General features: G+C 59.9%; 52 protein-coding genes, 2 pseudogenes and 1 other annotated feature (2 of these 55 running past the window's edge). Of the genes and pseudogenes, 19 read left to right on the top strand and 35 right to left on the bottom strand.

Annotated elements, in window-relative coordinates; all coding sequences use genetic code 11:
- A protein-coding gene (locus tag CIC07_RS04005) for an OmpL47-type beta-barrel domain-containing protein (RefSeq protein WP_076358643.1) crosses the window boundary here: on the bottom strand, positions 1-2,109 show its 5' portion. The gene continues 1,323 nt to the left of window position 1, outside the view; only the first 2,109 of its 3,432 coding nucleotides appear in the window; the start codon lies at positions 2,107-2,109; the stop codon falls past the left edge of the window.
- Between the two features lie 288 nt (positions 2,110-2,397).
- Positions 2,398-2,781: a VOC family protein gene (locus CIC07_RS04000; RefSeq protein ID WP_234993045.1), complete on the bottom strand. Its 384-nt coding sequence runs from the start codon at positions 2,779-2,781 to the stop codon at positions 2,398-2,400.
- A gap of 215 nt (positions 2,782-2,996) precedes the next feature.
- Here CIC07_RS04000 and CIC07_RS03995 point away from each other — a divergent pair, with 215 nt between their 5' ends.
- A complete protein-coding gene (locus tag CIC07_RS03995; RefSeq protein ID WP_076358641.1) occupies positions 2,997-3,437 on the top strand; it encodes a VOC family protein in 441 nt (146 codons plus the stop codon).
- A gap of 141 nt (positions 3,438-3,578) precedes the next feature.
- On the opposite strand, the gene CIC07_RS03990 is transcribed toward CIC07_RS03995, so the two are convergent.
- The 5 genes and pseudogenes from CIC07_RS03990 to CIC07_RS03970 all read right to left on the bottom strand — a co-directional run bounded on the left by CIC07_RS03990 (position 3,579) and on the right by CIC07_RS03970 (position 10,662).
- On the bottom strand, positions 3,579-3,860 hold the full coding sequence (locus CIC07_RS03990; protein ID WP_139334446.1) for a hypothetical protein: 282 nt from the start codon (positions 3,858-3,860) through the stop codon (positions 3,579-3,581).
- 287 nt (positions 3,861-4,147) lie between these two features.
- Positions 4,148-4,468: pseudogene (locus tag CIC07_RS03985) on the bottom strand (SDR family NAD(P)-dependent oxidoreductase); the annotation flags it as partial.
- Positions 4,469-4,654: 186 nt separating this feature from the next.
- Positions 4,655-6,535: an ABC transporter ATP-binding protein gene (locus CIC07_RS03980; RefSeq protein ID WP_076358638.1), complete on the bottom strand. Its 1,881-nt coding sequence runs from the start codon at positions 6,533-6,535 to the stop codon at positions 4,655-4,657.
- Positions 6,528-8,249, bottom strand: a complete 1,722-nt coding sequence (locus CIC07_RS03975; RefSeq protein WP_076358637.1) for an ABC transporter ATP-binding protein — start codon at positions 8,247-8,249, stop codon at positions 6,528-6,530. The genes CIC07_RS03980 and CIC07_RS03975 overlap by 8 nt, the downstream gene beginning before the upstream one ends.
- Before the next feature lie 1,387 nt (positions 8,250-9,636).
- Complete coding sequence (locus tag CIC07_RS03970) at positions 9,637-10,662, bottom strand: phosphotransferase enzyme family protein (protein WP_076358636.1); 1,026 nt, start codon at positions 10,660-10,662, stop codon at positions 9,637-9,639.
- Positions 10,663-10,797: 135 nt separating this feature from the next.
- On the opposite strand from CIC07_RS03970, the gene CIC07_RS03965 reads away from it, so the two are divergent.
- A complete protein-coding gene (locus tag CIC07_RS03965; protein WP_076358635.1) occupies positions 10,798-11,079 on the top strand; it encodes a YciI family protein in 282 nt (93 codons plus the stop codon).
- Positions 11,080-11,181: 102 nt separating this feature from the next.
- Here CIC07_RS03965 and CIC07_RS03960 read toward each other — a convergent pair whose 3' ends face one another.
- The gene (locus tag CIC07_RS03960) at positions 11,182-14,157 is read right to left on the bottom strand and encodes a glycosyl hydrolase family 18 protein (protein WP_240923509.1); all 2,976 of its coding nucleotides are present in this window, start codon (positions 14,155-14,157) and stop codon (positions 11,182-11,184) included.
- Between the two features lie 95 nt (positions 14,158-14,252).
- Here CIC07_RS03960 and CIC07_RS03955 point away from each other — a divergent pair, with 95 nt between their 5' ends.
- A complete protein-coding gene (locus CIC07_RS03955) occupies positions 14,253-14,468 on the top strand; it encodes a hypothetical protein (RefSeq protein ID WP_076358634.1) in 216 nt (71 codons plus the stop codon).
- Between the two features lie 1,230 nt (positions 14,469-15,698).
- Here CIC07_RS03955 and CIC07_RS03950 read toward each other — a convergent pair.
- The gene (locus CIC07_RS03950; RefSeq protein ID WP_049868922.1) at positions 15,699-16,646 is read right to left on the bottom strand and encodes a ribose-phosphate diphosphokinase; all 948 of its coding nucleotides are present in this window, start codon (positions 16,644-16,646) and stop codon (positions 15,699-15,701) included.
- Between the two features lie 485 nt (positions 16,647-17,131).
- Between CIC07_RS03950 and CIC07_RS03945 the strand changes: the two genes are divergently transcribed.
- Both CIC07_RS03945 and CIC07_RS03940 read left to right on the top strand, forming a co-directional pair.
- Entirely contained in the window at positions 17,132-17,845 is a 714-nt protein-coding gene (locus CIC07_RS03945) for an MOSC domain-containing protein (RefSeq protein ID WP_076358631.1), read from the top strand.
- Between the two features lie 29 nt (positions 17,846-17,874).
- Complete coding sequence (locus CIC07_RS03940; protein ID WP_076358630.1) at positions 17,875-18,408, top strand: NUDIX domain-containing protein; 534 nt, start codon at positions 17,875-17,877, stop codon at positions 18,406-18,408.
- 46 nt (positions 18,409-18,454) lie between these two features.
- On the opposite strand, the gene CIC07_RS03935 is transcribed toward CIC07_RS03940, so the two are convergent.
- A complete protein-coding gene (locus CIC07_RS03935; protein WP_076358629.1) occupies positions 18,455-19,990 on the bottom strand; it encodes a sulfatase family protein in 1,536 nt (511 codons plus the stop codon).
- Positions 19,991-20,234: 244 nt separating this feature from the next.
- Between CIC07_RS03935 and CIC07_RS03930 the strand changes: the two genes are divergently transcribed.
- Together CIC07_RS03930 and CIC07_RS03925 are read left to right on the top strand one after the other, a co-directional pair.
- Positions 20,235-20,714, top strand: coding sequence for a hypothetical protein (locus CIC07_RS03930; RefSeq protein ID WP_076358628.1), 480 nt, complete (start codon positions 20,235-20,237; stop codon positions 20,712-20,714).
- Positions 20,715-20,846: 132 nt separating this feature from the next.
- The gene (locus CIC07_RS03925) at positions 20,847-21,155 is read left to right on the top strand and encodes a DUF1871 family protein (RefSeq protein ID WP_094248331.1); all 309 of its coding nucleotides are present in this window, start codon (positions 20,847-20,849) and stop codon (positions 21,153-21,155) included.
- On the opposite strand, the gene CIC07_RS03920 is transcribed toward CIC07_RS03925, so the two are convergent.
- From CIC07_RS03920 to CIC07_RS03910, 3 genes are all read right to left on the bottom strand, one after another.
- Positions 21,149-21,922 (bottom strand): DUF4367 domain-containing protein, encoded by a 774-nt coding sequence (locus tag CIC07_RS03920; protein ID WP_076358626.1) that lies wholly within the window; start codon positions 21,920-21,922, stop codon positions 21,149-21,151. The two genes, CIC07_RS03925 and CIC07_RS03920, sit on opposite strands and share 7 nt — an antisense overlap.
- Positions 21,919-22,419: an RNA polymerase sigma factor gene (locus CIC07_RS03915; protein WP_234993033.1), complete on the bottom strand. Its 501-nt coding sequence runs from the start codon at positions 22,417-22,419 to the stop codon at positions 21,919-21,921. Before CIC07_RS03915 ends, CIC07_RS03920 begins: the two co-directional genes overlap by 4 nt.
- Positions 22,420-22,749: 330 nt before the next feature.
- Entirely contained in the window at positions 22,750-23,820 is a 1,071-nt protein-coding gene (locus tag CIC07_RS03910; protein ID WP_234993044.1) for a formylglycine-generating enzyme family protein, read from the bottom strand.
- Positions 23,821-24,029: 209 nt separating this feature from the next.
- Between CIC07_RS03910 and CIC07_RS03905 the strand changes: the two genes are divergently transcribed.
- Complete coding sequence (locus CIC07_RS03905) at positions 24,030-24,668, top strand: NAD(P)-dependent oxidoreductase (protein ID WP_076358624.1); 639 nt, start codon at positions 24,030-24,032, stop codon at positions 24,666-24,668.
- A gap of 119 nt (positions 24,669-24,787) precedes the next feature.
- Here the strand turns inward: CIC07_RS03905 and CIC07_RS03900 are convergent, their stop codons facing one another.
- Together CIC07_RS03900 and CIC07_RS03895 are read right to left on the bottom strand one after the other, a co-directional pair.
- Positions 24,788-25,387 carry a dienelactone hydrolase family protein gene (locus CIC07_RS03900; RefSeq protein ID WP_076358623.1) on the bottom strand — a complete coding sequence of 200 codons (600 nt, stop codon included), beginning with the start codon at positions 25,385-25,387 and terminating at the stop codon, positions 24,788-24,790.
- 62 nt (positions 25,388-25,449) lie between these two features.
- Positions 25,450-25,713, bottom strand: a complete 264-nt coding sequence (locus CIC07_RS03895) for a hypothetical protein (RefSeq protein WP_157742015.1) — start codon at positions 25,711-25,713, stop codon at positions 25,450-25,452.
- A 149-nt stretch (positions 25,714-25,862) separates the two neighbouring features.
- Here CIC07_RS03895 and CIC07_RS03890 point away from each other — a divergent pair, with 149 nt between their 5' ends.
- Positions 25,863-26,396 (top strand): cysteine hydrolase family protein, encoded by a 534-nt coding sequence (locus CIC07_RS03890; protein WP_076358849.1) that lies wholly within the window; start codon positions 25,863-25,865, stop codon positions 26,394-26,396.
- Between the two features lie 189 nt (positions 26,397-26,585).
- Here CIC07_RS03890 and CIC07_RS03885 read toward each other — a convergent pair whose 3' ends face one another.
- The 4 genes from CIC07_RS03885 to CIC07_RS03870 all read right to left on the bottom strand — a co-directional run bounded on the left by CIC07_RS03885 (position 26,586) and on the right by CIC07_RS03870 (position 30,469).
- On the bottom strand, positions 26,586-27,512 hold the full coding sequence (locus tag CIC07_RS03885; protein ID WP_076358621.1) for a TauD/TfdA dioxygenase family protein: 927 nt from the start codon (positions 27,510-27,512) through the stop codon (positions 26,586-26,588).
- 121 nt (positions 27,513-27,633) lie between these two features.
- Entirely contained in the window at positions 27,634-28,668 is a 1,035-nt protein-coding gene (locus tag CIC07_RS03880) for an aliphatic sulfonate ABC transporter substrate-binding protein (protein ID WP_076358620.1), read from the bottom strand.
- Positions 28,669-28,738: 70 nt separating this feature from the next.
- Positions 28,739-29,662, bottom strand: coding sequence for a TauD/TfdA dioxygenase family protein (locus tag CIC07_RS03875; RefSeq protein WP_076358619.1), 924 nt, complete (start codon positions 29,660-29,662; stop codon positions 28,739-28,741).
- A gap of 225 nt (positions 29,663-29,887) precedes the next feature.
- Complete coding sequence (locus CIC07_RS03870) at positions 29,888-30,469, bottom strand: TetR/AcrR family transcriptional regulator (RefSeq protein WP_234993032.1); 582 nt, start codon at positions 30,467-30,469, stop codon at positions 29,888-29,890.
- A gap of 186 nt (positions 30,470-30,655) precedes the next feature.
- Here CIC07_RS03870 and CIC07_RS03865 point away from each other — a divergent pair, with 186 nt between their 5' ends.
- Both CIC07_RS03865 and CIC07_RS03860 read left to right on the top strand, forming a co-directional pair.
- Complete coding sequence (locus CIC07_RS03865; RefSeq protein WP_076358617.1) at positions 30,656-31,420, top strand: ABC transporter ATP-binding protein; 765 nt, start codon at positions 30,656-30,658, stop codon at positions 31,418-31,420.
- Positions 31,421-31,501: 81 nt separating this feature from the next.
- The gene (locus CIC07_RS03860; RefSeq protein WP_076358616.1) at positions 31,502-32,326 is read left to right on the top strand and encodes an ABC transporter permease; all 825 of its coding nucleotides are present in this window, start codon (positions 31,502-31,504) and stop codon (positions 32,324-32,326) included.
- An 87-nt stretch (positions 32,327-32,413) separates the two neighbouring features.
- On the opposite strand, the gene CIC07_RS03855 is transcribed toward CIC07_RS03860, so the two are convergent.
- The 6 genes from CIC07_RS03855 to CIC07_RS03830 form a co-directional block, all read right to left on the bottom strand.
- Positions 32,414-33,787 (bottom strand): dihydrolipoyl dehydrogenase family protein, encoded by a 1,374-nt coding sequence (locus CIC07_RS03855; RefSeq protein WP_076358615.1) that lies wholly within the window; start codon positions 33,785-33,787, stop codon positions 32,414-32,416.
- 33 nt (positions 33,788-33,820) lie between these two features.
- Complete coding sequence (locus CIC07_RS03850) at positions 33,821-34,453, bottom strand: ABC transporter permease (protein ID WP_076358614.1); 633 nt, start codon at positions 34,451-34,453, stop codon at positions 33,821-33,823.
- On the bottom strand, positions 34,425-35,423 hold the full coding sequence (locus tag CIC07_RS03845) for an ABC transporter ATP-binding protein (RefSeq protein ID WP_076358613.1): 999 nt from the start codon (positions 35,421-35,423) through the stop codon (positions 34,425-34,427). The genes CIC07_RS03850 and CIC07_RS03845 overlap by 29 nt, the downstream gene beginning before the upstream one ends.
- Before the next feature lie 18 nt (positions 35,424-35,441).
- Positions 35,442-36,365 carry an ABC transporter substrate-binding protein gene (locus CIC07_RS03840; RefSeq protein ID WP_234993031.1) on the bottom strand — a complete coding sequence of 308 codons (924 nt, stop codon included), beginning with the start codon at positions 36,363-36,365 and terminating at the stop codon, positions 35,442-35,444.
- Positions 36,366-36,379: 14 nt separating this feature from the next.
- Entirely contained in the window at positions 36,380-37,018 is a 639-nt protein-coding gene (locus CIC07_RS03835; RefSeq protein WP_076358612.1) for an ABC transporter permease, read from the bottom strand.
- 253 nt (positions 37,019-37,271) lie between these two features.
- Positions 37,272-37,787, bottom strand: coding sequence for an acyl-CoA thioesterase (locus CIC07_RS03830; protein ID WP_076358611.1), 516 nt, complete (start codon positions 37,785-37,787; stop codon positions 37,272-37,274).
- A gap of 350 nt (positions 37,788-38,137) precedes the next feature.
- Here CIC07_RS03830 and CIC07_RS03825 point away from each other — a divergent pair, with 350 nt between their 5' ends.
- Positions 38,138-39,631: a long-chain-fatty-acid--CoA ligase gene (locus tag CIC07_RS03825; RefSeq protein WP_076358610.1), complete on the top strand. Its 1,494-nt coding sequence runs from the start codon at positions 38,138-38,140 to the stop codon at positions 39,629-39,631.
- A 164-nt stretch (positions 39,632-39,795) separates the two neighbouring features.
- Here the strand turns inward: CIC07_RS03825 and CIC07_RS03820 are convergent, their stop codons facing one another.
- Positions 39,796-40,728 (bottom strand): DMT family transporter, encoded by a 933-nt coding sequence (locus tag CIC07_RS03820; RefSeq protein WP_076358609.1) that lies wholly within the window; start codon positions 40,726-40,728, stop codon positions 39,796-39,798.
- A gap of 221 nt (positions 40,729-40,949) precedes the next feature.
- On the opposite strand from CIC07_RS03820, the gene CIC07_RS03815 reads away from it, so the two are divergent.
- The 5 genes from CIC07_RS03815 (at position 40,950) to CIC07_RS03795 (ending at position 44,466) form a co-directional block, all read left to right on the top strand.
- Positions 40,950-41,624, top strand: coding sequence for a lysoplasmalogenase (locus CIC07_RS03815; RefSeq protein WP_076358608.1), 675 nt, complete (start codon positions 40,950-40,952; stop codon positions 41,622-41,624).
- Positions 41,625-42,012: 388 nt separating this feature from the next.
- The gene (locus CIC07_RS03810) at positions 42,013-42,366 is read left to right on the top strand and encodes an ArsR/SmtB family transcription factor (protein ID WP_076358607.1); all 354 of its coding nucleotides are present in this window, start codon (positions 42,013-42,015) and stop codon (positions 42,364-42,366) included.
- Between the two features lie 107 nt (positions 42,367-42,473).
- Positions 42,474-42,977, top strand: a complete 504-nt coding sequence (locus CIC07_RS03805) for an SRPBCC domain-containing protein (RefSeq protein ID WP_076358847.1) — start codon at positions 42,474-42,476, stop codon at positions 42,975-42,977.
- Between the two features lie 177 nt (positions 42,978-43,154).
- Positions 43,155-43,838, top strand: a complete 684-nt coding sequence (locus tag CIC07_RS03800) for a Crp/Fnr family transcriptional regulator (RefSeq protein ID WP_076358606.1) — start codon at positions 43,155-43,157, stop codon at positions 43,836-43,838.
- A 76-nt stretch (positions 43,839-43,914) separates the two neighbouring features.
- Entirely contained in the window at positions 43,915-44,466 is a 552-nt protein-coding gene (locus CIC07_RS03795; protein WP_076358605.1) for a peroxiredoxin family protein, read from the top strand.
- A gap of 86 nt (positions 44,467-44,552) precedes the next feature.
- Here CIC07_RS03795 and CIC07_RS03790 read toward each other — a convergent pair whose 3' ends face one another.
- From CIC07_RS03790 to CIC07_RS03765, 6 genes and pseudogenes are all read right to left on the bottom strand, one after another.
- Positions 44,553-45,254, bottom strand: coding sequence for a copper homeostasis protein CutC (locus tag CIC07_RS03790; RefSeq protein ID WP_076358604.1), 702 nt, complete (start codon positions 45,252-45,254; stop codon positions 44,553-44,555).
- A 55-nt stretch (positions 45,255-45,309) separates the two neighbouring features.
- The gene (locus CIC07_RS03785; protein ID WP_076358846.1) at positions 45,310-46,485 is read right to left on the bottom strand and encodes an acyl-CoA dehydrogenase family protein; all 1,176 of its coding nucleotides are present in this window, start codon (positions 46,483-46,485) and stop codon (positions 45,310-45,312) included.
- Between the two features lie 225 nt (positions 46,486-46,710).
- Positions 46,711-47,799, bottom strand: coding sequence for an aspartate-semialdehyde dehydrogenase (asd, locus tag CIC07_RS03780; RefSeq protein ID WP_076358603.1), 1,089 nt, complete (start codon positions 47,797-47,799; stop codon positions 46,711-46,713).
- A 206-nt stretch (positions 47,800-48,005) separates the two neighbouring features.
- Positions 48,006-48,283 (bottom strand) — a binding site (T-box leader).
- Between the two features lie 214 nt (positions 48,284-48,497).
- Entirely contained in the window at positions 48,498-49,976 is a 1,479-nt protein-coding gene (gene abc-f / locus CIC07_RS03775) for a ribosomal protection-like ABC-F family protein (protein WP_076358602.1), read from the bottom strand.
- Between the two features lie 388 nt (positions 49,977-50,364).
- Positions 50,365-50,736, bottom strand: a complete 372-nt coding sequence (locus CIC07_RS03770) for a VOC family protein (RefSeq protein ID WP_076358601.1) — start codon at positions 50,734-50,736, stop codon at positions 50,365-50,367.
- A gap of 408 nt (positions 50,737-51,144) precedes the next feature.
- Positions 51,145-51,675 (bottom strand): annotated as a pseudogene (locus tag CIC07_RS03765) (acyl-CoA thioesterase); the annotation flags it as partial.
- A 150-nt stretch (positions 51,676-51,825) separates the two neighbouring features.
- Between CIC07_RS03765 and CIC07_RS03760 the strand changes: the two are divergent.
- The gene (locus CIC07_RS03760; protein ID WP_076358600.1) at positions 51,826-52,719 is read left to right on the top strand and encodes a LysR family transcriptional regulator; all 894 of its coding nucleotides are present in this window, start codon (positions 51,826-51,828) and stop codon (positions 52,717-52,719) included.
- A 31-nt stretch (positions 52,720-52,750) separates the two neighbouring features.
- On the opposite strand, the gene CIC07_RS03755 is transcribed toward CIC07_RS03760, so the two are convergent.
- On the bottom strand, positions 52,751-53,278 hold the full coding sequence (locus tag CIC07_RS03755; RefSeq protein WP_076358599.1) for a hypothetical protein: 528 nt from the start codon (positions 53,276-53,278) through the stop codon (positions 52,751-52,753).
- A 174-nt stretch (positions 53,279-53,452) separates the two neighbouring features.
- Here CIC07_RS03755 and CIC07_RS03750 point away from each other — a divergent pair, with 174 nt between their 5' ends.
- Complete coding sequence (locus CIC07_RS03750; RefSeq protein ID WP_076358598.1) at positions 53,453-54,370, top strand: AraC family transcriptional regulator; 918 nt, start codon at positions 53,453-53,455, stop codon at positions 54,368-54,370.
- A gap of 135 nt (positions 54,371-54,505) precedes the next feature.
- Here the strand turns inward: CIC07_RS03750 and CIC07_RS03745 are convergent, their stop codons facing one another.
- Together CIC07_RS03745 and CIC07_RS03740 are read right to left on the bottom strand one after the other, a co-directional pair.
- Positions 54,506-55,189 (bottom strand): S1C family serine protease, encoded by a 684-nt coding sequence (locus CIC07_RS03745; RefSeq protein ID WP_076358597.1) that lies wholly within the window; start codon positions 55,187-55,189, stop codon positions 54,506-54,508.
- A 40-nt stretch (positions 55,190-55,229) separates the two neighbouring features.
- Positions 55,230-56,108 carry the final stretch of a chitobiase/beta-hexosaminidase C-terminal domain-containing protein gene (locus CIC07_RS03740; protein WP_076358596.1) on the bottom strand. 7,704 nt of this gene lie beyond the right edge of the window, so only the last 879 of its 8,583 coding nucleotides appear in the window; the start codon falls outside the window, past its right edge; its stop codon occupies positions 55,230-55,232.

Raw genomic sequence — 56,108 nt, 5'->3', positions numbered from 1 at the left:
CGACGGCGAAGCGGCAGCCAGATTGGCGATCGTCGCTTCGCCGATCGAGATCAGCGTTCCCTGGTTGGCCGCCGTCACGGTGTCGGCCGCGGCGGCCGAAGGCAGCTCCTGCGTTCCGGTCTTCACGATGGATTCAGGGTTGGCCAGTTCCAGCTCGCTGTTGTAGACGGCCGTCTCGGCCGTCAGCTCCACGACGTCGCCCGCATGGAAGCCCGGTTCGCTCTGGAACACGTAGATGCCCGCCGTCCCATCCTGCAAGTAGAAGGATTCGCCGCCGTAAATCCCCGGCTCGCTGACGATGACGCCTTGAACGGAAACGACGCTGCCGGATGGCAGCGTCCTTGCGTCCGACAGCGTTGTTTTAGCCGGCTTGGGAGTCGGCGTTGCGGTCGGGGTTGGCGTCTTGGTCGGAGCCGGGGTCGCTGTCGGCGCCGGAGTCGGCGTCGGCAGCGGCTCGGGCTGGACATTCCCGAGCGTGACCGCGACGGTCTTGAGATTGGTGCTGTTCTGGCGCAAGCGCAGATTCGCCGCTCCAGTGGAGCCGGACTTGATGCGGATGCTGAGCACCTTGGCGGCGCTGCCCGAGCTGTCCGCTGTCAGGCTGAACGCGGAGCTGTACGCATACGCGCTCGGCCAGGTGCCGTCATCGTTCTGCACCTGGGCGATCTGCGTGCCGCTGGCCGTCAGGTAGATGCCCAGCGAATAACCGCTGAGCGTGCTGCCCGGCGTCAGGCCGCTTGCATTCACGCGGATCTGGAATTCGCTGCCGTTGTTCGGAAGCGTCGCCTGCGAGACGAAGTCGTAGCCGACCGTGCCGGGCGCCGGAGTAGGCGCAGGCGTCGCGCTCGGCGTCGGTGTCGGGGATGCGGTCGACGTCGGCGTTGGCGTCGGGCCGCTCTTCACCCCGTAGGACCCGGCGCGGAACGTGCTGGAATCATACCATTTGTAGCCGGCGTTCGGAGCTGCCCATGGCTCGGCCTGCGGCTCCGTAGAGTTCGCCGGATTCTCGAAGGCGAGCAGCGGCGTCGGATTGTCCAGCGTCAGGCCGGATACCTGGGACAAGCTCGTATAGCTTTCGGAAGCGGCCAGCCAGTTCACGAGGTTGACGAGCAGCTTGCCGTCATCCACTTCCTTGAAGCCGTCGTAGGTCGTTTTCTTCGCTCCCGTATCCTCTCTCACATACTTCGGCGTCGCGTCCTCGACCGGCGAGGAGTCGCCGATGAACGCGGCCTTGCCCGCGCCTTTTTTGGAGACCGCCACATAAGGGCCTTCTTCGATGCCTCCGCCGTTGTAGACGCCCTGGTCGACGGCGCTGCTCCATTTGGCGCTCGTTTTGGGCAGATAAACGATGCCTTTGGCTTTCGCCGGGTCGATGATCGCCAGCGTGGAGCCGGCATGCATCGCTACCGAGGACACGCCTTGGGTGATTCCAAACGCCTGGTCCGGCGCTACGATATTGCTCGCGTTGATGTCTCCGAGCGCGTTGTAGCGGAAGCGCACGCCGAAGTTGTCGGCCAGCCAGTCGGAGCTTTGCACGCCCTGCATCGCTGGAGATGCGGCTTCCTCGGCGCTCATTCCCTTCGCAGGGTTGTCCCAAGCTCCGCGGCGGTAGCCGTTGAACGACTCGCTGCCGTCCCAGCGGTTCTTGTTGCGGTCGGCGTTGTAGTGGTCGCCGATGAAGAAGATGCTGCCGCCGTTCTGCACGTACTGGGCCATGGCCGCCTGCTCGCTCGTTTTGAACGGAACGTTGGCCTCGGCGGTGACGAAGACATTATAAGGGCTTAAATCCGCCAGGGTGATCGGGGCGGACTTGCGGAGCTCCTGGACATCGAAGCCGGCTGTGGCGAGCGCGTTGCCGAAGTCCGAGAAGCCTCCGTCGATGACCCAGTCCGCCGCGCCCGCCGTCTGGGCATGCGTATTGTCGAACAGCACTTTCTTCCCTGCGTTGCCGTTGACGACCTTGGCCTTGATGAACGGCGCCGGATCCGCGGGTCCCTCGGCATGCGCCTGACCTCCGCCCCAAGCCGTCAGCTGGGTCGGCACCAGCACAGCGGCGGCAAGCGCCGCATGCAGCAATCTTTTCTTCCATAGCGAATTCGTCCTCATCATGATCCCCTTTCCGGTTGAGCCGGAATATTCTGTTAATCTCCCGGCAGAAATAGAATATATCAGGAAAATGTTTTCGGATAGTCATTTGTTAGGTAAATTTTATTGCTACTCAGATAAATTTATGTAAACATTTGAATAAGAATCGGTTTGCATGCTCCTTCTTCACCTTGATTGCGGACAGCAAAAAAACCGCTCTCCCGAGCGGTCCAAGCTGTCCAGATCGAACCCAGCCGCGCCGTTCAAGCTCTCCGGCCCAGCCGTGGACAGACTCCGGCGACCTTGCTCCCGTCAGTCCGGAGCCACGACCTCGACCTTGATCCGGTCCGGATCCTCGCAGAACAAGGCGTAATGCCCTTCTCCTCCGCCATAAGGATAGCGTTCTCCATAGAGCATGGCCGTTCCCCTGGCAGCCAGCTCTGCCGCAAGGCGGTCGACCTGTCCGCGGGAAGAGGCGTGGAAGGCCACATGGTTCATTCCTACCTTGCGCCTGTGGTAGGCCGGTTCGCGGTGCCGCTCCTCCACCTGCACCAGAACGAGGTAGAACCTGTCCTTTTTCCAGCTTCGCCCCTGCTCCCAGCGCTGATAGGGCTCGTAGCCGAGCTCTCCAAGCAGCCAGCCCCAAAACCCGGCCGAAGCCTCCAGATCGGATACATACAGTTCCAAGTGGTGCAGCATGGTCTCTCCCAGCTTTCTAGTAGGATTGGATATGTTTTTGCCGTGTCGGCCAAGAAAGAATCTGCCCCATGACGCCGAATGGTTGAAGAAGTCAGCCGCCGCCGCTGTCGACCCCACGGATGGCCCCTGCGGAAATCATAGCAATCCATGAGAAACAGCAGTTAGGGAAAGAGGGTATGCTAGAATCAAATCCAATGATGAGGTGATCAATGATGTCTCTTACATCGAGCATGATCTTTGTCAATCTTCCCGTAAAAGACCTGGACAAGTCAATGGCGTTCTTCCGTGAGGTCGGCTTCGCCTTCAACCCGGACATGACGAACAGCGACGCCGCCTGCATGATCGTAAGCGAGCAGATCTACGTCATGCTGCTGACCGAGCCCTTCTTCGGCAAGTTCGTCAACAAAGAGCTCGCGGATGCTTCCCGCACCGCAGAGGCGATCATCTCCATAACGGCGGACAGCCGGGCCAAGGTGGACGAGATTTTCGAGACCGCTCTGAAAGCCGGCGCCAAAGCGACGATCGATGTCTCCGATCTTGGCTTCATGTATACCCGAAGCTTCGAGGATGTCGACGGACATCTATGGGAAGTATTCCATATGGATATGGCCGCGATGGCTGGGCAGGGCCAGCAGGCCGAGCCGACCGCCTAAGCGAAGCATGGACGGCTGCATCCCCATTCTGCCGGAATTTCAATTGGAATAAAGGCGCAAGCTTCTTCTAATACGCATAGAAAAAGACGGTCCGGGACTTCCTCTTTTCCCGGATCGTCTTTTCTCCGTTTGATGCCAATTTTATTGAATGGAACCCCGTTCCTCCAGAACCGGCCGGTATGCTTCCAGAACCGTCTTCGCTTCCTCTTCCGCACCGAGCTTCATCGATTCGTCCAGGGCGTGGGCGAGCTCCATCTGCAGCTTGGCCACCTTGGTGACCCTTTGCGCTTCCAGCAGCTCAAGCAGATCCGGCATGATATCCTCCGCCGTGACCGGCTCCGGCTTCCTGCCCAGCCTCTTCAACCACAAGCTCCGGCCGTCGGTCATCAGAATGCTTTCGTCCAATAGTCTGTATTCACGCATCGCTGCTCGCCTCCTCTTTCTTCTTACCCATCCAACGACCGGTTTGCCGCAAAGGTTCCTATATTTTTCTATTTTTCCATTCTAAAGGCTGGAGCCCCTCTTACTCGTCTCATTCCCGTCTCCTTTCCGTCTCATTCCCATGGAATTCCCAGCCCCATTTTCCGGCTCTCTTCGAAACAATAAAACACCCCCTCCCCGCAGCCATCGGCTTCGCGCTCAAGGTGCGATTCCTTTGGCTGCGGCAAGGGGGCTTCTTTATTCCCCTACAGCTTGGAGGAAAATCAGCTGTCGAGGGATACAATCTGGCCGATTCCCGCATTGTTTACAAGAATATCAAACCGATTATCGCCCGTACGCTTCCGCAGGGCCTCATCCGATTTTGCAAATAAGTCATGAATGCCGTCAAGGGTGCTCAAGTCAGCTCCGATCGTGAAGGCTTCGCCTCCACTTTGGACGATTTTATGCGCCACTTCCTCCGCTTCATGGCGCCTCTTTCCATAATGCACGGCAATGATTGCGCCTTCCTGCGCCAGACGCAACGCGATGCCGCGCCCGATCCCCCTGCTTGCGCCGGTTACCAAAGCGATCTTCCCTCTCAACCTACTCATGCTTTCATCTCCTTATTTGGACTGCATGTTAAGTTATATCAGAGCGAGATGATCGCAATGTTGCTCATACATTCCGAAGCAGCCAAACCGGCCCAACCGACCCATCCGATTCAATCCCCCGATGGCAGAAATTCCGGATCCCGGGAGCGTGAACTTCGTAATGGGAGTCTTGGGTTTCATGGCTCGTCAACGCTGCTGCAAGGCGGCCACAGGATCCTCCTGCGCGCCTGCCGGAATCTCCTTGTCGGAGCTGTACAGCTCGCTGTAGAAGCCGCCGCGGCGCAGCAGCTCCTCATGGGTGCCCTGCTCCTCCAGCCGTCCATCCTTGAGCACCAGAATCTTGTCCGCGCTGCGGATCGTTCCAAGCCGGTGAGCGATGACGAAGCTTGTCCGGCCTTTCATGAGCCGCTGCAGCCCTTCTTGAATTTTGATCTCGGTCACGGTATCGATGCTGCTCGTCGCCTCGTCGAGAACGAGCATGGACGGATTCGCGAGAATCGCCCTCGCGATGGCGAGCAGCTGCTTCTGCCCGCTGCTGATGCCGCTGCCGTCCGCGCTCAGCATTTTGCCGTAGCCGTCCTTCAGCCGCATGATGAAGGAATGGGCGTTGGCCAGCTTGGCCGCCTCCTCCACTTCCTCGTCGGTCGCATCGAGCCTTCCGTACCGGATGTTCTCCCGTATCGTTCCTTCGAACAGGAACGAGTCCTGCAGCACGAAAGCCATGCGGGAGCGCAGGCTGTCCCGGCGGATGCCGGCCAAATCCTTGCCGTCGAGCGTAATCCGCCCGGAGGTCGGCTCGTAGAAGCGCGAGAGCAGGCTGATGACCGTCGTTTTGCCCGCTCCCGTAGGACCGACAAGGGCGATCGTCTCGCCGGGCCGGGCTTCGAAGTCGATGCCCGTCAGCGTCTCGCGGCCTTCCTCGTAGCCGAAGGATACATGCTCGAAGCGCACCGCCCCTTCGACCTTGCCGAGCCGCTCGGCCTTGCTGTCCTCCCGCTCCTCCGGCTCCTCGTCGAGCACCTCGAAGACCCGCTCGGCGCCTGCAATGGCCGACAGCAGCGTATTCCACTGGTTCGCCAGGTCATTCAGCGGACGGGTGAACTGGCGCGCATACTCGGCGAACACGATGATGGTGCCGACCGTAATGGCGCCGCGCACGGCCAGAATCCCGCCGACGCCCGCCACGATCGCGAAGCTCAGGTTGTTCAGGCTGTTCATGACCTTGGGGATGAAGCCCGAGATCGTCTGCGCCCAGAATCCGGACAGCCGGATGCGCTCGTTGCGCTCGCGGAACGCCTCCTTGACCTGCTCCTCGCGGGAGAAGGCCGTAATGACCCGCTGGCCGGACAGCGTCTCCTCGATGTAGCCGTTCAGCTCGCCCAGATTGCGCTGGCGGGCCTTGAACAGAGGGCCGGTCCGCTTGGTGATCCAGCGCATGCCGACCGCCATCAGCGGCACGACGACAAAGGTCAGCAGCGTCAGCAGCGGACTGAGCCACAGCATGACGCTCACCGTTCCGGCCAGCGTCAGCACGCTGGAGAAGATCTGGATCGCGGAGCTGTTGAGGGTGGAGCTGACATTTTCGATATCGTTCGTCAGGCGGCTCATGATCTCGCCCTGCTGGCGCTTGCCGTAGAACGGAATGGGCAGCCGGTGCAGATGGGCGAACAGGTCGCTTCGCAGCCGGTATACCGTCTCCTGCGCGATCGTGATCATCCACACGTTGTGGATCCAGGACGTTGCCGAAGAGAGCACGTAGACGATGCCGAGCCCGGCGAGGAACAGGCCCCATCCTTCGGTCTGGCTGCCTTCCTTGAGATAGAGGTCGACGGCGCGCCCGATCATGTACGGACCGAGCAAGGCAAGCGCGGAGCTGACCGCCACCAGCACGAGCACGACCGTCAGCTTCACCTTGCGCTTCGCCAGATACCCCCACACCCGCCTCAGCGTGCCGGTCCAGTCCTTGGCCTTCGCCTTCGGCTTGCCGCCGCGGACGCCCGCAGGCGGAAGCGAAGGATCCGGCTCGGGGCGCGGAACTCTCAGCGGTTCGAGCCCTTGCTTAAGCATGGCGGGCCTCCTCTCCATACTGCGACTCGTAGATGCGGCGATACAGCTCCGAATCCGCCATCAGCCGGTCATGGCGCCCTGCCGCCGTCAGACGGCCGTCCTCCAGCAGCAGGATCAGGTCCGCCGACACGGTCGAGCTTATTTTCTGCGTAATCAGGAATGTCGTGCAGCTCATGGCTTCCAGCTCCTGCAGCAAGAGGGCTTCGGTCTTCAGGTCGAGAGCGCTGGTGCTGTCGTCTAGAATAAGAATCTTCGGCTCTCTGACGAGCGCTCTGGCGATGGACAGCCGCTGCTTCTGGCCGCCGGAGAGGTTCACGCCGCGCTGGCCGAGCATCGTTCCGTACCCGTCCGGCAGGCGCATGATCGTCTCATGCAGCTGGGCCGCCTTCGCCGCGGCCGCGATCTGCTCCTCCGTCGCATGCTCGTTGCCCCAGGATATATTTTCGCTGACGGTGCCGGAGAACAGCGTCACGTCCTGCGGCACATAACCGATCGCCCGGCGCAGCGTCTGGACATCAAGCTCCCGAAGCTCGGTGCCTCCGACCGCAATCACGCCAGAGGTCGGCTCATACAGACGCAAAATCAGCTGCACGAGCGAGGACTTGCCGGAGCCCGTCGCCCCCATGATCGCGACTCGCTGTCCCGCGCGCGCATGGAAGCTGATGTTCTCCAGGATAGGGATGCTGCTCTCCGGGTAGGTGAAGCCGACCGAGCGGAATTCGACATCCGAGCCCGCAAGCGGCTTCGTTCCGGAAGCCGCCTGCGCTTCCGAAGGGTCCGCGTTCAGCACTTCGCGGATCCGTCGGGACGATGCGCCGGCTCGGGAGAACATCGCGGCGATCCATGCCAGCATGCTCATTGCGCCGATCGTCCGCAGCGCATAGTTGATGACCGCGACCGTCTGGCCCTCGGTCGCCGATCCGGCTGCGATATCGAGCCGGCCGTACCAGAGAATGGCGATGATGGCGGCGTTGACGATCAGCATGATGAACGGCTGGGTCGTTTCCGTCAGCCGCAAGGCGCGCACGGTGCCCTTCATCAGCTCGGCGCCGGCTTCCCCGAAGCGCTTGACTTCATGGCCCATGCGGACAAAAACGCGGATGAGCCGGATGCCGGTCAAGTTCTCCTGAATGACTGCGTTGACCTTGTCGAGACGGCGCTGCACCGTCTGGAAGACGGAAGACGCCCGGCCGATCATCCAGCCGACGAAAAGCAGCAGCAGCGGCAGCGTCGCGGCCAGCATAAGGCCAAGCCGGAAGTTGACGATGAGCGCCATCAGGACGCTTCCCGCGACCACAAGCGGGATTCTCGTCATGAAGCGGAGCGCCATGAAGACCGTATCCTGAACCTGGCTGACGTCTCCCGTCAGGCGGGTGATCAGGCTCGACGCCGCGAACCGATTGAAAACCTCGTAGGTGAACGACTGCACTTTGCCGTACAGCCGCTCCCGCAGGTCGTAGCCGAATCCCTGGCTTGCGTACGAAGCATAGAAGGAGCTGCATATCCCCGCCGCGAAGGCGATCAGCGCCCCTCCAGCGAGCACGCCTCCCCACAGCCAGACGACCTGCAGATTTTTATGGGCGATGCCTTCATCGATGATCTTCGCGATGATAAAAGGCTGGGACAGCTCCACCGCCAGCTCGACCAGCATCATCAGCAGGGCGACTCCGGCCGAGACGCGGTACTTGGACAGCGATGACAATACTTTCTCCATGTGCCGTGATGCACCTCCAAGCTATGTATGCGTTCATTATACCCTATATTTCCCAAGGACGGCTCTGCGCTCGAACCTGTCGGTCCGCCTCCATCCTTGCGGTAGGCGTCCGTCTCGGCTTTTGCGGCCGCCCTTCATTATCGATTGCTTGCAAGGCTGCAAGGGCAAGCCTTGCTGGCAAGAGCAAGGCTGCGTGGGCAAGGCTGCATGGGCAAGAGCAAAGCTGTAAGGGCAAGAGCAAAGCTGTAAGGGCAAGAGCAAAGCTGCATGGGCAAGAGCAAAGCTGTAAGGCTAGCCTTTTCTGAAGTGCCGGCACATGACATGAAGAATGAGCCTGGCTCGCCCTGCCTATCGGACATACGATCCGTTATTCCGGGTTCCGGCACCGTTTAAAAAAATTTAACGGACATCAGATCCGTTATTGTTGGCTTTCTTGCCCTTCTGGACCGATTTTTGTTGGAATAACGGATCCTATGTCCGATAAATCAAATTTTATGGGAAAATCGAGCAAATAACGGATCCTATGTCCGATAACCGTTATTTCCAGCAGCCGTGTACACTACTGGCTTCTAAATATGGATGTATTTCCGACTACCGTCCCCGCACAATGATTCTTACCCCACTGCATGAAGACATAGCAACGCTGCTGGCGACTTAGCCATCCTGCTCGCGGACTTAGCAACTTAGCAACTTAGCCGTCCACTGGCGGACTTAGCAACGTAGCAACTTAGCCATCCGCTGGCGGACTTAGCAACGTAGCAACTTAGCCATCCGCTGGCGGACTTAGAAACTTAGCAACTTAGCCATCCGCTGCCGGACTTAGCAACATAGCAACTTAGCCATCCACTGGCGGACTTAGCAACGTAGCAACATAGCAACTAGCCATCCGCTGCCGGACTTAGCAATGTAGCAACTAGCCATCCGCTGCCGGACTTAGCAACTTAGCAACTTAGCCATCCACTGGCGGACTTAGAAACGTAGCAACTTAGCCATTCTGCTGCCGGACTTAGCAACGTAGCAACTTAGCCATTCTGCTGCCGGACTTAGCAACGTAGCAACTTAGCCATCCACTGGCGGACTTAGAAACGTAGCAACTTAGCCATCCTGCTCGCGGACTTAGCAACATAGCAACTCAGCCATCCTGCTCGCGGACTTAGCAACATAGCAACTAGCCATCCGCTGGCGGACTTAGCAACGCTGCTGGCGACTAGCCAATCTGCCGGCAGACACAGCCATTCTGCAGTCAGGTACCATCACTGCCAGGACGCTCCGCCAGAACTGGGAAGTCCCCGTTATGGACAAGCATTACCTGCCCAAGGGGCAAGCCTTCTTGCCCCGGCCTCCCAGCATTCGAAAGCCGTCCAAGCGGACGGCTTTCGTCAAGCATCTAGCTGAGCGCGGCAGCGGCCAGCTCCCTGAAATCGAGAGAGACGATCGGAGTTCCGGCAACAATCCGTTCCTTCATTGGCTCCATCCAGGCGGTGATGCCCTCCGTCAGCTCCTCCGGGCTGAGCTTCTTGGCAAGGACGGTATACAAAGTGAGATCGCGCATCTCCAGGAACAGCCCCAGCACATCCAGCCACTCCTCCGGCATCTTCCGTTCGCTGCGATAGCCTTGCAGGAAGCTGAGGAAGAAGTCCGCCGCATAGGCGTCCCGATCCGCCCCGTATCGGTCAGGAATTCGGGAGCTGAGCGCATAATAGAGCGGAATGGCGACATCGTGGATGTACCAGCTGTATTCCAGGTCGTCGAAGTCGAACACCATGATGCGCCCTTCGTGTACAAAAAAGTTGCCGTTATGGATATCTCCGTGAAGCAAGCCGTAGCTCCCTTCCGGCCGAGGCAGAGCATGCAGCCTATCCAGCACGGATGCTAGCTGCGCGATAACCCCGGGGTCCTCGTCCTGAAGATAGGCGGTTGCGTTCGCGATGAGGTCGTCCTCGCTCCACTGCCTTCGGGCGAGCTTCCGATCCAGCTTGGCGGAAGCGTTGTGGAAACGAGCCGTTACCGCCCCCCACTCCGCGAACAGCTCCCGATTCCAAGCCTCCGAGTCCGGCACCGCTCTTCCGCCAGGCGCTTTGCGGAACAGGCTCGCATAGAAGCACGATCCGTCCGCGGCCATGATTTTCTCGATGCGGCTGCCGGACGGCGAGGCCAGACCCGAGGCGATATCCTTTCCGCAGCCCTCCGCCTCAAGATGCCGTAGGAAATCAAGCTCGGCTTCGATTTCTTCCTGCGATCTATGGCTGCTGTGGGTCAGGCGCAGAATGACGGGAACGCCTTCCGCTGTCTGCATTTCATAGATATAGTTTTCAAAATCGCCCAGCTTCTTCGGATTTCCCTGCAGTCCGAAACGAAGAGCCGCATCCTCCAGCCGCTCTGGACCGAACAGCTTCTCTACCGATGCCTCCATATTTATCCCCCTTGCCTGTATTCAGGTTTTCTAATCTTCTTTAGGTTTAGGGGGCCGCCCCTTGATTTCCTGCCCGTTCCCTCAAATAAATCGTATACTGAAGCTATTCCCGGAACGATGGAGGAGGAGTCGACAATGGCATTTTTCGCGGTCATGCTGCCGATGCTGGATGAAGAAAAGAGCGCGAGGCTGCGGACGGAGCATCTCGCTTACCTGGAGAAGCTGGAGCAAGAGGGCCGCATCGCCGCCAGAGGAAGATTCACCGATGGATGGGGCGGCCTCGTCATTTACACGGGAGAATCGCTTCAACAGGTTTCCGCGCTCGTGGAACAGGATCCCTATGTCCTGCATCAGGCTCGCAACTATGAGATTCACCCTTGGGAAATGACTTCCCTGTTTCTGAAGGTCCAGCTCTAAGATTCCCTGTCCGTCCTGCTGTCGACGGCTTTTGGACATCGGCAGCATCGCTTCAGCAAGCAAAAAGCCCCCTCGCCTGAACGGTGAAGGGGCTTGTTTTTGTCACGGAGCCTTTTTGGCATAGTCGATCAGGTTGATGATCAGAACCGCTGCTTGAGCGCGTGTCAGAGGCTGGTCTCCATGGAACCGGTTCTTTTCGTCGCCTTGGACAAGACCCGCGATTTCCAGAGCGGCTGCGTGCTTGGATGCCCATGCCGGAATGGAAGAGGCGTCGGCGAAGGCAGGCTTGGAGTCTGCAGCCGGAAGGGAGAGGGCTTTGGCGACCAGCACCGCGATCTCGGCGCGGGTAATCGTCCTTTTCGGCCCGAACGTGCCGTCTTCGTATCCTTTCAGCCAGCCCGCCTCCGAAGCCTGCGCGATATACCCGCGCGCATAAAGCGGAACGGAGGAAGCATCCTTGAAGTCCAGGCTGCCGCCGGTGCTGTCCAGACCGAGCGCACGGCCCAGCATCGTGACGAAGTCGGCGCGGGTGACGCTTCCATTCGGATGGAAGCTGCCGTCTCCGAACCCGATGATGATGTTCAGTTCGGAAGCTCTAGCGATGGCGCCGCTCGCCCAGTGCTTGGAGCTGACATCGTTGAACGGCTGCGGCTTGGCGGAAGGCTCGGGCAATGCCGAAGCGGTCGGCGCCGGCGTGGCGGATGGCGTCGGGCTTGGTGATGGCGTCGGCGTTGCTGTCGGATAGGTCGGATACCATGGTATCGGTGTCGGCGTCGGTGCCTGCGTCGGCGTTGGTGTCGGGGTCGGGTTTGTTGTTGGCGTCGGCGTCGGGTTTGTTGTCGGTGTCGGCGTCGGATCAGAGGCCGGAGCTGTTTTCGCCGCCAGAGGGGAACTGAAAATAGAAACCCGGATCGCTTTTCCATCCTCTCCTTTTTGGATGGCGGCGATTTCAATCCTATACGAAGTGTCCGCCTCCAGGGACTTCAGCGTCCATTCCGTTCCGGCAGCGTACCCCGCCCATTGGCCATCCGCAAAAATGTCGTAGCCGGACGCTCCCGCTACGGCCTGCCATTGGAGCGGAATTTCAGTTGCGCCCGCTTTGCCGGCAGTCGGCGCCGCCGGGGCCGGCAGGCTGTCCGCAGAGCCGCCTCCCGCAGGGAGGTCGGCTGCGAGCTGGTCCGACATCGTATGGTTGCGGTCGGCGCTGATTTCCCAGTTCATGGCGCCGGCGATATCGATGGATCGGATATAAGCGGTTTTGTAGGCGGTCGACTCCGCATCGTCATAAGAGATGAACACGCCGGTCTTTTCATTGTACAGATAAGGAACCTTGGCGTAGTTGTTGAACACCCGCTTGAAGTCCGGATTCGTCAGGTAGTTGTTCTCGAGATCGGCGATGTCGAACTTCGCATCCGCTCCCCACGTTCCAGGGATGATCGTGCTGGAGCACTGCTGGTACTCGCCGCCGCTCGCGCAGCCGCCCCAGCCCGTTCCGTAATACGGAATTCCGGCTACCAGCTTGTAATTAGGCACTCCGCCTTTCAGATGTCCTTGCAGCCCTCCGGCAGCATTGAAGCGTTTGGCCGAGGCGCTCTTGTTGTTCGGATCGTAGTAAAGCGGAGCGTTGTGGGCCGCTTCCGTCTGCCAGGTTCCATTATAGTCGTAGGTCATGATGTTGATGAAATCGAGGTATTGGACCGAGTTGGCATAATCGGCATTTACCGTGAAGTTGTCGCCTTGGCCGGAAGCGATCGTCAGTAGATAATACTTGCCGTCTTCCTGGCCGGCGGCGTCAAGCGCCTCCCGGACGGTTTTCACCAACAGCGTGAAATTCTCCTTGTCCTGAGGTCCCCTGGCGTTGGTCGTCTCTCCGCCCTCGACCGGATATTCCCAATCGATGTCGAAGCCGTCGAAGCCGTAGGCGCGAAGGAACTGGACGGCGGAGCTTGCAAACGTCCTGCGGGAAATTTCATCCGCGGCGACGAGCGAGAAGTTTTTGGACCAGGACCAGCCGCCGACTGAGATGAGCGTCTTCAGGCTCGGGTTGTCGGCTTTGAGTTCCTTCAGCTCCTCGAAGCCTTGGGGATCGAATTCCGGATAGCCTTGAATGACGCCTCCATTGAACACATATCCCTGTTGCAGCTCGATGTCCGGGTTCTGGCATTCGGCTCCGGTCGTGCCGGCCCCCTTCCAGCAAATATCGCCAAAGGCGTAGTTGATATGCGTAATCTGCGAGCCGTCGATATCGGCCGGGCTGAACTGGCGGGCGCCCTGTGCCCAGGCGGCATAATAGGCGACAATGTTGTACTCGCGGCCCGGAACGGCCGTTGCCGGCACGCTCGCTTCCGATTGCCACAGGCTGTTTTTGGCGACGACCGTAAAGTCGTAGGCTTGGCCCTCGGTCAATCCCGTCGCCGCATAACGCGGAACCGGGCTGGTGCCGATGAGGTCGCCGTCGCGGTAGATTTCATACTCGGTCGCACCAGCTGTCGGAGCCCAGCCTAGCGAAATCGCGGTCCGGGTTCCGGATACGACCTGCACCGACTGCGGCGCGTCGAGCCGGCCCCAGACGATGCGCAGGCCGTTGCTCTTGCCGGATACCCGGCGATCCTTGTCCTGCGCGGCGACCTGGAAGTAAACGGATTGGCCTACCGTCGGCTTGGCGATTTCGTAGGAGAACCTGCCGGCCGCCGCCCAGTCTCCTCCGAACCATTTGTTGTCCACATACACGTCATATCCCGTAGCGAGAGGACTCGTCGTCCATCCCAGCTCGATGGAATTGTAGGTGACGTCCGTCACGCGAAGGTACTGTGGAGTCGTCAGCGGCGGCTCCGGATAGGCGTTTGGATCCTCGGCGGCGGTCGTTGCCGTGACCACATTGCTCTTCTCGCTCTGGGTGCCGAGCACCGGGACGGAAGTGACATAGAAGGAATAAGTCGTCTCCGGCTCCAAGCCGCCGACGATTTTCGGGGAGAATCCGGACCAGGCCGCCCAATTCCACTGGGTGCTGTCTCCGATCTTGTAGTAGATCTGATATCCGTTGTTAGGGTCGATTCCGGGAACTTCATCCCAAGTCAGAGTGATCGATTTTGCCTTTGCATCGGATACGGCCAGATTCTGGGGGATGTTGGGATCAGCCGCAGCGGCAGCGGGGGGGGGCGGCGGCTCCGAACATGCTGATCAGGAGTGCCAATGTAAGCAAGGAAGCAAGCGTGGAAGAAACGTTCTTTTTCAGTCGCGTGGTCAATCAAGTCACCTCATCCATAATGATTTGGGGAATCATGGAACGGCTTTTCGACCTCTGTCTGGACCGGCTGGCTTGGGAAAAGAGGGGCAATACGGGAAAATTTTGCGACAAAAGGGAAGTCAATGATATCAAGCATCAATGAGAGCGCTTACCACCCCGCCGGCGAAATTTGTGCCTATCAAGCTTCCCTATTCGCGGGGAAAGATCCAACACCTTTTCAAAATCTTTATGATCCGTGATATTTATCACAAAAAGATCGAAAGTATCATTTTTTCAACCACGAAATTGTATTTCACGATCATAAAAATTATCACAACGATCCCAGGCTCGGTTCATCACCGGGGCGAAGTCTCTATAAAGAGCCTATAGAACCGGTTCAGAGAAGCTGTCGGCCTTCTGACGCGGCAGGGGAAGGCTTCTGTCTGGCGACAGCGCCGGCAAGCCTGGATTTGAAGCAAGCATTTCGGATATTCGTTCCGCTATGGCAATTTTGAGGGCCTTTGGCTTACTTATCGGACATACGATCCGCTATTTGGCCGAATTCGAAGCTTTTGGCATTTTATCGGACATACGATCCGCTATTCCCTGGAAATTCCCCCTATATCAATAGATCGGAGCCATATAACGGATCGTATGTCCGATAGCTTCGCAGATTCCACTTTTTAAAGAGAATAACGGATCCTATGTCCGATAAGCCTTCTAGTATGGAAAACGTCCATGCGGCGGGGGCTTCCACCGAGGCGGAGGCGTCCGCAGCAACGGGTGTCTCTCCACAGCAACGGGTGCATCCGCAGCAACAGGTGCGTCCACAGCAACGTGTGCGTCCGCAGCAACAGGTGCGTCCACAGCAACGTGTGCTTCCACAACAGCGTGTGCTTCCGCAGCAACGGGTGCGTCCGCAGCAACAGGTGCGTCCACAACAGCGTGTGCTTCCGCAGCAACGGGTGCGTCCGCAGCAACAGGTGCGTCCGTAGCAACGGGTGTCTCTCCACAGCAACGGGTGTCTCTCCACAGCAACGTGTGCTTCCACAGCAACGGGTGTCTCTCCACAGCAACGGGTGCTTGCATGGCTTGCTTTCACCACAACGTGCACTTCTACCACAACGCCACTGCTATGTTTCTCGAAAGCCGCATAGGGCCTGTCATTATCCATAAAACGGAGTTCCTGCACTTGTCTTTCCTGCACTTGTCTTTCCTGCACTTGTCTTTCCTGCAACTGTCTTTCCTGCAACTGTCTCGCGTCCGTTTCAAAACGCATCAAACGAGCAACTGCCGTCTGCCCTCACGTTCGCCTGCCGTTTGGAAGGGAACGGCAAAAAGGCCGGATTTGGCTTCCGGCCTCTTTGGATCTGGGATGCTGCTGCGCGTACGATTATATTCCTTTGTTCTTGAACATGGTTGCGATCGAGCCGCCGTAAATATTGCTGCGGATCGCTTCGGTGAACAGGCTCGCCATCGAGATGACGGTCAGCTTGTCGGAATGCCCGGAAGGCTGCAGGATGGAGTCCGTAACGACGATTTCCTTGATATGCGCATGCTCCAAACGCTCAAGCGCATTTTGGGAAAACAGGCCGTGGGTCGCAGCGACCATGATGTCGCGTCCGCCCTTCTCGACGAGCTTGTCCACGACATTGAGAAGGGTTTTGCCCGTATCGATGATGTCTTCGATCACGATCGGCGTCTTGCCGGCCACCTCGCCGATGACATGCGTCTTCTCTTCTCCCGTGTGGCTGTCGTGGTTGGTCACGACCATCGCGAACGGGGCATGCAGGTAGTTCGCCAGCTTCTCCGCCGTAGAGGCGCGCCCCGCATCGGGAGACACGATGACCGGATTCTCGATGTTCTTGCTGCGGATATACTCCGCCAGCTCGTCGAGCGCCGTGAGATGATCGACCGGGAAGTTGAAGAAGCCTTGAATAGCGGCCGTATGCAAATCAAGCGGAATGATCCGGGAAGCGCCTGCCGTCTCCAGCAGGTCGGCGACCAGCTTGGCGGAAATCGCCTCGCGGGGATGGCGCTTGCGTTCCTGGCGGGCATAGCCGTAGTACGGCATGATGATGTTGATCGTCTTGGCCGATGCCCGCTTGGCCGCGTCGATCATGATGAGCAGCTCCATAAAATTCTCGTTGACCGGGTCCGACAGCGACTGCACGATGAAAATATGGCAGGTCCGGATCGGCTCCTTGTAGGAGACGTAGAGCTCTCCATTATCGAATTGCGACAGCTCCACCTCTCCGAGAGGAATGCCCAGCTGCTCGCTGATGCTCTTCGCAAGCGGAATATTGGAAGATCCGCTGAAAATTTTCACTTTATCCGTCATATTGATCCCTTTCCCTCCCGCGCTTCGGCTATCATCCTTTTTAACCATTATAGCCTATCGGAGCCAAATCAACAGCCCGCAGGAGGATTGAGCTGCGGCATCTCCTTACCAAGGGAGCGACCTCGCTGTACGGAACAGGTCCTTCTGCATCGCAGCCGAAACGAGTCAGCGTCCTTGTCACCCTGCGAACCCCATCGCTTCCTTCACAGGCTGTATGCGTCGGCCCCACTGCTTCCGCAGCCCGCATGGCTCCATCCTCCGGCACCCGCTCCAGCTCTTCGGAGCCGGCTATTGCAGGAATGCTTCTCTGTGTTGAACCCGCGGCTTTCCGCTGACGGCCTCGGCCAAATTCATGTTGAAGCCTCCGTATCCACGCCCGGGTACCGGCGTTCTTTTAGGATTCGCGGCTCGGCTTTGAACCAATGGGCAAAATCCGGTCCTGCCCCTATAATTAAAAAGCAGGATACATTCAAGGAGGAATAAGGATGGAAACGTCTTCCGGAAAAGTCGCCTCCATTACGAGGTATCCGGTCAAATCATTTGCGGGCGAACGCCTGGAAGCCTGCGAGATGGAAGCAACAGGACTAGCAGGCGACCGAGTCGGGGCATTCCGCGATGAAAGGAAGCAGGGATGGAACAGCTATATCACCGCTCGGCAGCTCCCGCAGATGCTGGCTTACCGCGCATCCGTAGCGGAAGACGGCCTGCATGTCATCTCTCCTGAAGGGCGGGCCTTCCGGTGGGACGGGCTGTTGCTGGCTGACATGCAGCGGCATACGGAAATTGGAATGTCGATGACCGGGTACAAAGAGCCTCATCAGGAGGAGCCGGGTCTCCTGGCGGTCGACGCCGCTCCCGTTCTGCTCGTGACCGACGCTTCTTGGCGCAAGCTCGAAGCCGTCTGGGGCAAGAAGCTGGACCTGCGGCGCTTCCGGCCGAACCTGGTGCTCGCGATGGATGATCCCGGCTTCGACGAAGCGCAGTGGATCGGCAGGCGGATCCGCGTAGGAGCCGCTGAACTGAGAGTCGACTCGTTCTGCGGCCGCTGCTCGATGATCGGCCTGGAGCCGGACTCGCTGCAGCGCGATCCGTCGCTGCACAAGACCGTAAGCCGGCAGTTTGGAAACCAGTTCGGCCTCTATGCGTCCGTCGCCGTGCCGGGTACCGTTCGGGTCGGCGATACGGTCGTCGAAGCTTGAACGCCTCCAAGGATAAGGGAGCTGAAGAAATGGAGCTGCTGTACGATCTGGTCCATCCGAAAGTCGCCAATCCAGCCGGGTCGGCCTTCGTTCGCCGTTCCGCCCGGGGCATCATCGTCGATGGAAGCAGGATGCTGGCGATCTACACCGCCCGTTATAATGACTACGGCATTCCCGGCGGCGGAATCGAGCCGGGAGAAGACATGCTATCGGGGCTCCGACGCGAGCTGGAGGAGGAAGCCGGCTGCTCTTCCGTCGAAGTCGTCCGGGAGCTCGGCCGCGTGGAGGAACTACGCCCCGCTCGGGAATCGGAATATGACAACATGAGGATGACCTCTTGCTTCTATGTGTGCCGGGCAGAGACGGACTTCTCCCGGATTCGTCCGGAAGCCTACGAGATCGCCAACGGTTCGCGGCCGAAGTGGGTGGAAATCGCCGATGCCATCTCCCACAACCGCGCCGTGATGGAGCGAAAGGGTGCCAATATCGGCTTTGCGATCGAACGGGAGACGCTTGTCATGGAGCTTGTCGAGCGTCAGCTCCGGGAGGGGCTGACGTTTTGAGCAGCAGCTGACTGGATATTTCCCGGCCTCATACGGACCTCCACTGTCACAGGCCATGCGTTTCCCGATCAAGGAGCTTCCAGCTCTTGGCCGAAGCGGCTGGGCGAAGGAGCTGATCCAGCACAACCCGTTCCCCCGGATGCCTGCGGACGAGCTCGCGCAAGCCTTCCTCGCGGCCGGTCTCGATCAGCCGCTCGGCATACTCGTTCAGCCGCCCTTTGGCATGATAAGGCCCGCCTTCCCGAATGACGGTCCACAGCGGGTCGGTGTCCGACTCCATCGACGCCATCATCTCGTCATGCCACCCGCTGAGGCGATGCACGGCCTCCCGGCACAGATCGGGCCGCTCGGCGGCGAGATTGTTCTGTTCGTAGGGATCGGAGCTCAAGTCGAAAAGCATTTCCTTGTCGAACAGATGGAAGCCGTCATGGTAAGTGCGAATGTACAGCCAGTCGCCGAAGCGGACGCTCCGCTGGCATACATGGGCGCATTGGGATACGATCAGCTCTTCCCGGCCGGTATCGGCTCCGTGCAGCAGGGTGGCCGCGTAGCTTCTGCCGTCCCAGCCGGGGGCGGGATCGAGCCCCATCATCTCCGCCATCGTCGGCGGCAGATCCAGATGATAGTGAAGCCCGTCATCGACGCCGGGCATGATTACTCCCGGCCAGCGGATGATCATGGGAATCCGGCAGGTGAATTGGTCCGCCGTCCCATGCTCGCCGTACAGGCCGAGCTCGCCAAGATTCTCCCCGTGGTCGGCGGTGACGATGATGACTGTATCCTCCAGCAGCCCCTTGTTCTCCAGGCTCTGCAGGATGTGGCCGATATGGATGTCCATATGACGTACTCCGCAGTCGTACCCGTCGATCATCCGGCGGAGATCCTCCCTGTCCTCCAGCTCGCCCGGATGTCTCGGGTAGGAGGGGTCGACGGCATTGTCGAACATGTTGATCTCCCTCGCTCCATGCGGCCCTACCTTCTCCCTGTGGCGGGCGAACACTTCGTCCGTTATCCAATGGGGAAGCGGATCCCCGGCGAACGGATCGCCCAGCTCCGCTGGAGCCCGGTAAGGCGTATGGGGATCCCAATAGTTCACATACAGCATCCAATCGTCCTGTGAGCCGTTTCGCTCCAGCCAGTCGAGGACGACCGGCGTGACCGCTTCCGCGGATTCCATGCCTCCGCCGCCGGTATTGTACATTTCGTTGAAGCCCGCATAGAAGGTCCAGGCGCTGTGCCGCTCGCCGAAAGGACTGATCAGCGCCGTCCTCATGCCGGCCCGCCGGAACAGGGAAGGGAAGCTTTCCTTGTCCAGCCGGCTCCGCATGCCTCTGCCCTCGCCGTCATGGCGCACGTCGCCGGCCGTCCCCCCATGTCCGACGACGCCATTGTGGATGCCGAAGCGGCCGGTCATAAGCGCAGTCCGGGACGGGAAGCAAGGCGCATCCGAAGTGTAATACCGGTTGAACCGCATGCCCTCTTCCGCGATCCGGTCGATGCTAGGCGATGTATTCCTCGGATAGCCGTAGCAGCCCAAATGGTCGGGTCTCAGCGAATCCAGGTCGAGCAGCAAAACTCTCATGGCCATTCCCCTTCCTTCAACTAGACTCTTCTGATTCTCGGGAACTATTGTAAGCGTTATCTAAATGGAATTTCAACCTATCTTCGTCCAATCTTATCGGAATGAACATAGACTTCAAGGGGGTGGCTGCAGGCGTTGATCACTATCTTAATACACGTAAATATTTTTTATTAAGGCTGCAACCACACTCGGTTTGCGGTTGTTATTCTAGTGTTGGACACTACATAATGGAGGCTGATTTAGTATGTATCGTAATGCAAGGATCATCGGCATCTTCTGGAGCATTTTATTCGCAGCGGCTTTGGTATTCGGTTCCTTGAGCTCGCCGTTGTCGGCAGCCTCGGCTGATGGAGCCAAAACATCAGCGCCTCCCCAGATGTTCTCCACCTTTGGACTTTACGAAGGCTACACTTATCTCGGCTACGGCAACGAATCCATCTATTCCGAAAAAGGCGTCATCACTTTGACGGCCATGACTCAAGCCAAAACGACGGTTCCCGAATTAGGCGCTACTTTCCAGCTGCAAAAATGGACGGGAACCCAATGGATCGATTCGGGGGTCCTTACGACGCTCAGCTCCAAGGACACGAACGTCTTCCAGAACTCCGTCCTCCGCACCGGAGATACGGGCTATTACTTCCGCGGCAAGATCGTGCATTTCGTCAAAAATGGCAACGTGACTGAACAAGCCTCCGCCTATACGGCTAACCTTCTCTGCAGCTGAATCGACTTCTTTCATCCATAACAAAAATAAGCGGAGTTCGAGTGAACGGCTCCGCTTTTCTTAATTGAGGCTTTGAGGCTGATCTTCTTGATGATCAGAACGCTACCAACAACGAGAGGGGATTGACTGCGTATGTTTGAACTGATTAGAGACGTCGTGAACGAGTGGGATCCCTTTAATCTGTTGCGATCATATTGCTGTCCTCCCGACGAATACAAGCACGAGATAAGAGCCATCGTATGCCATATTCACGACAACATCACCGCCGAAGAGCTTTCCTTCCGCATCAGCGCCATCTTCAGCAACCACTTTGGAGAGAACGAAAAATGCAAGGGCACTCTGCGCGTCGCCCAAAAAATAATTGAAGCATTAAGGCAACAAGACTTGCTGTCTCGACGGCGTCCCGGCTCCATGCCTTACAATCCCCTGTCCTCTCAGTAGGCCTGCTCGGCAATGCTCGTAATATCCTCCGGAGAAAGCACTCCGTATATCAAGATGAACAAGTTGCTTTTCATGTATTCCAGGCTTGAAATACCATCTTTTTCAGAATGAAAAAGATAAGCATTGCTGCCGCCGATTTTAATTTCCCGAATGCCGTCAAGCCCCCCGCCTGTCGTAACCAATTCACCGGCCCTGACGTTTCGCACCGTGACCGTAAATATTTTGCCCTCGCTGCTGCTATAGGTAATTGTCGCGCTGTCCGACTTGCCTTTTTTGCTGCTTAGGATGATGGCTTCTTTCAGCTCGTATCCGTCAGGGACATAATTCATTGCGGGGAGCTCCATATCCGCATGCGCTTTCGCATCCGCCAGGCTGTGGAAGCTTTGCTGCTCGGTTGTTCCGCCCGACTCATCGACGCTGCCCTCCGGCCCTGAATGCTCCGGAGGGGGCGCCGTTTTCGGTTCGACCGCATTGTCGCCGCCGGATCCGAAGATCAGCTTCACGACGTCGTCCTGGATGGACTTGACCGCATGGAAAAAAGGGAAAGCCTGCGATTTGACGGGGCCGCCAAGCAGGACCGCCCCAACCAGAAACGATGCTGCGATGTAAGGAAGCACCTTCATCCGGGAACGCCTCTTTGCCCTGCGTCCGAGCTGCTTCTTGACCTTCATCCAGGATATCTCCGGATCGGGCACGAATTCATGCTTGCCGGAGGCCTCGGCTATCGCCCGATCGAACATCAGGTCGAATTCTTCGTCGCTTTTCATTTTTCCGCCCCCCATTCCTTCAAAAATCTCTTCCTCATCGCTTCCCTCACCCGGAAAAGCTTGTATTTCACCGCTTCTTCCGTCGTGTCCAGCCTGAGGGCGATTTCCTTGTAGCTGAGGTCCCGCTTCCAGCGAAGCTCGATCAAGGATTTGTATTCGGGCTTGATGTCCTCGAGATACTTCTCCAGAGCCTCTATCATAAGCTTGAGCTCGATTTGGCTTTCGATGTCGCCTGCTTCCGTCGCGTAAACGGGGCTTTCGTTAATGTAAACATGATCCGAATCCATTTCGTTGCGGTTTTTTTTCGATTTTTTGAAAAAATCATAAACCGTATTTTTTACGACAACATGAATCCACGCCTTCAGCTTGGCTTCGTTTTCCGCCGCCGGCCTTTTCTTGATCACCTTGAGGAAGGAAATCTGGATGATGTCCTCCGCCGTCGCATGATCCTTGACCATGTAGATGATAGGAGCATAAACAAGTTTATAATATTCCATATATATCTCTCTTTGGAGATCCGGGTTCAAAGCAACAAAATCGGCTGTAGCGATGAAAAAGAGTTTGCTTTCCATTACTGCCACGTTCCCCCATGTAAGAATAGTCAGCCTGACCATGAAGATAATAATTCGAATAAAATTCCAGATTTATTGAATAATAAATTGAAAACTCGACATTTCCCGTGTTTGTTTCCTTCTATGTCCATGAACAGAATACCTTCCGAGGCGGCTGAAATGGACCCTCTCCAACTCAAAAAAACCTGTCCCTTCGGACAGGCTTTCTAAAACGAAACAGATGGCTCGGCCGGAAACCCGGCTTGCGAAGGCCGCTCAGAAATCCGCCGCCACCCGGAAGCCGGCATTGCCCATGGAGCTGTCCGGCGTATTGGAGCTGCGGGCCGCTGCGCGGTACCGGTTGCAGTAGGAGCGGTGGCATAGGTAGGAGCCGCCCCGCATGGATTTTTTGCCGCTATCCTCCGCATAGAAGGGATTGGCCTCCTTCGTCTGGCGATGGTAATCGGGGGTGAACCAATCCCCGCACCATTCCCACACATTTCCGGCCATATTGTACAAGCCGTATCCGTTGGGAAGGTAGGCATGGACGGGAGCGGTTCCGACATAACCGTCGCTGGCATTGTTTTTGACAGGGAATTTCCCTTGCCAGATGTTGCAGCGATGTTCTCCATCCGGCTTCAGCAGATCTCCCCATGGATAAGTTCTGCCTTCAAGACCGCCGCGGGCGGCGTATTCCCACTCCGCCTCGCTGGGAAGCCTCGTGCCGGACCACGAACAGAACGCCTGCGCGTCATTCCAGGATACATGCACGACAGGATGGTCGCCGCGATCCCGGATCGCCGAATCCGGCCCCTCCGGCGCCCGCCAGCTGGCTCCCTCCACGACCAGCCACCAGGGAACGCCGGCCGGAACACGGCTGACCCGGCTTCCGGTCTGTTCGGATACGAGCAGCTGGAACACGAACGACCAGCCGAACGCCTCCGCCTCCGTGACATATCCGGTCTCGCGGACAAAGGCTTCGAACTGGGCATTGGTGACCGCATAAGGCGCGATTCGAAAAGGATCGAGCGCCACGCTCCGCGCCGGACCCTCTCCGTCGGCAGGAAATCCGTCCCTCGCATCGTTCCCCATCCGGAAGCTGCCGCCAGGAAGAGGCACAAGCTGCCGGCGCACCTCGGCGGCTTCGTCGCGGGCTTCAGTTGGCTCCGCAAAATTTCGGCAGGCGTCGGCTGAAAGGCCTTCCGCAGCGTCCGGTACGGAAGCCTGTCCGTCCATTGGAGCTGCTCCGGACGGCTCATCGGTCAGAGGCGACACTCGGGAGAGGCTGCGAGCCGCCTCTACTCTGTCCCTATCTCCTGCGCAGCAGCATGAATCCATCCCTGCTATCCCCTTTCCAAGCTCATTGCCTTCATCATACTGCAATCCGAGGCACCTGTCCTTTACCGGCCACAAAAAAATTGACAAAGCAGCTTGCTGTAATCATAATGGTTACAACTGCGTCCGGAGCTATGATTCCGCCTCAAGTAAGCGGTCGCGTTTGGTCGATTCGGCGTCGGGAATAATGGAATACGAACCTATTCGAGGAGGATACAAGCATGAGAATCGGTATTATCGGAGCCAGCGGCAAGGCAGGCAGCCTCATCGCCCAAGAAGCAGCCAACAGGGGACATCAGGTGACCGCAATCGTGCGGGACGCATCCAAAGTCAAAAACCTATCGCTCCAGATGCTGGAAAAGGAAGTGTTTGACCTGCAGCCGGAAGACCTCCGCCCGTTCGATGTCGTCGTCAATGCCTTCGGCGCCGCTCCAGGCCAGGAGCATCTCCACGTGGAAGCAGGCAACAAGCTGATCGAGCTGCTGAAAGGGAGCGATACCCGGCTGATCGTCGTCGGCGGCGCAGGCAGCCTGTTCGTCGATGAAGCCCATGCGACCCGCCTGATGGATACGCCGGAGTTCCCCCAGGAATATTACGCGACTGCCTCCAATCAAGGAAAGAATCTGACCGATCTGCAGCAGTCGGAGGGTGTGGACTGGACGTTCATCAGCCCGGCCGCCTTCTTCCATGCGGAGGGCAAACGCACGGGCTCCTATCGGAAAGGCGGCGACCGCCTGACGGTCAACGCCAAAGGAGACAGCTACATCAGCTATGCGGATTACGCAATCGCGCTCGTAGATGAAATCGAGAGTCCCGCCCATCGCGGCGAGCGCTTCTCGCTCGTCGGCGAAGCGGAGTAAGGAACGGGAACGGCCAGCGGAGATCGGCGTCGGCCCCGCTCAGCAGCCAAGCCAGCCGGAAGCATCCGGCTGGCTTGTTTTTTTTGACTATGCGACGGAAACATGCCGTCTCTCCCCGTTCAATCCTCCGGAAAAACAGGCGCCTGCTTCAGAAACGACCTCGCTTCCCGGTCCGCCTCAAATGCCGAGGCGCCGTCGTACCGGAGCGAGCCGGAATCCGCGAACCCATGCTGCGCATTGAAGATGCGGCTGGTCACCTGCTCCATGCCCGCCATCGACGCGCTGAGCTCCTGGACGTCGAAGCCAGGCTCCTGCTCCGCCCATAAGAGGAGCACCGGACAACGGGGCTCCAAGCCGGCGTGCTCGCGGATCCGGGAACCGTAGTAGCAGACCGCTCCGTCAGCCGCTCCTTCGACAGCGGCGCACAGCCAGGCGGCGGAAGCGCCGACGCTGAAGCCGACGAGCAGGACGCGGCCGCTCCGCTCCCTCAACCTGCGCAGCAAGGGAAGAAGCCGATCACGCGCGCCCTCGGCACCGACCGTGGAATGGTAGTGGCGGTAGGCTTCCTCGGCTTCCGCATATGAAAATGTCCGTCCGCCCAGAAGATCGGGCATCAGCGTGTCGTACCCTTGGGCCTCCAGCGCAGCGGCCGTCTCCTTGATGTGGCGGTTTACTCCGTAAATTTCGTGAAGGACGACGACAACGGTTTTACCGTCCACGGGCTCTTTCCCCCTTCCTTTTTCGCCGCTTGACCACGGAGCCGAGGAAACGGCGCCATGATTCAAGGACAGCTGATTGCTTGGCAAGCAGCGTTCCAGCAGGCTCCCGGCCTTCCCGCAAAGAAAAAAGCGCTGCCTTCGAGAGAAGGCGCTGCCACTTGTTTCAGTCGCGTTCGGATGAAAAGAAGAGCGATGAAAACGAGCATCGCTTTGCTTGAGTCCACTTTGAGCTTCGCCAAATCCATCATTTCCGTCGGAGGATGGAGGAAGAAGATATCCATGTAATAGCAGTTGACAAGAGCAGCCGCAACAAGTTTCTTTACCATAAGGAATCCCGCTTTTCTATCCATTGAGATAGAGCCAGATTAACATGCCTTCCAACTAATTCCAATGACTGAAATTCATAGTTGCAAAAAGAACATTTGTTCCTATAAAATGAAGGGGACAAAAAAACATGGAGAAAGAGGTGGGGATCATGAGTATGGATACAGCCCTGCTGGTCATCGATGTCCAAAACGGCATGTTCGAGGAGCCTGAACCGATGCATGACGGACCCGGCTTGCTTCAGCGCATTCAAGGCCTCATCGAGAAAGCCAAAGCCGGTAATGCGCCCGTCATCTATGTCCAGCATAATGAAGACGAAGGCTATCCTTTGGCGGCCGGCAGCCACGGATGGGGCATCCACCCTCGGATCGCGCCGACAGCCGGGGAGCCGACGATCCAGAAGCATGTCCCCGACGCTTTCCAGAACACGGACCTGCAGGAGGTGCTCACGCGGCTTGGAGTCGGTCGACTGGTCATCGCCGGCCTCCAGACCGACATGTGCATTGCGGCCACGGCCAAGGGAGCCCATGACCGCGGCTATGAGGTGGCCGTCGTGAAGGACGGGCACAGCACCTGGGACCAGGGCGGAGAGAGCGCAATCCAGATCATCGGCCGCTACAACGATGAGTTTCGCTCGTTCGCGGGCAATCCCGAAGCCTCCGAGGTCGATTTCCGCTCCGCATAGCGGAGCCGATTCCCCGACAGAGCCATGGTCAGCTGCTGGAATCAGCTCCAAAAAAAGACCAGCCGCCTCCGGCTGGTCTTTTCAGGCTTATCCTTCCTGCTTATCCTTCCTACTTATCCTTCCTACTTATCCTTCCGGCTCATCCTTCCGGCTGCTCCTTCAGGCTCGCCCCAACGCCGGCCTTCCGCTTCAGGATACCTTTTCCCGCTCATCCTCCAGCGGCGCAGGCTGAAGGACGCGGCTGCGGCGGCCGTCAAGGCCGACCGGAACGTCGCCCGCTACGGTCACCCGCCTGACGACGCGATGCTGGCTGCCGTAATCGTTGACGGCGTAATGCTGGGTGGCGCGGTTATCCCAGATGGCGACGTCTCCGGGAGCCCAGCGCCAGCGCACCGTATTTTCCAGCCTCGTCACATGCTCCTGCAGAATGGCAAGGAGCCGGTCGGAATCCGCCGTTTTGAACCCTGCGATCCGCTTCACGAAGTGGCCCAGCAGCAGATGGCGCTCGCCAGTCTCCGGATGAACCCGGACGACCGGATGCTCGGTTTCATAGACCGTCGAGGCGAACACCTCGCGATGCCGGCGTATCTGCTCGGCCGTCACATCCCGGCGCACAGCCGCATAATCGTAGGCATTGCTGTGGATCGCCCGCAGGCTGTTGGCCAGCTCCTGCAGCTCCGGCGTCAGATCGTTGTAGGCCGCCGCCGTATTGGCCCATACCGTATCTCCTCCGGCAGGAGGCACGACAACCGCCCTCAGGACGGATGCCTTGGGATAGGCATCCACGAAGGTCACGTCGGTATGCCAGGAGTTGGCGCGGCCGCCATGCTCGGAATCCAGCTCAAGGACCGCATTCGTGCCGTTTTTGACCGGTACGGTCGGGTGGGCGTACAAGCCGCCCAGAAGCTTCGCGAACGCCTCCTGGCCCGCATCGTCCAGGTGGCTCTGCCCGCGGAAGAACAGCACCTTGTAGGAGAGCAGGGCTTCCTCGACGGCTTTCAGCTCATCTCCTTGCAGGCCTCCGGACAGCCTGATGCCTCTGACCTCCGCTCCGATCCTTCCTGCCGCCGGCACTATCTCCAGCTGAACCTCTTCGTTTTGAACGGCTTCGCTCATGTTCTTTTTCCTCCTTGGCGGCAATGCCGCGATATAGGATCCATTTCCTGCATTCGGTATCCGAGAATGCTTGCCCCGATTGTCGGCGTAGAGCTCCAAGCAATGCGATCGATACCCGTCCTTATTTGAGCGCCTCGATGACGAAAGAGTCATTGACGGCAGACTTGAAGTCCGCCTTCTGCTTCAAGAACTGGTTCTGCAGCAGGATTCCCGCCGACTCTTCCTGAGCCTGAAGCGACTCCGGCGTATAGGCGGACAGCTTGGCCGCGCTGCGCGAGAGCACCTGCTTGATGATGCCGGCCGGAATCTTCGTCTGTGCGGCATACAGCCCGGCAGCCTCGTCGAGGTTGTCATTCTGCCATTTGACCGCCTTGTCGTACTGCTTCAGGAACTCCACGACCAGATCGGGATGCTTCTTCGCGAATTCCGTATGCGCGATCATGGACACCGGGGCGTAAATCTCTGCTTTCGCATCCAGCACGCTCGCTTTTTTCTGCTGCACGTTCAGGGTCACATAAGGATCGATCGTCACCCAGGCGTCCAGCTTGCCGGCCTCGAAGGCCGCCTGCCCATCGTCAAACTGAAGATTGATGATCTTGACATCCTGCTGGGTCAAGCCGGCTGCCTGCAGCACCTTGATGAGATACACATGAGAGGTCGTCCCTTTGGCGGCGCCGACCGTCTTCCCCTTCAGATCCTGGACGGAGGCGATCGGACTGCCCGCCGGGACGAGAATGGTGTTCAGGTTTTTCCCTTCGCTGATCAGTCCGACCACCTCGAAAGGAAGCTTGTTGGCGACCCCCGATATGGCGGCTCCATCGCCGAGCCAGCTGAGATCCACCCGCCCGGAGACCAGCGATTCCAGCAGCGGCGGACCGCTGGTGAACTTGCTCCAGGCCGCCTCCGCATGATGGGACTTGAAAGCTTCGTCCAGCCATCCCTTCTCCTGGGCGATGATAAGCGGACTGAGTCCTCCGTTGAGGGCGATATGGACCTTGACCGGCTCGCCGCCCTGCTCGGGGGCTTCAGCCGCTGCCGCTTTCCCTTGTCCGGCGGAAGCCTGCGTATTCGAATCGCCGCCGCCGCATCCCGCGAGAGCCAGGCCCAGCACGATCGCCGCGGCGACCGCGATGCCGGCTGTACGGTTTCTCTTCATGTTCTCTGCCCCTCTCCCCGGTTCTTGAGCCGTTCTCTCTCTATCTCCGCTTATTCCGCACGCTGCTCGCTCACCAAGGCCGGTCGCCCGCGATGGACACCCGTTCCGCCACCCTGCGGTCAGGGAAGTAATCGGAAGCCGCATAGTGCTGCGTCGCCCGGTTGTCCCACAGCGCGATGGAATCCGGCTCCCAGCGGAACCTGACCTGATACTCGGGAACATGGGCCTGCCGGAACAGGAAGCCCAGCAGACGCTCGCTCTCCTCCTCGGCAAGCCCGATGATGCGGACCGTGAACGCAGCGTTGACGAACAGGGTCTTGCGTCCGGTCTCCGGATGCGTCCGGACGACAGGATGCTCGGCGGCGGGGAATTCCTCCTGCTTGGCGGCCAGCACCTCGGGCGTCATGAACCTGCCGAAGGAAGGGGTGAAGTCATGGATCGCGGACAGCCCGTCGATCCTCTGCTTGATTTCCTCCGGCAGGTTGTCATAGGCAGCCCCCATGTCCGCCCAGAGCGTATCTCCCCCTAGCGGCGGCACCTCCGACAGGCGCAGGACCGAGCCGAGAGCAGGCTCCAGCCGCCAGGTCACATCCGTATGCCATACATTTTCGTTGCCGGTCATCGTGGCGTCCTTCTCGAATCGGGTAATCTCGTCCGCGCTTCCCTTCGGCAGGAAGGGATGCTTCTCCAGCTCCCCCCATTCCCGGGCGAATGCCAGCTGCTGCTCGCCCGTAATCGGCTGATCGCGGAAGAACAGCACCTTCCACTCCAAAAACGCGCGCTGGAGCTCGGCTTTGACGTCAGGCTCCAGCGGTGCAGCCAGATTCACGCCTTCGATCTCGGCTCCGATGATCGGGCCAAGCGGCTTCAGCGTGAACAGCGTGTACGGCCGCTCTCCGGCCAAGCCATCCTGCTGCCGGCGAAGCTCTCTTGCTCCCGCACGGAATTCGCGGGACGGAACATAATGGCGGGAAGACGGAATGGTCTGGCTCATGAACCAACCTCCTGAAATGAGTATTTGTATTCCTACCTGAATTCTTGGTATTTGCATCAAAAAAAAAACGGGACGTCCCAAGAGTTCAAGCCGATGCGGGCCTGAATCTCTGGGCGTCCAGTCGATTCAATGAAAGATGAGAGGCTATCCAGAAAATGGTTCACCGAATGATTCCCCATTCAGCCTGTGGATTGAGCAAATCTTATCAGCATGCCGCCAAAGCTGTCAACCCTCATTTTCCCAGCTTTCGGCAGCGGCATCCGGCACCGCCGGGCGGATCATCCTCAGCAGCAGCCCGATCGTCTCCTTGGTCGCCGGCGCATATCCCCGCATATCCAGCAGCATCAGGTTCTGGATCAGCGTGCCGAGCAAAGTGGCCAGCTGCATGGGATCGCCAGGCATGACCGAGCCGTCCTCCTGTCCTTCGCGGATCAGCTCCACCAGCAGCTGGAGGCTGCCGTTGGCTCTTTCCAGAATGACCGCTTTGTCATCAGCCGGAAGCAGATCCGTGAACAATGCCTGCAGCAGCACCAGATACATGTCCGGGCTTCCGCCGCTGGGCAAGGATCGTTCCGCCAAGCAGCGGAATTTGTCCTCCGCGCTGCCTGGCATGGAGATCGTTTCCCGCAGGACAACGCCATAGCCGAGCTGTCCCTGTTCGATGACGGCGAGCAGAATCTCGTCCTTGGACTTGAAGTAATTATAGACATGCCCCTGGCTTAGCTTCGCTCCGGCGGCGATGTTAGTGTAACCGATCCCTCCAGGCATGAGAAGAAGACGGGAAGCTGAGCCCTTCTCAATTCCCACTATCCCAATCGGTTATTGACAGCCCGGAATCCCCGATGCTAAGATGAGCCACAACCACAAGTTGAATGCTTGATCAGCCTGTGAAGGAATCGACCGGAGCGACTGGAGATTCGGCATGCCTATCCATTGCTGCCGGTCTCTTTTTTTTCGCCTTGCCTCAAAAAAGCAGAAGGGGAGGAAGCATGCATGCCACCTGTAGTGGAGATAAGAGGAGTCAGCAAAACGTTCCGGGGCGGCCATGCCGATACGCATGTGCTGGACCGCGTAAACCTGACCGTCCGGCAAGGAGACTTCACGACCTTGATCGGACCCAGCGGCTGCGGCAAGAGCACGCTGCTGAAGATCGTCGCCGGGTTGGATGCCGATTACGAGGGCGAAGTGCTGCTGGAAGGGGAGGCGGTCCGCAGCCCGTCCCAGGAGAAGGGAGTCATTTTCCAGGAGCATCGCCTCTTCCCCTGGCTGACGGCGGAGCAGAACATCGCGGCCGACCTGTCCCTCCGCAATGCCGATGTCCGCAGGCGGACCGACGAGCTGATCGCTCTCGTCAAGCTCGGCGGCTTCGAGAAAGCCTACCCCCGCCAGCTGTCGGGAGGCATGTCGCAGCGGGTCGCCATCGCGCGGGCTCTGCTGCGGCAGCCGAAGGCGCTGCTGCTCGACGAGCCCTTCGGCGCGCTGGACGCCTTCACGAGAGCTCATCTTCAGGAAGCCCTTCTGGATATTTGGCAGACCCGCAAAACCTCGATGCTGCTGGTCACGCATGATATCGACGAGGCCGTGTTCCTCTCGACCCGCGTCGTCGTCATGGACACGAAGCCCGGCCGCATCAAGGCTTCCGTACCGATCGACCTGCCCTATCCGCGCTCGCGCGCCAGCCGCTCCTTCACGGAGCTGCGGACGGCCGTGCTGGGCCATCTGGAGCATAGGCAGGAGCAGGAAGCCTACAGCATTTGAGCCCTCTTTGACGGCTATACAAAAGGAAATCCAGCCGTCATGGCAGCGGAACGCCCATTCGAAAAGGAAGGTGATGTCCCCATGTCCGTATCCCTGACAGCTCCGGAGCCCGCCCTGGAAGCGAAGCCTGCGGCTCTCCGGCGCAGCCGCCGCGGCGTCTTCCTGCGGGGCGCCGTTCTTCCAGCCTTGATCGTCGCCGTCTGGCAATGGCTCAGCTCCGCCGGACTGATCTCGGAGCAGCTGTTCTCCTCGCCCTGGCTTATCCTCAAGCAGTATGCCGCGCTGGCCCGATCGGGCGAGCTGCCGCATCATCTGCGGATCAGCCTCATCCGGGCTTCGCTCGGCTTCCTGCTCGGCGGCGGCGCCGGCCTCCTGCTCGGCCTGTTCGTCGGCATGTACCGCCGCTTCGAGGAGGTCGTCAATCCGACCGTGCAGATGCTTCGCACCGTGCCGCTGCTGGCGATTACGCCGCTGTTCATCATGTGGTTCGGCTTTGGGGAGCTGTCCAAGGTGCTGCTCATTTCGCTAGGGGCTTTCTTTCCGCTCTACGTGAACACGTTCCTCGGCGTCCGCAATGTCGACGCCAAGCTGTTCGATGTGGCGCGGGTGCTGGAGTTCAGCCGCTATCGCCAGATGACCCGGCTCGTGCTGCCCGCGGCGCTGCCGAACATCCTGCTCGGCATCCGGCTCTCGCTCAGCATCGCCTGGCTCTGCCTCGTCGTCGCGGAGCTGCTCGGCGCCGACAGCGGAGTCGGTTATATGATCCAGGACGCGCGCGCCTTCATGGCGACGGATGTCGTGTTCGTCGGCATCACGATTTTCGCCCTTGTCGGGAAGCTGTCGGATTCCCTGGTCCAATTTCTCGAGAGGAGGCTGCTCCGCTGGCAGGACAGCTATAAAGGCTGAGGTCCCTCCCGCATCGTGCAGCAATCCAAGCAAAAAGCGTCCCGAAGGACGCTTCGACGCGGCTGCCGCCATGGAGCGGGAGCCGCTTCATTCTTTTCCTTGGACGAGATAGGTCAGATCCGACGCCGCGCTCGGGTAAGCGAACAGGACCGAGGAAATGTCCTTGCCCGTCAAGCCGAAACGGATTGCGGCCGCGAAATGGTTCACCAGCTCGTCCGCCGTGCTTCCGAGCAGATGGGCGCCAAGCACTTTGCCCGAATCCGCGTCGAGGATGACCTTCATCATCGCCGCTTGCTCGTTGGTCCGCTTGTACGTGTACCATGAAGACGCGTCCAGCTTGTTCACGGCCGCGTTCAAGCCCCGCTCCTGCGCCTGCTTCTCCGAGAGGCCCACCGACGCCAGCTTGGGCACCGTAAAGACGACGGTCGGCACCCCGCGGTAGTCCGGCTCCTCGCGGCTGCCCTGCAGCATGTTGCGGGCCGCGGCGGCGGACTCCACCGAGGATATCGGGGTCAGCGGAGGACCTTCGGTATCCGCGCAGTCGCCGGCCGCGTAGACGCGCGGATTGCTGACGCTCTGCAGCCAAGGGTGGACCTTGATTCCGGCGCCGCCTCCCTCCACGGAACCCCGGCGCAGCTCCAGATCCTCCACGTTGGCGATGCGGCCGGCTCCGTGCACGGCAAGTCCGCAGGCGAGCTTGACGGGCTTTCCGTCCTTTTGGGCGTGGACCGTCAGGCCGCCTCCCGGCTCCCTTGTCACCGACTGTACCGCCGCTTCCAGATGGATATCGACGCCGATCGCCTCCGTCGCTTGGACGAGGCGATCGGCCAGATCCGGATCGAAGCCGCTCAGCGGCCTTTTCCCCCGATGCAGGATATGGACCTTCGCTCCCGCACGGGCCGCCATATGGGCGAACTCGAACGAGATATAGCCGCCGCCGATGAACACGATCTCCTCGGGCAGCTCCTCCAGCTCCAGGAAATCGTCGCTTGTCGCGAGCAGCTCCCCGCCCTCGATTCCGAGCGGGGCAGGCCGCGCTCCCGTTGCAAGAAGGATATGGCGGCCCTTCAGCTTGGCATCGCCGACCTCGATGATGTCCTCCGCCGCAAACTTCGCCGTACCCTTCCACACCTCGATGCCCGCTTCGCGGAATTCCTTCTCCCTGGATTCCGGCACGCCTTCAATAAAACCGTTCTTGAAAGCCATCAGCTCCGGCCAAGAGATGGAGACATCGCCTGTTGCTCCCTTGCCTTTCATCCGGCGGTTCCAATCGACCAGCTCCGCCGCCCCGGCCAGCACCTTCTTGGGATCGCAGCCGCGCAGGGCGCAGGTGCCTCCCAAAGGGCGGTTCTCGACGAGAGCGACCTTCCACCCCGCCTCCCGGCAGCGATGGGCAGCCGAAGCTCCAGCCGTTCCGCTTCCGACCACGACCAGATCGTATTCATGCGTCCCTGTGCTCATGATTCCCTTCCTCCTCTCGCTTCGCCCGCAAAATCAGCCTTCTCCGGCCGCCCGCCGGATCGATCTCCGCTCCAGAGCCAGCAGCAGCTGGTTGACCGTGATCGCCAGCAGCGCGACAAGCACGGTTCCCCATACCATTTTGGGCACGGAGTTCTGGTACAGTCCCTCGAAAAGGATGACGCCGAGCCCGCCCGCATTGATCCAGGCGGCGATCGTCGCGATGCCGATGATCGACAGCGAGGCGATCCGCACTCCGCCCAGAATGACGGGCAGCGCGAGCGGCAGCTCGATCCGCGTGAACAGCCGCCAGCGGCCGAAGCCCGCGCCGGCCGCCGACTCGCGAACCGCCGGCTCGATGGAGCGGAAGCCCGAGATCACGTTGCGGATCAGCACCAGCTGGCTGTACAGGACAAGCGCGGCCAGCGCCGGCTGCTTGCCGAGCCCCAGCAGCGGAATCAGCAACGCGAACATGCCGAGGCTCGGGATGGCGTACACGATCCCGAGCACCGCCAAGACCGGCACGGCGATGCGGCCATGCCGGGACAGCCAGTAGCCTGCGGGCAGCGCGATCAGCAGCGCGATCGCCAGCGCCGAGGCCGACAGGAGCAGATGCTCCCAGAGGCCTTTCAGCAGATCGTCATAATGTCTCCGCAAATACTCCGACATCGGCTCCCCCCTCCCGAGGCTGCGGCTGAAGCCGGGCAAGCGTCAGCCGGCCCGCAGCATCCCCTCGCTCATCCACCACGACCGCCTCGGATGCTCCATGCCTCAGCATCAGCTCCAGCGCCGACTTCAAGCTGTCGGTGCGCCGGACGGACGGTGCCGGCTCCGGCGGCAGCGATCCGTCGGAGAGAGGAAGCATCCGATCCTCCGCCTTCAGCAGCTCCAGCAGCTGGAACAGATCGTCTCCTCCCGTCAGCTGGCGCACGAAGCCGGTCGCCGGGCGGGTCAGCAGCTCCAGCGGCGTCCCCGCCTGCTCGATCCGGCCTCCGTTCATGACGACGACGCGGTCGCCCAGCTTGAACGCCTCGCTGACGTCATGCGTGACGAACAGCACGGTGCGGCCGAGCCGCCGCTGGATGGCGAGCAGCTCATCCTGCAGCGAGCTGCGCGTGATGGCGTCGAGCGCTCCGAACGGCTCGTCCATGAGCAGCACCTTGGGATCGCCGGCCATCGCCCGGGCGATGCCGACGCGCTGCTGCTGGCCTCCGGAGAGCTGCCTCGGATACCGCTTGCGCATGTCCTCCGGCAGCTGGACGAGCTCCATAAGCTCCGATACGCGGGCGGAGACGCGCGATTTGTCCCAGCCGAGAATGTCCGGCACGGTCGAGATGTTCTGCTCCACCGTCATATGCGGGAACAGGCCCGTCTGCTGGATGACATAACCGATGCCGCGCCTGAGCTCCGTCGCCGGACGCTCCCGGATATCCTGCCCGAACAGCGTGATGCTGCCCGAGGTCGGCTCGATGATGCGGTTCACCATTTTCAGCAGCGTCGTCTTGCCTGAGCCGGATGTGCCGAGCAGCGTGACGAACGAGCCTTCCTCCACGGCAAGCGAGACGTCCCGGACCGCCGGCTCGGCGGCCCCGGGGTACAGCTTGCTCACCCCTTCGAATTTAAGCGCCAGTCCGTTCATGGCGATTCCCTCCTCCGCTTAATCCAGCAGTCCCTGCTTTTGCAGGAAGTCCTTCGCCACATCCGCATATTCCTTCTTGTCGATGTCCACCTGCGCGTTCAGCGCCTGCACCGTCTTGTTGTCCAGCTTCGCGGAGACGTCGTTCAGCACCTTCTCCACATCGGGGTTCTTCTCCAGAACCTCGCCCCGCACGACCGGCGCGACGAAGTACGGCGGCCAGAATTTCTTGTCGTCTTCAAGCAGCACGAGATCGGGATTGGTGAGGTCTCCGTCGGTCGTGAAGCCGACCGTCAAGTCCGCTTCTCCGTTCATGATGACGCGGTACTTCACGCCATAGTCGAACAGCTTGATGCTTTTGAAGTCCATTTTGCCATAAAAGGCATTCAGTCCCTTCAAGCCGTCCTCCCGCTCCTCGAACTCGGGAACGGCAGCCATCCGCAGCTGCGGTGCGAGCTTGGGCAGATCGGAGATCTTATGCAGGTTGTACTGGTCGGCGACCTTCCTGGTCGTGACCAGGCCCTGGGAGTCGTTGGCTTCCGTCGGCTTCAGCCAGACAAGGCCGAACTTCTCCTTGTATCCCTTGGATACCTCGTCGTACACCGCTTGCGCGTCCGTCTTCGGAGGCAGCTGCAGCACGTTGATGAGTCCCGTTCCCGTATACTCCGGATACATGTCGATATCGCCCTTCTTGAGCGCTTCATGCGCGACGAGCGTGCCGCCGAGATTCAGCTTGCGGTCTACCTTGTAGCCCGCATGCTCCAGCGCCAGCGAGTACATCTCGCCCAGTACGAGCGATTCCGTAAAGTTCTTGGAGCCGACCGCGATCTCCGGCTTGCCGCTGCCGCTTGAGCCGCAGGCGCTCAGCACCGCGCCCATCAGGACGATGCCCGCTCCTATCCAAGCTCTCTTCGCCAAGCTGTTCCTCTGCATGTTCGTCTTCATTCCCGACACCCCTTCTATATTCGTTGAAATCTCGATGCGTAACGCTCCAACCCGGACAAGGCCAGCTCCATGAGGACAGCCAGCGCCGCGACCGGCAAAGCCCCGACCAGCAGCATCGGGAAGTTGTACAAGCCGAGCCCGTTGATGATGAACGTCCCGAGCCCGCCGCCTCCGATGAACGCGGCGAGCGTGGCGCTCGCGACGACTTCCACGGCCGCTGTCTTCAGCCCGGAGATCATCAGCGGAGCGGCCAGCGGCAGTTCCACCCGGCGCAGCAGCCTGCCCGCCCCCATGCCCATGGCGGACGCCGCCTCCAGCACAGAGGGCTCGACCTTGCGGAAGCCGAGATAAGTGTTGATGAGGATGGGCGGACAGGCCAGCAGCGTAAGCGCGGCGAGCGCAGGCGTGAAGCCTGTGCCCAGGATCGGGAGCAGGATGACGAGAACGGCCAGGCTCGGAATGACCCGCAGCGAGTTGAACAAGCCCATGACGGGCGCGGTCAGACGGCTGTATTTGGCGCAGAGGATTCCGAGAGGGATGCAGATGGCCGCAGCGATCAGAAGCGCGTACAGGCTGATCGTCACATGGGTCTGCACGGCTTCCCAGAACCGCTCCCGGTTTTCCGTTATGTACCGAAATGCTTCCGCAACCATGGATTCCCCGCCTTCCCTAAAAGACAATCTATAGTAGATACCCTATCCAACCGGCCCTCCAATCAGACCTGGCGTGACAACTTTTTCCGCGCCGTATGAAAAAACCAGCCGGAGATCGGCTGGATGGGGTTCGCAGATGTGAAAGGCGCCGTGGATCCGCCGCCCCGTCTTGCAGGCCTGCGTGTCGGCGGCATCGGCTTGAGTCCAAGGAATCAAGGGGATGGAACGGCTGCTCCGACCGTTGCCGCAAAGGTCATTCCCAGGGATGGTCCACGCCGAGAAAATCGGCAAAGCGCTTGGATTCCTGCCTGCGCCGCCGGCGGATCTCCGCTCTCGCCGGAGCGGACTCGAACAGCTTCTTCTCCTCCTCCGTCTCCGGCACGATATCGGGCACCGGAGCCGGGCGCTTGTCCGGCCCCATGGCCACGAACGTCAGGAAGGCCGTCGCCGCGACCATCCGCTCCCCGCTCATGAGATCCTCCTTGACGATCTTCACGAACACCTCCATCGACGACCGGCCGCTCCAGGCGACATAGGCCTCCATCGTAATGCTGTCGGTCGGGCGGATCGGGTGGAGGAAGTCCACGGAATCCGTCGATGCGGTCACGGTCGGCATCCGGCAATGCTTCATCGCCGCGATGGAGGCGATATCGTCGATATAGGCCATCAGCTTGCCGCCGAACATCGTCTGATGGTTGTTGACATCCGGCGGAAAGATGCGGGCCGTCTTGAAGCAGCGGGATTGGCGCACGAATTTGGATGGCTGCATGGATATTCTCCTCCTGCTCACTGGCTGGATGACCCAGCCGATCGGTTTTATCGAATCGAATGTACCCTTTTTTTCCCGATAAGATCTATTCTTTTTAGAAATATAGGATAAAGTGCATGAATTCTTAGAAATATATGTTCATGTCCGCCATGATTTCTCGATGCACCCTGATCATATTCCGATTTCATGCCGCTTTCTGTCCCCTAACGGGATCCATGAAATGGAAAATGAATTCATCGCCGCCGGCAGGGATTTGTTATCGCTTTCAAGAATATAATGCTGAATAAATTCATCCTTGCCTACATCGCCGGTTCTCATTCCAAGCCGATTGAAAGAGGAGATGAATGCGCATGAGTTGGAGTTTAGTCGAAATTTTGGAGAACAGCGCAGCAAGCCATCCCGCGCGTCCCGCCTACGTCTGGGGCGGCCGGGAAACAAGCTATTCCGAGCTGATGGACCAAGTGATGCAGTGCGCGTCGGGGCTGGCGTCCCACGGAATCGCCAAGGGAGACAAGGTCGTGCTGCTTCTCGGCAATTCGCCCGAGTTCGTCATCGCCTATTACGGCATCCTGCGCATCGGCGCCGTCGCGGTTCCGGTCAACCCGACCTACACGCCGGAGGAGATCGCTTACGTGCTGGACAACAGCCGCGCCCGCGCAGTCATTGCCGCCTCTCCCCTGGAGCCGGTCGTCCGTGCTCTGCGCCCCCGCCTTCCGGAGCTGAAGCTGGTCGTCCTCACCGGAGCCGGCACGTCTTGGGATGAGCTTCTGGGCGCTGGCGGCGGCGATCTTGAATCCGCTTACATCAAAGACGGCGATACGGCGGTCATCCTCTACACCTCGGGTACGACAGGCAAGCCGAAGGGCGCGATGCTCTCCCATCGGAACTTGGCGACCAACGCGGAATCGGTCCATTCCATGTTCAAGATCGATCATGAGGACCGCGCCGTCGTCGTGCTGCCGATGTTCCACATCTACTCCATGACGGTGTGCGTCAACGCTCCGCTCGCAGTCGGAGCAGCGCTCATCATCATGCCGCGCTTCCAGCCGGCCGAGGTCATCCGCACGATCCGCGACGACAGGGCGACGATATTCTCCGGCGTGCCGACGATGTACAGCTTCCTGCTGCAATTCCCCGGCGCGTCGGCCGCAGACTTCGCGGGCATCCGGCTCTGCTCCTCCGGCGGCGCTTCGCTGCCGCTCGAGGTGCTGAACCGATTCGAGGAGAAGTTCCAGACCGTCATCTATGAAGGGTACGGATTGTCCGAAGCCAGCCCGGTCACCGCCTTCAACCCTCTCGGGGGCATCCGCAAGCCGGGCTCCATCGGCGTGGACATCCCGAACGTGATCAACAAGGTCGTGGATTCCGAAGGGCGCGAGGTGCCGCGCGGCGAGGTCGGAGAGCTGATCGCTCAAGGCCCCAACATCATGCAGGGCTATCTCGGCATGCCGGAAGCGACGGCCGCGACGCTCCGGGACGGCTGGCTCTACACAGGCGACATGGCCCGGATGGACGAGGAAGGCTACATCTTCATCGTCGACCGCAAGAAGGACATGATCAACGTCGGAGGCTTCAACGTCTATCCGCGCGAGGTGGAGGAAGTCATCTACCAGCATCCGTCCGTATTCGAGGCGGCGGTCGTCGGCGTGCCCGACGAGGTGTTCGGCGAGCGGGTCAAGGCGTTCGTCGTCCGCAGCGATGACACGCTTGCGGTCGACAGCCTCTTGGAGTTCTGCCAATCCAGGCTGGTGAAATACAAGATTCCGACGATCGTCGAGTTCCTGGCGGAGCTGCCGAAGAACAGCTCCGGCAAAACGCTCCGGCGGGCTCTGAGGGAAAAGTAACGCTTCGTATCCGGCCCGCTGTTCGGCAGAATTCTTGTTTCATGGTACAAGAAAAACGGCAGATCCTCGGGATTTGCCGTTTTTTGCGGATATTCATGCCGTTGACGGTTAAGCAGGCCAACCGTTGATGCCTTTCATTTCCAGGAGCCGCAGCATTTACGCGGTCAACCGTCAACGGACCGATTGCTCTTCCCTGCAGGCGCCAGAGAGGCTTTCCCGCCGCCGGCCTGCCTTCCGCCCCGGGTGGCGAGGAACACGCCGCCGAGAATGACGGCCAGCCCCGCGAGCAGGTTCCAATGGAGAGGCTCGCCGAGCAGCGAGTATCCCCAGACGATGGCGCTGACCGGCACGAGATACGTGACCATCGTGGCGAACTCCGGGCTTCCCTTCTGGATCAGGTAGTAGAAGATGATGTACGCGATGCCGGAGCCGAATACGCCGATGCCGGCCAGCGCCCCGATGAACGAGCCTGAGCTGAAGGCTGCAGTCGGAAATGGCTCCGTGGAGAAGGCGGCGATTCCGCTCCCGGCTGCGGAGCACAGCAGCGTTCCGAAGGTGAGCTGATACATCGACAAGCCTGTCAGGCGCCTGGACAGCTGCGAGCCGATCCCGTAGCAGAGCGTCGCCGCCAGCATGCAGGCGAAGCCGATGCCGTCGACGGAGATGATCGTGGACGGGTTGACGCCGAGCAGCACCATCATCCCGGCGAGAGCTGTCAGCATTCCCGCCCACTGCAGCCTTCCGGCCGCATTCCGGAAAAAGAGCGTGCCGACGATGATCGTCCACAGAGGTGTCGTCGCGTTCAGGACCGACGCCATTCCGCTGGAAAGCCTCGTTTCGCTGAAGCCGATGAGCGCCCATGGAACGGCGGTGTTGAAGAGAGCCATGACAGCCATGGGAATCCAGGGCACGGAGCGAAGCCCGAACGGCTTGCGCAGCAGCAGCATGACGGCGGTAATGGTGACGAGGCCGAACGAGGAGCGCAGGAAAGCGATCATCCACGGACCCGTTTCTTCGAGCAGAAGCTTGATGAAATAGAAGGAGCCTCCCCAGATCAGGCTCAGAGCGACGAGTGCCGCATACAGCGATTTTGGCATATGAACTCCCCCTGCGATGCCATTCAGGCATGGCTATTGAACGGTCCTTCTATTAAAAGGGCTGAAGGTCCGTTTGTAAATGCGATGCGGGGGATTTTCCCCCTCCAAAAGTTGTATTGTCATTCCAAGCGTTGTCCTCTACACTGAACCAAGGCCGGAACGGCGGGCTGTCCAGCCGCAAATGCCGGCATCCAACCTCCACGAACGGAGTGATCGATTCCATGTCCAGAGCTCTTTTGCCCGTCCTTATCCTGATCATGGGCCTGCTTTATATTTTCGTCATTCCTTCCGATCCGGAAGGAGTCAAAATCGTCTTCAAGCTGATCCCGATGGCGCTCATCATCCTGTATGCCTATCTCGGCAGCTTCGGCGGAAGGCGCCGCTATCCTGCGCTCGTGCTCGCAGGCCTATTCTTCTGCGCTGTCGGCGACGGCACGCTGCGCTGGTTCGTCGTCGGCTTGTCCGCCTTCCTGATCGGGCATCTCTTCTACATGTCGGCTTTCTTCGGCAGATGGCGGTTCTCCCGGCTGCGCTTCGCAACGATCGTTCCGATCGCCGTCTTCGCCTTCCTCATGGGCAGCAAGCTCATCTCTGCCCTCACAGCCGACGGCAAGACGGAGCTGATCCTTCCCGTAGCCGCCTATGTGGCCGTCATCTCCCTGATGGCCTGGTCCGCCATCATGTCGGGCAATCGCCTCGCCATCGCGGGCAGCCTGCTGTTCATGATCTCGGATTCGATCCTGTCCTGGAACATGTTCGTGTCCGATGTCGCTTATTCGGGCTACTGGATCATGCTGACGTATTACGCCGCGCAGTTCCTCATCGCCGGCAGCCTTCGCTCGGGTGGCGCAAAGTCCTCGTATCCATCCGTATCCTATACGGATTCGGCGCTTTGACAGGCAGACGAGCACGCGTCCGATATCAGGGAACAAGGTGGCCTGCCCCTTTCAGGGGCATCGCTTCGAACCGCCGGGAGCCTTCCGCCATCGGTCCCTGTCCCCGCCTCTTCCGCTTATGATCCTAACATGCGCCCTCTTTCGCTGTCTTGCTCTTACATAGGCTTTGACCGTTCGGCGCGAGCCGGGCGTCGGACCCGGCCGGACTTTCCTTAAGGAAAGTCCGGCTTTATGCCTATAATATTCCTTTACAGGAATATTCCTTATATGGTATATTCCAATCATGGGACGGCAATGATGAAGGGAAAGAGGTGAGCGGGATGATTGGATCGGCAAGAGCCGTGCCGGAGTGGAGCTTTTCCTTGCATCCAGGCGACAACAGACAGCTATGGATATAACGACATTCGGAGCTTTAAGCGAGCCAAGCCGACTGCGGATCGTCGAGCTGCTGTCGACGGGGCCGCTCATGGTCGGAGAAATCGCCGAGCGGCTTCAGATCCGGCAGCCTCAAGCCTCCAAGCATCTGAAGGTGCTGCTTGAGGCCGGTCTCGTAGACGTGACGGCGGAGGCCAACCGCCGCAGCTACAGCCTCCGCGTGCAGCCCCTGCGGGAGATGGATGCTTGGCTGGATCGCTACCGGCGCATTTGGGAAGACCGGTACGACGCCTTGGAGGACTATTTGCTCAAGCTGCAGGCAGCGAACGGAAATGCGGATGAAGACTCGCAGCGGAAGCCGGAGTAGACCCTTTTCAAAGTCACACGCATGCTCAAGTTCATGACGGTCGAAGGCAGAGCCGGCATAAGAACCTATGCGGACAATCGATATGAGGAGGAAATAAAGTGAACAAAATGACTCTCAAGGCCGAAGGCAATACCCTTGTTCTGGAGCGGGTTTTCCCGGCTCCGCGCAAGCTGGTCTTCCAAGCCTTCACCGACGGCGAAATGCTCAAGCACTGGTGGGGACCGCGCGGCTGGGAGCTGACCTTCAGCCGGATGGATTTCCGTCCAGGGGGAAGCTGGCATTACTGCATGAAGTGCGTGGACAAAAACCAAGGCGACTTCTTCGGCATGGAATCATGGGGCAAGACGGTCTATGAAGAAGTAGCCGGCGGCGAGAAATTCACGGGCATCGATTACTTCTCGGACGCCGAGGGAATCGAGAACACCGACATGCCGCCCGGCCGCATCATGCTGTTCTTCGAGGATGTCGAAGGAGGCACCAGGGTGACGAACCATACCGTATACGCGAGCGCCGAAGCTCTCAAGAGCGTGATCGATATGGGCATGGAGCAAGGCGTCACGGAAACTTGGGATCGGTTGGAGGAATATGTGGCTGCGGCTTCGAAAGCCTAGAGATGGGGAAGCTGCCGGATCGCGGCAGCTTTTATCCGTTGGCGGCCGCCTGTCTCCGCATGATCGGAGGCTGCCGGATCCCCTCCGCCATCCTGCCTCATGCCCTCTTTTCGAATCGCTGCCGATTCCGTACCCGGAAGAGAAATGGATTCCGGTCCAGCAGACGGGAGAATGCCGATGAACAAGCCGATAGCCGGGAAGCTCCTGCATGAGCTTTTCCCTTCCATCGCAACCATTCCCGCCGCGGAGTGGGAAGCGTCCCATCCCCGGACGAAGACGTTTCAGCCCGGCTCGACCCTCTTCAACCGGGGTGATGCCGAGCATTACTCCGTATTCCTGCTCTCGGGAACGGTGCGCCTGTCCCAATTCGCCGAGGATGGCCGGGAAGTGCTCGCCAATCGGCTGGCCGCCGGGGATATATGCGCCATGATGGTGCTCAGCGGCCTCAGCGAACGCGATTATCCCGGCGTGATCGTGGCCGAGACCGAGGCGAAGGCCGTTTTTGTGGACAAACAGTCCTTCCTTCGCTGGATCCAGGTCTATCCGCCCCTAAGGAACGCAGTATTCGGCAATATCCTGGACGGCATGATCTCCATGGGCAGCCATCTGGCTGCGGATACCCGTTCGCTGGAGGCGCGGCTGGCCGAGCTCCTGCTGGAGAAGACGGCGGAGACAGATCCATCCGTCCGGCTTACTCATCAGCAGCTTGCGGCGGAGCTGGGCACCGCCAGGGAGGTCGTCAGCCGCATGCTCGCCCGGATGCGGAAGCAGGGATGGATCCTCGCGGCCCGCGGCTTCATAACGATTCTGGATCGGCATGGATTGGCCGCCAAGGTTGGTGACCAAGGTCACAGAAGATGACGGCAGCACCTGCTAAAGTGATGTCAGCCGCTCTTTTCCGGAATGGCGAGATTACATTGCAGGAGGTTCATTTCCAATGACTACATTGACCGCCGGGACGCCCGCTCCCGACTTCTCCCTCGCCGATTGGCAGGGCAATCCGATTCGCCTCGCCGATCTTCAGGGACGCAAGGTGCTGCTCTCCTTCTTCCGCAACGCCGCTTGCGCTCTGTGCAACCTGAGGGTGCAGCAGCTGAAGAAATGGTATGGGGAATGGTCGGAGCAAGGACTCGAAATCATCGCGGTATTCGAATCTCCAGCCGCTTCCCTCCGCGAATACGTCGGCAAGCAGGATGCCGCCTTTCCCATCGTCGGCGACCCGGAGGCAGAGCTGTACCGTCTGTACGGCGTGGAGGTCTCCGAGCAGAAGTTCAAGGCTACGGTAGCCGATCCCGGAACTCACGCCCACATCCGGCAAGCGGCGGCGGCAGGCTTTGTCCTTGCCGAAGAAGAGGGAGCGAACATGCACCGCATTCCCGCAGACTTCCTTATCGATGAGCAGGGCATCGTGCAGGCTGCCCATTACGGGAGCCTGGTCACCGATCATTTGCCGCTGGAGGCTGTCGCCCGCTTTGCCAAGACCGGCTGATCGTCAGGCCGGGCAGCGCACAAAAAGCGTTCCTCCCAAGGGGACTGACCCCAAGGGAGGAACGCTTTTTGTTCTTCAACAATCGGCTAGAAGGAGCCGGACGCCGCCGCCAGCACCTTCTTGATCGCCGAAATCCGCTCCGGCACAGGCGGCCTGAGGGCCTGCCCGCCTTCGCGGACGGCGGAGCCGAAATGAACCTCGCTCACGCCCGTTTCCCGCAGGAAGCCTTCCAGCGAGTCCATGGTCAAGCCGCTTCCCGCCAAAATCGTCATTCCGCTCCCTGCCGAGGCTTGGACGAGCTGCCTCAGCCTGGGCATTCCCTGGAGCGCGGAGGGCTGCCCGCCGGAGGTCAGGATGCGGTTGACGGCAGGATACAGGGTCAGGATCTCCAAGGCCGCAAGCTGATCGCAGACAGCGTCGAATGCCCGGTGGAAGGTGACATCCAGCCCTTCGGCTTCGCCCAGCAGCAGCTTCAGCGCCTCCTCGTCGACCGTTCCCTCCGGCGTCAGGGCGCCAAGGACGACTCCCGCCGCTCCCGACCTGCGGATCACCCGGATGTCCGCCCGCATCGCCAGCAGGTCGAGCTTGTCGTAGACGAACGACAAGCTGTGCGGCCGCACCATGACGTTGACCGGAATCGACACCGCTTTGACGGTTTCCTCGATCAGCCCCGGTCCCGGCGTCAGGCCGCCCTCCAGCATGCCGGTCACGAGCTCGATCCGGTCGGCTCCGCCGCTTGCCGCCAGCACCGCATCCGATACGCGGGTCGCGATGATCTCAAGCTTCATCCCAGCCGCCTCCTCTTCGGTCTGCCGGTCCCGCCCGCCTTGACAGCTGCGGCCATCACGACTCCGCCAGGGCGCGGTTCGCCAGATTGGTCAGCACGGCATCGTCCATGGGCGGGTTGTGCAGGCCCGCGCGGACATCCCGGTACATGCGCTCCAGCGGGTAGCTGCGGGACAGGCTCAAGCCGCCGACGATCCGCATCGCCTGATCCACGATGGAGATCGCCGCATTGGTGGCGATGTATTTGGCGAGTCCCAGCTCCGTCTTCAGCTCTGCGCGGCTTTCCTCATCGCGGTCCCAGCGGTCCGCGACCCCATACAGGTACGAGCGGGCGGCGAGCCATTCGGCTTCGATCAGCCCGAGCTGGCGCTTGATGTTCGGCAGCTCGGCGATCGGCACGGTCAGCGAATTCGGCTTGTGGCTGCGGGCAAATTCCAGCGCGAAATCGCGCGCCGCCCAGGCGATGCCGATATAACAAGCCGGAATATGGAGCATCGACGCCTCCGTCGGCATGGGCGGAGCGGCCAGCGGCGCCGGCTCCAGGCCGATGATCGTCTCCTCGTCCGGAACGAACGCGTCGCTCAGCACGACGTCATGGCTTCCCGTCGATCTCATCCCGAGCGTGTTCCAGGTTTCCTCGACCTTGACGCCGGGACCGCTGCGTACGAGGAACGAGCCGACCTTATCGCTGCCCTCAAAGCCGGCCGTCACGGTGAACCGCTCCAGGATCGGACTCAGCGTGCTGAAGGTTTTGCGCCCCGTCAGGAGCCAGCCCCCGTCGGCCCGTCTCGCCGTCGTCTCCGGCCGGCCTCCCCGGGTAGGGCTTCCCGTCGCCGGCTCGCTGGCGAGCTCGTTGATGACGATGCCGTCATGCGCGATATCCTGGCACAGCCGGGCGAACAGCGGCTCCGGCCACAAGCGGGACAGCCTCAGCTTCATCAGCGTGTGGACATGCCAGCCGACGGCCAGCGCGGTCGAGCCGTCGCCGCGGGCGAGACGCTCCTGCGACAGCACAAGCTCGTAGGCGGATGCCTCCTCGCCTCCGTACGCCTCCGGCACGGTCAGCTTCAAGTAGCCGGATTTCTTCAGCTCCTCGAAGTTTTCATAAGGAAACGAGCCTTCCCGGTCATGCTCCGCCGCCCTGGGAGCGAACAGGCCGGCAAGCCGGTCCGCCCTCTCCGCGATCGCCGCCTCGCGTTCATTGCGGATATAAGGATCCATCGATGGTGTCATCTTCTCAGCCGCCTTTCCTGCGAACTCATGAAGGATAAGATGCCCCGTCAACGGCATAGGGCATGAATTATTCACATCCTAACATAGTTGCCCGATAGGGAACCAGGCTTATCCCCGGGCTTCTGTTCAAAAAAAAGAACTTATCTCCGAGGAAATAAGTTCTTCATGCCGCCGCCTTGCTCCTTGCCGGCAATTGCGGCCGTTCCGTCTTCCGGGAAGAAGCGGTTATCTCGCTTGAATATATCCTTCCGCCTTCAGCAGCTCGGCGATCAGTACCGCTCCGCCTGCCGCTCCGCGCAGCGTGTTATGCGAGAGGCCGACGAACTTGAAGTCGTAGACGGAGTCCTCGCGCAGACGCCCGGCCGAGACGCCCATGCCGCCCTCGATGCCGCGGTCCAGCTTCGTCTGCGGACGGTTCTCTTCCTCGAAGTAGGTGATGAACTGCTTCGGCGCGCTCGGGAGGCCAAGCTCCTGCGGACGGCCTTTGTAGTTTTTCCACAGCTCGAGAATCTGTTCCTTGGAGGGCTTCTTCTCGAAGGAAGCGAACACCGTCGCCATATGCCCGTCGGCTACCGGCACGCGGATGCACTGCGTCGTGATCAGCGGCGAGCCGGCCTTGACGATCTCGTCGTTCTCGATGCGGCCCCAGATGCGGAGCGGCTCCTGCTCGCTCTTCTCTTCCTCGCCGCCGATGTACGGAATCACGTTGTCCAGCATTTCCGGCCAGTCGGCGAAGTTTTTGCCCGCGCCGGAGATGGCTTGGTACGTCGAGGCGACGACCGTCGTCGGCTTGAATTCGCGCAAGGCATGGAGAGCCGGCACATAGCTCTGGATGGAGCAGTTCGGCTTGACCGCGATGAAGCCGGTCTCCGTGCCGAGACGCTTGCGCTGGGCCGCGATGACTTCGATGTGCTCCGGATTGATTTCCGGAATCACCATCGGGATGTCCGGCGTCCAGCGATGCGCCGAGTTGTTGGAGATGACCGGCACGCCCGCCTTGGCGTAAGCTTCCTCCAGCGCCTGGATCTCGTTCTTCTTCATATCCACGGCGCAGAAGATGAAGTCCACCCCGGAGGCGACCTCCTCCACCTTGGACGCGTCCTGCACGACGATCCCCTTCACCGGTTCCGGAATCGGAGTCTCCAGCTTCCAGCGGCCCTGCACGGACTGCTCGTATGTCTTGCCCGCCGACCCGGCGCTTGCCGCGATCGCCGTCACCTCAAACCAAGGATGTCCATCCAGCAGCTGCACGAAGCGCTGCCCGACCATGCCCGTTCCGCCGACGATGCCGGCCTTCAGTTTTCTCTCTGCCATTCGAATTCCATTCCCCTCTGCGTATGATGAAAAATTGCTGCCTTTTTCTACTACCTATTCAGCCCGCCGGCCCGATGTACCGCCTGCTGCCTAGATAGGCTGGAAACTCAAGCTGTCGCCGACGGACATTCCGAGACCGGATGCCCATCCTTCAAGCTCCCTCTATCGCCAACAAAAAAATCCCACCCCCAAGACTGCGCTTCAGTCTCAGGGACGAGATTGGAATCCTCGTGGTACCACCCAGGTTCGCCGGCTTGGTCGCCCAATCGGCCTCTTCGAGTACGGCATCGCCATGCCGGCCGGCACAAGATGCGTATACTCTAGCTCTGTAACAGGAGCTCCCGTCGCGCCATCCCCTGATCAGCCAGGTTCCTGCGCGCTGCTCGGAGTCTTTTTTCGATAAAGGGTCCTTTGCTCCTTTTCAGCGGAACGGAGCTCTCTGGGAAAGAATCGCTTTATCTACTTCTCTCTTCATCGCATTTGAATTGTTGCACCTATCGTATCAAATTATCCCTGCCGCGGTAAACAGGAAATTAAAAATTCGAACAGGCGAATCGGCAGGCATTTCCCGTTCAACGGCATGGATGCTCCGGATTCCCCTTCGCGGAGCCGGCTTCGCTGCGCGCATCCGTCCTAAGACGGATACGCCCTTGGAGACTCCAAGCCGGGCTGGACGGGGCCGTCGGCATCCGTCCTCCTCAAAGCTCGACGATCTTCGTGGCGACGGCTTCGCAGAACCGGCTGTCATGCTCGACGAAAACGAGGGTCGGAGAATGCTCCAGCAGCAGCTCTTCGATCTGCATGCGCGAGATGACGTCGATGAAATTCAGCGGCTCATCCCAGATATGCAGATGGGCTTCCTCGCAAAGGCTTCTCGCGATCAGCACCTTTTTCTTCTGCCCGCCGCTGAACGAGGCCATGTCCTTCTCGAATTGCAGGCGGGCAAAGTCGAGCTTCCGCAGGATCGCCTTGAACAGGCTTTCGTCGATGCCGCTGAGGCGGGCATAATCCGTCAGATTGCCCTGCAAGTGAGACGTATCCTGGGCTACATAGGAGATTTTGAGCCCGCTTCCCTTGCGCAGCGTCCCGCTGCAAGGGATATCCTCCCCGCAGATCAGCTTGAGGATGCTGGATTTGCCGGAACCGTTCGGTCCCGTGACGGCGATGCGGTCTCCTTGCTCGACGGTGAGGCTGACTTCCTTGCCTGCCGTCATTCCGCCATAGCGGACCGCGACCCGATCCAGCTCGGCCAGCTGATGCTTGTAGTAGGCGAGCTGGCTGATTTTCAGGCTGTCCGAGCTTTCCCTATTTTTCAGAAGCTTGGCCTTCTCTTCGATCGCCGACTGCTGCCTCTGCTCGATCGACTTGGATCTTTTCATCATCTTGGCGGCTTTGTGGCCCACATAGCCTTTGTCCACCTTGGAGCCGGAGTTGCGGGTTCCGTTTTTCGACTTTTCGACCTCATGCGACCATTGGTTCGTCCTTTGGGCCGCATGGGACAGACGTTTGATGTCCTTGCGCAGCTTGTCGTCCTCCGCCAGCTCGTGCCGCTCCTGCCGCTGCCTGTCGTCCCACCAGTCGGAGAAATTGCCCTGCCTCACTTCGATATCGGTCTTGTTGATGGAAAGGATGTGGTCCACGCAATGGTCCAGAAACGCGCGGTCATGCGACACCAGGATGAATCCGCTCTTGCGCCTCAAATACTCGCTGACCAGCTTCCAGGCGTGGATGTCCAGATGATTGGTCGGCTCGTCGATCAGCAGGAAGCTGTTCTCCTTGAGGAACAAGGCCGCCAGCAGCACCTTCGTCTGCTCGCCCTGGGACAAGGAAGCGAACGGCCGGTGCAGCGCGTCCTCGGTTACCTTCAGCAGGGAAAGCTCCCGCATGAGCTGCCAAGGCTCGTAGTCCGGACAGATCTCTTCGACGACAGCTGCGACGCTGTCCTCCTTGCGCCTGACCTCGAACGGGAAGTAATCGAAGCCGACGCTCGCCGAAATGGTTCCGCCGTACTCAAGCTTGCCGAGCAGAAGGCGGAGGAAGGTCGTCTTGCCGCGGCCGTTCCTTCCCGTGAAGCCTAATTTCCAATCGGTGTCGAGCTGAAAGCTTGCGCGGTCAAAAATGTTGTCGTAGGAGCCGTCATACGCAAACGTAAGGCCGGCAACTTGGATTAGAGACATGGATGTTCGACCTCCTGAAAAAAAATAAAGAGCCGCAAGAAAGATCCCTTTCTCGCAGCTCAAACAGGTAGGCCAAATCCACCCTCCGAAGGGGACGGAAACGGGGCCGGTCACTTGAGTGGGAAAGAAAATGCATCTTTCTTGCTCCTACAAAAGAAAAACAGAACGAATAAGCCTGTTTTGCCTTTCCATAGGGTTAGCAAGAAATCCTACATTCTCCTTCTCATCTCCAGTCGGTTCAAGTTACCCGTAGTTTAGCATGCCGCCGTGGCCAATTCAAGCCTGGTTCGCTTCGCGCAGCGGCTGCCCGGAAGCTCCAAAATGCGATGCCGGGACGGCTGGCCGCACGGTTCCGGCGCTTGACGGCCCGCTCGCGGGCAACAGCAGGCTACTTCTCCATGACCGCAAAATAATTGCCTTCGGGATCGGCGAAGTTGAACACCTTGCCGAACGGAAGCGTCACAAGCTCTCCGAGCGTCACCTGCTTGCCGGCCAAGTCCCGGTACAGCCCCTCCAGATCCTCGGCGAAGAACATCAGCGAGGGCGGTCCGAGGTTGATCTCAGGCGACATTCGAGCGACAGCTTCCTTGTCGTGCAGGACGAGGCTGGTCCCGCCTTCCTTGGGGGCGACCTCGAACCATCTCATGCCTTCTCCATTCTCTTCGGCTACGACGGCGAATCCGAGCTTCTCCGTCCAGAATTCCTTGGCTTGATCCTGGTTTTGGACATACAGCATCACCTGGCCGATTTTATTGATCATCGTTTGCACGCTCCCGAATCATATTGGCTTCTTCAGCCATTGCCGTTGGGCTTAAGGTCCCCAGCTTCACCGTCCTCAATTCCACGCTTGTCCCGGCGATCCTGCTTCTTTGTGAAAAGAATTAAAAAACAGCCGCATATCGGGCTGCTTTTTCGCCACGCTATTCAGGGTGCCGGTTCTTCCTTCACTACGGACGCTTTTGGAGCCTGCCGCTTACCAGTCGCTGCCCCAAGCATTCGCATAGGCTTCCATTATCCGCGGAGCGGATTCGCTTCTCGCGCCGGAAATCGCCGCGGACTCCCGCTCGTCCACACTCGCCAGGCCGGTTGCCGCCGGAGCGGGAGCGGCTTGCCTGTTCTCCGAAACCGGCTTCGGCCGGCTGCGGTTCTCCTCCAGCTTTTCCTTCGTTTTTCTCAAGCTGAAATCCGGTCCCAGTACGTCGGCGAACAGCTTGCTTTCCTGCCTTCTGATCTTCCGCGCCTCTTTCCGTTCCCAGGCCGTTTCATGCAGCCGCTGCTCCTCCACCGTTTCCGGAATGACGGCGGACACCTCGGTCGGCTTGCCGTCGTCGCCGAGCGCCACGAACGTCAGGAACGAGGTGGCGCACACTTTTCTCTCTCCGGTCAGCAGGTCTTCCGTCACGACCCGGACGAAGATTTCCATCGACGTCTTATGCGCCCAGGTTACGAAGGCGGACAAGCAGACGGCATCGCCCTTCTTGACCGGGTGCAGGAAGTCGACGGAGTCGGTGGAAGCCGTTACGACGGGACGGCGGGCGTGGCGCGTAGCGGCGATCGTCGCGACATCGTCGATATAGGCCATCAGCTTGCCGCCGAAAATCGTTCCGTGATGGTTCGTATCGGGCGGCAGGACGATGGAAGCTTTTATCGTGTATGAGAGGCTTGCCGGCTTTGCAGGCAAGGTTTCTTTTTTGGTCATCATGCATGTACCTTCTTTCTGTATATAACCCGTCTGTCCGGGCTAGACATAAAGTGTACACGGCCTTGTCATATAGGTAAAATACATATATCGCATTGTTTTCATTCGTTTTCTCTATGTATTCGCTATCAGAAAGACAGGTGGACAAGGATGGACATTCGCCAGTTGACTTACTTCATGGAGGTCGCGAGGCAAGGCAGCTTCACCAAGGCGGCCCAGCGGCTCCATATGACTCAGCCCAGCCTGTCCAAGATGGTGCGGCTGCTGGAGGAGGAGCTGGACGTCACCTTGTTCGACCGTTCCTCCAAACAGATCGAGCTGACCGATGCGGGCGAGAGCATTCTGCGCTCCGCTCGGGAGGTGATGGCCTCTCTGGAGCGGATGGCCTCCGAGCTGGACGATGTCGTCCAGGCCAAGAGGGGCAGGCTGCGTCTGGGCATTCCGCCGATGATCGGCGGGCGGCTGTTCCCCTCCATCCTGGAGAGCTTCCACAGCCGCTACCCGCAGATCCGCCTGGAGCTGGCGGAGCATGGGGGCAAGGTCATCGAGGCCGCTGTCGACAGCGGCGAGCTGGATGCGGGCCTCGTCATCCTGCCCGTCGTCAGCGAGGACAAGTTCCACATGCTGCCTTGCATCGAGGAGGCGCTGCAGGTCGTCGTCCATCCTGGACACTGGGCCGCCGCACGGCCGGTTCTCCGCATGCAGGAGCTGGAGCACGAGGCCTTCATCCTGTTCAAGGACGAATTCACGCTCCGCGATCTCATTCTCGGCGCCTGCCGGGATGCGGGATTCGAGCCCGATGTCGCGTTCGAGAGCACCCAGTGGGATTTCATGACGGAGCTGGTCGCGGCCCGCTTCGGCATCACCCTGCTGCCGCGCGGCGTGGCGATGACGCTGGACCCCGCGCGCTTCTCTGTCATTCCGGTGGAGCGGCCGGCCATCCGGTGGCGGCTCCATATGATCTGGAAGAAGGACCGGTACCTGTCCTTCGCCGCGCGAGAATGGATCGCATTCATGCGGAAGAGCCTGGAGGACGGCTCATGATCCGAATACGGCAACGCCGGCAGCGGCTGCTTCAGCGCCGGCGCATGCTGCGAAGGATGACGATCAAGCCGAGCGTGACGAACACGGCTGCCGCGGCGATTTTCAACGCGGTGTTCTCTCTGCCTTCCGCGTCATCCGCTGCGGATTCCAGAGGGATTTCCCTGCCCTTCATATAGGCCAGCTCCGCCGCCGATGCGCTGGTCAGCTTGGAAGGCGCGCAGAGAGGATTTTCCCAGCCGTCTCCTGTTGATTTCAAGAAAAACAGGTATTCCGCTCCGCTCAAGGCGGGGCCATCCAAAGCGCCCCAATTCCTATCCTCGTCCGCGACAATTCGGGAGGACCGGATGCCTTTATAGCTGCTTTTGACCGTGAGATGCAGTTCATGCCGGTCTCCGCGCTTGACCACCTTATCCACATGGCCGACGATGACCGCATCATAGTAGCCGTACGCCTTCTCGATCGGCATCAGCTCCGCGCAGGACAGAGCCTCTGCACGGTCAGGCGGATACGACGCCGCCAGCATTCCGAGCAGAATCAGCAGCATGCTCAGCTTTTTCACTTTTCCACTCCTCCTTGAGGGCTTCTTGAGCTCCTGACGAGATGAAGGGACAGATAGGTTGCAGGGGATGCCTCCATGGATGGCAGCGGCTGTTTGTACAAATCCTGATCTCTTTTTGCAAAGCAATGCGGCGAGACAAGTCCTATCCTATGAAGAAGAAAGGAGGCGCGCGTCATGGACAGCTTTCATGCTTTCGAGTCTGTCGTTGAGTACCTTGAAAGTCTCATGCCCGGTACAGAGGAGCTTGATTATCGGGTCATCGCCGGCATCGCAGGCTGTCCCGCTCCCTTATTCCAGCGTATTTTCATCTACGTTACGGGAATCTCCATCCACGATTACCTGAGGATGCGGCGATTGACGCTGGCGGGACATGAGATCCGCAGCAGCCAGGACAAGATCATCGACATCGCGATGAAATACGGCTTCAATTCCCATGCCGCCTTTACGCGGGCGTTCAAAGACCATCACCAAGCATCGCCTACCGGGATCAGAAAGACCGGAGAAAAGCTGAACGACTACCCTCGCGCCTCCTTCGCAACCTTTCGGATGGTAGGAGGAAAACGAATCATGGCCGAGCTCAAAAAGATTCAATATGTGGAATGGGGACCTCGCAAAATAATCGGCAGGAAGAGCATGACCTCCTTTCAGAAAGCGGGGGAAGAGTGCTGGGGAGCCGCATTCCGGGATGGCCTGCTGGACCGCTTCCAGGAGATGGAGGCCTGGATCTGCAGCGATATCGACCCTTATGTCGGACTCGGCCACATGAGCCGTTTTGTCGGCAGAGATGAGTTCCAATATATCATCGGCAAGTTCGTGGAGCCCGGCGCGCCAGTGCCGGACGATATGGACGCGGAGAGCATCCCCGCAGGGACCGTCGCCAAGGTATGGGTCGAAGGCGATACCCTCAACGACATCATTGAGAGCGCCTACCTGATCTGCACGGAGGCGATCGAGAAGACCGGCTACAGCATGGATTTCGAGCACTTCTATTGGTGCGACGTCTATACCTATGCACGTTACTGCGCGCCGCTGGAGCAAGGACAGAAATTGATCCTCGATTATTATCTGCCTGTCGTCAAGGCCGAAGGTTGACCCTCTCCAGCTCCATCCCCCCCTTGCAGCCGCCCTCATGAAAAAAAAACGGGACGAAACCGAGCATCCTCGGTTTCGTCCCGTTTTGTTGTATTTTCAGGCCATTTTCCAGGCTTGCTCCAGTCGGCCGGCTTCTCAGCCTGCCTGCCGGAAGCCGTCCGGCAGCAGCGCCGCCAGGTCGGACATGCCGGCCGCCAGATGGATGCCTTCCATCGTGCGCAGCGATCCGGAGATGATGCCGGCCAGCCGCCCCTGCTCGTCGAGCAGCGGACCGCCCGACATGCCGCTGGCGATGGCGGCGTCGATGAGCACGCGGCTGCGGCCGTTGACGACCGCGTCCGGGCTGCTGACGATGCCTTGCGTCACGATCGGCGTGTTTTTGAGCGGGAACCCGATCGCATAGACAGCGTCTCCATGCTCCAGCTTGGCCGACCGCAGGGAGACGTACGGATAGTTGCCGCCTCCCTTGCGAGCGGGGAGCTCCAGCACGGCCGCGTCGGTCCGCTCGTCATACCGGCCGACCTTGACGGAGACGACAGTGCCGTCCGCCAGCACGGCCTCCAGCCGGGCCGCTCCCTTCACGACATGATACGCCGTGGCGGCAGTTCCGCCGGAAGACATCAGGACGCCCGTCCCGGCCGCGGCAACCGTGCCGTCGGCGCTCAGCGCCCGCAAATAAAAGACGGCATCCGAAGCGAGCCTGTAGCTCTCGTCGGCTGCGAGCGGAGCCTGCTGCTCCGCCTGGGTGCTGGTTGCCGCATAAGGGCCTGCCGCCAGCATGGCGGCCAGCGCCAGCGCGGCGATCCATCTTTTTTTCATGGTCAAGGCCTTCCTTTCCTCAAGCTGTGCGCGGACAGGCTCAGCGGCCCGCCGGCGCCGTCGGGCCCGCGGCCGACATGATGTCCTTGTACGCCCAGTGGGCGGAGGTCAGATCGGTGAAGCGCGGTCCGGCATCCGTGCGCTTGGCGGTGCCGGCCATCCGATTGATGAGCACGACAGCCTGAGCGCGCGTCAGCGGACTGTTCGGACGGAAGCTGCCGTCCGGGAAGCCCTGGATCAGCCCTGCTTGGGTCAATGCGCCGATGTATGGCGCAGCCCAGTGCTTGATGGCGTCCTTTTGCTTCGGCGCGGCCGCCTCGTTGACATCGAGCCTCAGCACTCTGGACGCGATGACGGCGAATTCCGCCCTCGTGAGGCTGCGGTCGCCGCCGAAGGTGCCGTCCGGATAACCGCCGACGATGCCGGCGGAAGCGAAGAAGGCTACCAATTGCTCGCTGCGGTCCGACTTGTCCGGGAAGGCGTTGCGCAGCTCTCCCGGCTCCCGGTCAAGCAGCGGCGCCAGCGATTCGATCAGCTCGTAGCGGCTCATCGCCGCGTTCGGCTTGAAGGTGCCGTCGGCATAACCGGCGGCGTAGCGGATCGTGGACGCATCCTTGCGCAGATCGTAGCTCGCGCTGCCGACCTCGAAGACGTACGTCAGGATGCGCTTGTCTCCTTCGACGATCGCCTTGACCGTCATGGAGCGGGTGAGCACCAGCTCCCCAATGAAGCGGGGACTGTTCTCCGTCGGATCGCTGCCGTCCGTCGTGTAGCGGATCCACTTGCCCTCCGGCGCGGTGAGGCGAAGGATGCTGCCGCGCGGCACCCGTACGGATGCCGGCTTCTCCTCGCCTATGGACGGCTTGCCGATGTTCGACTCCAGAGCGGGTTTAGGCTCCGGCGTCGGAGACGGGGATGG

Origin of the sequence: Paenibacillus sp. RUD330 (genome assembly GCF_002243345.2) — a bacterium.
Taxonomy (GTDB): Bacteria; Bacillota; Bacilli; order Paenibacillales; family Paenibacillaceae; genus Paenibacillus_O.
This window is presented reverse-complemented; position numbering and strand designations above follow the sequence as displayed.

What these genes read in the sequence shown, in the direction of transcription:
- CIC07_RS03995 (WP_076358641.1), top strand. Translation starts at nt 2,997, where the DNA reads ATGTCTCTTACATCGAGCATGATCTTTGTCAATCTTCCCGTAAAAGAC.
- CIC07_RS03990 (WP_139334446.1), bottom strand. Translation starts at nt 3,860, where the DNA reads ATGCGTGAATACAGACTATTGGACGAAAGCATTCTGATGACCGACGGC.
- CIC07_RS03980 (WP_076358638.1), bottom strand. Translation starts at nt 6,535, where the DNA reads ATGCTTAAGCAAGGGCTCGAACCGCTGAGAGTTCCGCGCCCCGAGCCG.
- CIC07_RS03975 (WP_076358637.1), bottom strand. Translation starts at nt 8,249, where the DNA reads ATGGAGAAAGTATTGTCATCGCTGTCCAAGTACCGCGTCTCGGCCGGA.
- CIC07_RS03970 (WP_076358636.1), bottom strand. Translation starts at nt 10,662, where the DNA reads ATGGAGGCATCGGTAGAGAAGCTGTTCGGTCCAGAGCGGCTGGAGGAT.
- CIC07_RS03965 (WP_076358635.1), top strand. Translation starts at nt 10,798, where the DNA reads ATGGCATTTTTCGCGGTCATGCTGCCGATGCTGGATGAAGAAAAGAGC.
- CIC07_RS03955 (WP_076358634.1), top strand. Translation starts at nt 14,253, where the DNA reads ATGCTGATCAGGAGTGCCAATGTAAGCAAGGAAGCAAGCGTGGAAGAA.
- CIC07_RS03950 (WP_049868922.1), bottom strand. Translation starts at nt 16,646, where the DNA reads ATGACGGATAAAGTGAAAATTTTCAGCGGATCTTCCAATATTCCGCTT.
- CIC07_RS03945 (WP_076358631.1), top strand. Translation starts at nt 17,132, where the DNA reads ATGGAAACGTCTTCCGGAAAAGTCGCCTCCATTACGAGGTATCCGGTC.
- CIC07_RS03940 (WP_076358630.1), top strand. Translation starts at nt 17,875, where the DNA reads ATGGAGCTGCTGTACGATCTGGTCCATCCGAAAGTCGCCAATCCAGCC.
- CIC07_RS03935 (WP_076358629.1), bottom strand. Translation starts at nt 19,990, where the DNA reads ATGAGAGTTTTGCTGCTCGACCTGGATTCGCTGAGACCCGACCATTTG.
- CIC07_RS03930 (WP_076358628.1), top strand. Translation starts at nt 20,235, where the DNA reads ATGTATCGTAATGCAAGGATCATCGGCATCTTCTGGAGCATTTTATTC.
- CIC07_RS03925 (WP_094248331.1), top strand. Translation starts at nt 20,847, where the DNA reads ATGTTTGAACTGATTAGAGACGTCGTGAACGAGTGGGATCCCTTTAAT.
- CIC07_RS03920 (WP_076358626.1), bottom strand. Translation starts at nt 21,922, where the DNA reads ATGAAAAGCGACGAAGAATTCGACCTGATGTTCGATCGGGCGATAGCC.
- CIC07_RS03915 (WP_234993033.1), bottom strand. Translation starts at nt 22,419, where the DNA reads ATGGAATATTATAAACTTGTTTATGCTCCTATCATCTACATGGTCAAG.
- CIC07_RS03905 (WP_076358624.1), top strand. Translation starts at nt 24,030, where the DNA reads ATGAGAATCGGTATTATCGGAGCCAGCGGCAAGGCAGGCAGCCTCATC.
- CIC07_RS03895 (WP_157742015.1), bottom strand. Translation starts at nt 25,713, where the DNA reads ATGGTAAAGAAACTTGTTGCGGCTGCTCTTGTCAACTGCTATTACATG.
- CIC07_RS03890 (WP_076358849.1), top strand. Translation starts at nt 25,863, where the DNA reads ATGAGTATGGATACAGCCCTGCTGGTCATCGATGTCCAAAACGGCATG.
- CIC07_RS03885 (WP_076358621.1), bottom strand. Translation starts at nt 27,512, where the DNA reads ATGAGCGAAGCCGTTCAAAACGAAGAGGTTCAGCTGGAGATAGTGCCG.
- CIC07_RS03880 (WP_076358620.1), bottom strand. Translation starts at nt 28,668, where the DNA reads ATGAAGAGAAACCGTACAGCCGGCATCGCGGTCGCCGCGGCGATCGTG.
- CIC07_RS03875 (WP_076358619.1), bottom strand. Translation starts at nt 29,662, where the DNA reads ATGAGCCAGACCATTCCGTCTTCCCGCCATTATGTTCCGTCCCGCGAA.
- CIC07_RS03865 (WP_076358617.1), top strand. Translation starts at nt 30,656, where the DNA reads ATGCCACCTGTAGTGGAGATAAGAGGAGTCAGCAAAACGTTCCGGGGC.
- CIC07_RS03860 (WP_076358616.1), top strand. Translation starts at nt 31,502, where the DNA reads ATGTCCGTATCCCTGACAGCTCCGGAGCCCGCCCTGGAAGCGAAGCCT.
- CIC07_RS03855 (WP_076358615.1), bottom strand. Translation starts at nt 33,787, where the DNA reads ATGAGCACAGGGACGCATGAATACGATCTGGTCGTGGTCGGAAGCGGA.
- CIC07_RS03850 (WP_076358614.1), bottom strand. Translation starts at nt 34,453, where the DNA reads ATGTCGGAGTATTTGCGGAGACATTATGACGATCTGCTGAAAGGCCTC.
- CIC07_RS03845 (WP_076358613.1), bottom strand. Translation starts at nt 35,423, where the DNA reads ATGAACGGACTGGCGCTTAAATTCGAAGGGGTGAGCAAGCTGTACCCC.
- CIC07_RS03840 (WP_234993031.1), bottom strand. Translation starts at nt 36,365, where the DNA reads ATGAAGACGAACATGCAGAGGAACAGCTTGGCGAAGAGAGCTTGGATA.
- CIC07_RS03835 (WP_076358612.1), bottom strand. Translation starts at nt 37,018, where the DNA reads ATGGTTGCGGAAGCATTTCGGTACATAACGGAAAACCGGGAGCGGTTC.
- CIC07_RS03830 (WP_076358611.1), bottom strand. Translation starts at nt 37,787, where the DNA reads ATGCAGCCATCCAAATTCGTGCGCCAATCCCGCTGCTTCAAGACGGCC.
- CIC07_RS03825 (WP_076358610.1), top strand. Translation starts at nt 38,138, where the DNA reads ATGAGTTGGAGTTTAGTCGAAATTTTGGAGAACAGCGCAGCAAGCCAT.
- CIC07_RS03820 (WP_076358609.1), bottom strand. Translation starts at nt 40,728, where the DNA reads ATGCCAAAATCGCTGTATGCGGCACTCGTCGCTCTGAGCCTGATCTGG.
- CIC07_RS03815 (WP_076358608.1), top strand. Translation starts at nt 40,950, where the DNA reads ATGTCCAGAGCTCTTTTGCCCGTCCTTATCCTGATCATGGGCCTGCTT.
- CIC07_RS03810 (WP_076358607.1), top strand. Translation starts at nt 42,013, where the DNA reads ATGGATATAACGACATTCGGAGCTTTAAGCGAGCCAAGCCGACTGCGG.
- CIC07_RS03805 (WP_076358847.1), top strand. Translation starts at nt 42,474, where the DNA reads ATGACTCTCAAGGCCGAAGGCAATACCCTTGTTCTGGAGCGGGTTTTC.
- CIC07_RS03800 (WP_076358606.1), top strand. Translation starts at nt 43,155, where the DNA reads ATGAACAAGCCGATAGCCGGGAAGCTCCTGCATGAGCTTTTCCCTTCC.
- CIC07_RS03795 (WP_076358605.1), top strand. Translation starts at nt 43,915, where the DNA reads ATGACTACATTGACCGCCGGGACGCCCGCTCCCGACTTCTCCCTCGCC.
- CIC07_RS03790 (WP_076358604.1), bottom strand. Translation starts at nt 45,254, where the DNA reads ATGAAGCTTGAGATCATCGCGACCCGCGTATCGGATGCGGTGCTGGCG.
- CIC07_RS03785 (WP_076358846.1), bottom strand. Translation starts at nt 46,485, where the DNA reads ATGACACCATCGATGGATCCTTATATCCGCAATGAACGCGAGGCGGCG.
- asd (WP_076358603.1), bottom strand. Translation starts at nt 47,799, where the DNA reads ATGGCAGAGAGAAAACTGAAGGCCGGCATCGTCGGCGGAACGGGCATG.
- abc-f (WP_076358602.1), bottom strand. Translation starts at nt 49,976, where the DNA reads ATGTCTCTAATCCAAGTTGCCGGCCTTACGTTTGCGTATGACGGCTCC.
- CIC07_RS03770 (WP_076358601.1), bottom strand. Translation starts at nt 50,736, where the DNA reads ATGATCAATAAAATCGGCCAGGTGATGCTGTATGTCCAAAACCAGGAT.
- CIC07_RS03760 (WP_076358600.1), top strand. Translation starts at nt 51,826, where the DNA reads ATGGACATTCGCCAGTTGACTTACTTCATGGAGGTCGCGAGGCAAGGC.
- CIC07_RS03750 (WP_076358598.1), top strand. Translation starts at nt 53,453, where the DNA reads ATGGACAGCTTTCATGCTTTCGAGTCTGTCGTTGAGTACCTTGAAAGT.
- CIC07_RS03745 (WP_076358597.1), bottom strand. Translation starts at nt 55,189, where the DNA reads ATGAAAAAAAGATGGATCGCCGCGCTGGCGCTGGCCGCCATGCTGGCG.